This window comes from Pseudomyxococcus flavus (assembly GCF_050038885.1).
Lineage (GTDB): Bacteria > Myxococcota > Myxococcia > Myxococcales > Myxococcaceae > Myxococcus > Myxococcus flavus.
Map to the genome: position 1 here is coordinate 2,518,656 of NZ_CP143624.1, position 56,911 is coordinate 2,575,566.

At 70.2% G+C, this 56,911-nt stretch carries 49 protein-coding genes (1 of these 49 running past the window's edge); 29 read left to right on the forward strand and 20 right to left on the reverse strand.

The genetic code is table 11. From position 1 onward, the window contains the following. Positions 1–282: 282 nt before the first annotated feature. Positions 283–519: a SelT/SelW/SelH family protein gene (locus VZL07_RS10625; protein ID WP_225888260.1), complete on the reverse strand. Its 237-nt coding sequence runs from the start codon at positions 517–519 to the stop codon at positions 283–285. A 188-nt stretch (positions 520–707) separates the two neighbouring features. On the opposite strand from VZL07_RS10625, the gene VZL07_RS10630 reads away from it, so the two are divergent. Further along, on the forward strand, positions 708–2,150 hold the full coding sequence (locus tag VZL07_RS10630; RefSeq protein WP_426755380.1) for a pyridoxal phosphate-dependent decarboxylase family protein: 1,443 nt from the start codon (positions 708–710) through the stop codon (positions 2,148–2,150). A gap of 81 nt (positions 2,151–2,231) precedes the next feature. After that, positions 2,232–2,951, forward strand: coding sequence for a glycosyltransferase family 2 protein (locus VZL07_RS10635; protein WP_426755381.1), 720 nt, complete (start codon positions 2,232–2,234; stop codon positions 2,949–2,951). Between the two features lie 39 nt (positions 2,952–2,990). Here the strand turns inward: VZL07_RS10635 and VZL07_RS10640 are convergent, their stop codons facing one another. Both VZL07_RS10640 and VZL07_RS10645 read right to left on the reverse strand, forming a co-directional pair. Beyond that, on the reverse strand, positions 2,991–5,090 hold the full coding sequence (locus VZL07_RS10640) for a cation:proton antiporter (RefSeq protein WP_426755382.1): 2,100 nt from the start codon (positions 5,088–5,090) through the stop codon (positions 2,991–2,993). 134 nt (positions 5,091–5,224) lie between these two features. Continuing rightward, positions 5,225–5,731 (reverse strand): hypothetical protein, encoded by a 507-nt coding sequence (locus tag VZL07_RS10645; protein WP_426755383.1) that lies wholly within the window; start codon positions 5,729–5,731, stop codon positions 5,225–5,227. Between the two features lie 330 nt (positions 5,732–6,061). On the opposite strand from VZL07_RS10645, the gene VZL07_RS10650 reads away from it, so the two are divergent. From VZL07_RS10650 to VZL07_RS10660, 3 genes are all read left to right on the forward strand, one after another. After that, positions 6,062–7,951, forward strand: coding sequence for a hypothetical protein (locus tag VZL07_RS10650; RefSeq protein ID WP_426755384.1), 1,890 nt, complete (start codon positions 6,062–6,064; stop codon positions 7,949–7,951). Between the two features lie 314 nt (positions 7,952–8,265). Next, a complete protein-coding gene (locus VZL07_RS10655) occupies positions 8,266–8,817 on the forward strand; it encodes a putative ABC transporter permease (RefSeq protein WP_426755385.1) in 552 nt (183 codons plus the stop codon). A 166-nt stretch (positions 8,818–8,983) separates the two neighbouring features. Then, positions 8,984–10,018, forward strand: coding sequence for a rod shape-determining protein (locus VZL07_RS10660; protein WP_011556714.1), 1,035 nt, complete (start codon positions 8,984–8,986; stop codon positions 10,016–10,018). Positions 10,019–10,172: 154 nt separating this feature from the next. Here VZL07_RS10660 and VZL07_RS10665 read toward each other — a convergent pair whose 3' ends face one another. Continuing rightward, positions 10,173–10,907, reverse strand: a complete 735-nt coding sequence (locus tag VZL07_RS10665; RefSeq protein ID WP_426755386.1) for a glutathione S-transferase family protein — start codon at positions 10,905–10,907, stop codon at positions 10,173–10,175. A gap of 984 nt (positions 10,908–11,891) precedes the next feature. Here VZL07_RS10665 and VZL07_RS10670 point away from each other — a divergent pair. Next, positions 11,892–12,143, forward strand: a complete 252-nt coding sequence (locus tag VZL07_RS10670; protein ID WP_426755387.1) for a DUF378 domain-containing protein — start codon at positions 11,892–11,894, stop codon at positions 12,141–12,143. Positions 12,144–12,380: 237 nt separating this feature from the next. Further along, the gene (locus VZL07_RS10675; protein ID WP_426755388.1) at positions 12,381–13,304 is read left to right on the forward strand and encodes a bestrophin family protein; all 924 of its coding nucleotides are present in this window, start codon (positions 12,381–12,383) and stop codon (positions 13,302–13,304) included. Positions 13,305–13,340: 36 nt separating this feature from the next. Here the strand turns inward: VZL07_RS10675 and VZL07_RS10680 are convergent, their stop codons facing one another. After that, positions 13,341–13,715 (reverse strand): VOC family protein, encoded by a 375-nt coding sequence (locus tag VZL07_RS10680; RefSeq protein WP_426755389.1) that lies wholly within the window; start codon positions 13,713–13,715, stop codon positions 13,341–13,343. A gap of 97 nt (positions 13,716–13,812) precedes the next feature. Beyond that, the gene (locus VZL07_RS10685) at positions 13,813–14,619 is read right to left on the reverse strand and encodes a helix-turn-helix domain-containing protein (protein WP_426755390.1); all 807 of its coding nucleotides are present in this window, start codon (positions 14,617–14,619) and stop codon (positions 13,813–13,815) included. Between the two features lie 53 nt (positions 14,620–14,672). On the opposite strand from VZL07_RS10685, the gene VZL07_RS10690 reads away from it, so the two are divergent. Further along, entirely contained in the window at positions 14,673–15,071 is a 399-nt protein-coding gene (locus VZL07_RS10690) for a hypothetical protein (RefSeq protein WP_426755391.1), read from the forward strand. A 41-nt stretch (positions 15,072–15,112) separates the two neighbouring features. Here VZL07_RS10690 and VZL07_RS10695 read toward each other — a convergent pair whose 3' ends face one another. Continuing rightward, on the reverse strand, positions 15,113–16,405 hold the full coding sequence (locus VZL07_RS10695; RefSeq protein WP_426755392.1) for a type I restriction enzyme HsdR N-terminal domain-containing protein: 1,293 nt from the start codon (positions 16,403–16,405) through the stop codon (positions 15,113–15,115). Positions 16,406–16,622: 217 nt separating this feature from the next. Here VZL07_RS10695 and VZL07_RS10700 point away from each other — a divergent pair, with 217 nt between their 5' ends. Beyond that, positions 16,623–17,537, forward strand: a complete 915-nt coding sequence (locus VZL07_RS10700) for a symporter (RefSeq protein ID WP_426755393.1) — start codon at positions 16,623–16,625, stop codon at positions 17,535–17,537. 67 nt (positions 17,538–17,604) lie between these two features. Here VZL07_RS10700 and ppsA read toward each other — a convergent pair whose 3' ends face one another. Beyond that, positions 17,605–19,950, reverse strand: a complete 2,346-nt coding sequence (ppsA, locus tag VZL07_RS10705) for a phosphoenolpyruvate synthase (RefSeq protein WP_426755394.1) — start codon at positions 19,948–19,950, stop codon at positions 17,605–17,607. A gap of 296 nt (positions 19,951–20,246) precedes the next feature. Here ppsA and VZL07_RS10710 point away from each other — a divergent pair, with 296 nt between their 5' ends. From VZL07_RS10710 to rpsD, 5 genes are all read left to right on the forward strand, one after another. Beyond that, positions 20,247–21,302 (forward strand): NAD(P)-dependent alcohol dehydrogenase, encoded by a 1,056-nt coding sequence (locus tag VZL07_RS10710; protein WP_426755395.1) that lies wholly within the window; start codon positions 20,247–20,249, stop codon positions 21,300–21,302. Between the two features lie 76 nt (positions 21,303–21,378). After that, positions 21,379–21,954, forward strand: a complete 576-nt coding sequence (locus VZL07_RS10715; protein ID WP_426755396.1) for a TetR/AcrR family transcriptional regulator — start codon at positions 21,379–21,381, stop codon at positions 21,952–21,954. Positions 21,955–22,026: 72 nt separating this feature from the next. Continuing rightward, on the forward strand, positions 22,027–22,728 hold the full coding sequence (locus tag VZL07_RS10720; protein WP_426755397.1) for an SDR family oxidoreductase: 702 nt from the start codon (positions 22,027–22,029) through the stop codon (positions 22,726–22,728). A gap of 11 nt (positions 22,729–22,739) precedes the next feature. Beyond that, the gene (locus tag VZL07_RS10725; RefSeq protein WP_426755398.1) at positions 22,740–24,167 is read left to right on the forward strand and encodes an MATE family efflux transporter; all 1,428 of its coding nucleotides are present in this window, start codon (positions 22,740–22,742) and stop codon (positions 24,165–24,167) included. Positions 24,168–24,286: 119 nt separating this feature from the next. Then, positions 24,287–24,919, forward strand: coding sequence for a 30S ribosomal protein S4 (rpsD, locus tag VZL07_RS10730; RefSeq protein ID WP_426755399.1), 633 nt, complete (start codon positions 24,287–24,289; stop codon positions 24,917–24,919). Positions 24,920–24,982: 63 nt separating this feature from the next. Here the strand turns inward: rpsD and VZL07_RS10735 are convergent, their stop codons facing one another. The 5 genes from VZL07_RS10735 to VZL07_RS10755 all read right to left on the reverse strand — a co-directional run bounded on the left by VZL07_RS10735 (position 24,983) and on the right by VZL07_RS10755 (position 31,351). After that, positions 24,983–25,981: an alpha/beta fold hydrolase gene (locus VZL07_RS10735; protein WP_426755400.1), complete on the reverse strand. Its 999-nt coding sequence runs from the start codon at positions 25,979–25,981 to the stop codon at positions 24,983–24,985. Positions 25,982–26,158: 177 nt separating this feature from the next. Next, a complete protein-coding gene (locus VZL07_RS10740; RefSeq protein ID WP_426755401.1) occupies positions 26,159–26,617 on the reverse strand; it encodes a hypothetical protein in 459 nt (152 codons plus the stop codon). Positions 26,618–26,661: 44 nt separating this feature from the next. Further along, a complete protein-coding gene (locus VZL07_RS10745; RefSeq protein ID WP_426755402.1) occupies positions 26,662–29,226 on the reverse strand; it encodes a polynucleotide kinase-phosphatase in 2,565 nt (854 codons plus the stop codon). Continuing rightward, positions 29,223–30,623 carry a 3' terminal RNA ribose 2'-O-methyltransferase Hen1 gene (locus VZL07_RS10750; RefSeq protein WP_426755403.1) on the reverse strand — a complete coding sequence of 467 codons (1,401 nt, stop codon included), beginning with the start codon at positions 30,621–30,623 and terminating at the stop codon, positions 29,223–29,225. Before VZL07_RS10750 ends, VZL07_RS10745 begins: the two co-directional genes overlap by 4 nt. 164 nt (positions 30,624–30,787) lie before the next feature. Next, positions 30,788–31,351 (reverse strand): hypothetical protein, encoded by a 564-nt coding sequence (locus VZL07_RS10755; RefSeq protein WP_426755404.1) that lies wholly within the window; start codon positions 31,349–31,351, stop codon positions 30,788–30,790. 162 nt (positions 31,352–31,513) lie between these two features. On the opposite strand from VZL07_RS10755, the gene VZL07_RS10760 reads away from it, so the two are divergent. Further along, positions 31,514–32,086 (forward strand): helix-turn-helix domain-containing protein, encoded by a 573-nt coding sequence (locus tag VZL07_RS10760; RefSeq protein ID WP_426755405.1) that lies wholly within the window; start codon positions 31,514–31,516, stop codon positions 32,084–32,086. Positions 32,087–32,092: 6 nt separating this feature from the next. Next, positions 32,093–32,683, forward strand: coding sequence for a GNAT family N-acetyltransferase (locus VZL07_RS10765; protein ID WP_426755406.1), 591 nt, complete (start codon positions 32,093–32,095; stop codon positions 32,681–32,683). Positions 32,684–33,126: 443 nt separating this feature from the next. Here the strand turns inward: VZL07_RS10765 and VZL07_RS10770 are convergent, their stop codons facing one another. Next, the gene (locus tag VZL07_RS10770; RefSeq protein WP_426755407.1) at positions 33,127–34,191 is read right to left on the reverse strand and encodes a HEAT repeat domain-containing protein; all 1,065 of its coding nucleotides are present in this window, start codon (positions 34,189–34,191) and stop codon (positions 33,127–33,129) included. A 229-nt stretch (positions 34,192–34,420) separates the two neighbouring features. After that, positions 34,421–36,505: a prolyl oligopeptidase family serine peptidase gene (locus VZL07_RS10775; RefSeq protein WP_426755408.1), complete on the reverse strand. Its 2,085-nt coding sequence runs from the start codon at positions 36,503–36,505 to the stop codon at positions 34,421–34,423. A gap of 233 nt (positions 36,506–36,738) precedes the next feature. Between VZL07_RS10775 and VZL07_RS10780 the strand changes: the two genes are divergently transcribed. The 5 genes from VZL07_RS10780 to VZL07_RS10800 all read left to right on the forward strand — a co-directional run bounded on the left by VZL07_RS10780 (position 36,739) and on the right by VZL07_RS10800 (position 41,596). Next, entirely contained in the window at positions 36,739–38,487 is a 1,749-nt protein-coding gene (locus VZL07_RS10780) for a DUF6311 domain-containing protein (RefSeq protein ID WP_426755409.1), read from the forward strand. Positions 38,488–38,498: 11 nt separating this feature from the next. Continuing rightward, positions 38,499–39,230, forward strand: coding sequence for a 2OG-Fe dioxygenase family protein (locus VZL07_RS10785; protein WP_426755410.1), 732 nt, complete (start codon positions 38,499–38,501; stop codon positions 39,228–39,230). Positions 39,231–39,393: 163 nt separating this feature from the next. Then, on the forward strand, positions 39,394–40,557 hold the full coding sequence (locus VZL07_RS10790) for a bestrophin family protein (protein ID WP_426755411.1): 1,164 nt from the start codon (positions 39,394–39,396) through the stop codon (positions 40,555–40,557). 3 nt (positions 40,558–40,560) lie between these two features. Then, positions 40,561–41,337: an acyltransferase family protein gene (locus VZL07_RS10795; RefSeq protein WP_426755412.1), complete on the forward strand. Its 777-nt coding sequence runs from the start codon at positions 40,561–40,563 to the stop codon at positions 41,335–41,337. A gap of 64 nt (positions 41,338–41,401) precedes the next feature. Then, on the forward strand, positions 41,402–41,596 hold the full coding sequence (locus VZL07_RS10800) for a hypothetical protein (RefSeq protein WP_426755413.1): 195 nt from the start codon (positions 41,402–41,404) through the stop codon (positions 41,594–41,596). Between the two features lie 6 nt (positions 41,597–41,602). Here VZL07_RS10800 and VZL07_RS10805 read toward each other — a convergent pair whose 3' ends face one another. From VZL07_RS10805 to VZL07_RS10815, 3 genes are read right to left on the reverse strand one after another with little or no spacing between them, the layout of a single operon-like run. Then, positions 41,603–42,415, reverse strand: a complete 813-nt coding sequence (locus tag VZL07_RS10805) for a c-type cytochrome (protein WP_426755414.1) — start codon at positions 42,413–42,415, stop codon at positions 41,603–41,605. A gap of 27 nt (positions 42,416–42,442) precedes the next feature. Continuing rightward, the gene (locus tag VZL07_RS10810) at positions 42,443–43,564 is read right to left on the reverse strand and encodes a metallophosphoesterase family protein (protein WP_426755415.1); all 1,122 of its coding nucleotides are present in this window, start codon (positions 43,562–43,564) and stop codon (positions 42,443–42,445) included. 12 nt (positions 43,565–43,576) lie between these two features. Further along, positions 43,577–44,890 carry a cytochrome-c peroxidase gene (locus tag VZL07_RS10815; protein WP_426755416.1) on the reverse strand — a complete coding sequence of 438 codons (1,314 nt, stop codon included), beginning with the start codon at positions 44,888–44,890 and terminating at the stop codon, positions 43,577–43,579. Positions 44,891–45,112: 222 nt separating this feature from the next. On the opposite strand from VZL07_RS10815, the gene VZL07_RS10820 reads away from it, so the two are divergent. Next, a complete protein-coding gene (locus VZL07_RS10820; RefSeq protein WP_426755417.1) occupies positions 45,113–45,361 on the forward strand; it encodes a DUF2171 domain-containing protein in 249 nt (82 codons plus the stop codon). Here VZL07_RS10820 and VZL07_RS10825 read toward each other — a convergent pair. Next, positions 45,358–46,770 (reverse strand): phosphatidylglycerol lysyltransferase domain-containing protein, encoded by a 1,413-nt coding sequence (locus VZL07_RS10825; RefSeq protein ID WP_426755418.1) that lies wholly within the window; start codon positions 46,768–46,770, stop codon positions 45,358–45,360. The two genes, VZL07_RS10820 and VZL07_RS10825, sit on opposite strands and share 4 nt — an antisense overlap. Positions 46,771–47,056: 286 nt before the next feature. On the opposite strand from VZL07_RS10825, the gene VZL07_RS10830 reads away from it, so the two are divergent. Genes VZL07_RS10830 through VZL07_RS10850 form a run of 5 tightly spaced genes read left to right on the forward strand, consistent with a single transcriptional unit; the run spans position 47,057 to position 52,807 of the window. Further along, a complete protein-coding gene (locus VZL07_RS10830; RefSeq protein WP_426755419.1) occupies positions 47,057–47,683 on the forward strand; it encodes a hypothetical protein in 627 nt (208 codons plus the stop codon). Beyond that, positions 47,680–48,267 carry a hypothetical protein gene (locus VZL07_RS10835; protein WP_426755420.1) on the forward strand — a complete coding sequence of 196 codons (588 nt, stop codon included), beginning with the start codon at positions 47,680–47,682 and terminating at the stop codon, positions 48,265–48,267. Before VZL07_RS10830 ends, VZL07_RS10835 begins: the two co-directional genes overlap by 4 nt. A gap of 40 nt (positions 48,268–48,307) precedes the next feature. Further along, the gene (locus VZL07_RS10840) at positions 48,308–48,886 is read left to right on the forward strand and encodes a hypothetical protein (RefSeq protein ID WP_426755421.1); all 579 of its coding nucleotides are present in this window, start codon (positions 48,308–48,310) and stop codon (positions 48,884–48,886) included. Positions 48,887–48,899: 13 nt separating this feature from the next. Beyond that, positions 48,900–51,452, forward strand: a complete 2,553-nt coding sequence (locus VZL07_RS10845) for a M1 family aminopeptidase (RefSeq protein ID WP_426755422.1) — start codon at positions 48,900–48,902, stop codon at positions 51,450–51,452. After that, positions 51,449–52,807: a DUF6986 family protein gene (locus VZL07_RS10850; RefSeq protein WP_426755423.1), complete on the forward strand. Its 1,359-nt coding sequence runs from the start codon at positions 51,449–51,451 to the stop codon at positions 52,805–52,807. The genes VZL07_RS10845 and VZL07_RS10850 overlap by 4 nt, the downstream gene beginning before the upstream one ends. Positions 52,808–52,851: 44 nt before the next feature. On the opposite strand, the gene VZL07_RS10855 is transcribed toward VZL07_RS10850, so the two are convergent. Next, positions 52,852–53,268 carry a hypothetical protein gene (locus VZL07_RS10855; RefSeq protein WP_426755424.1) on the reverse strand — a complete coding sequence of 139 codons (417 nt, stop codon included), beginning with the start codon at positions 53,266–53,268 and terminating at the stop codon, positions 52,852–52,854. Positions 53,269–53,751: 483 nt separating this feature from the next. On the opposite strand from VZL07_RS10855, the gene VZL07_RS10860 reads away from it, so the two are divergent. Both VZL07_RS10860 and VZL07_RS10865 read left to right on the forward strand, forming a co-directional pair. Beyond that, a complete protein-coding gene (locus VZL07_RS10860) occupies positions 53,752–55,632 on the forward strand; it encodes a toxin-antitoxin system YwqK family antitoxin (RefSeq protein ID WP_426755425.1) in 1,881 nt (626 codons plus the stop codon). Next, positions 55,629–56,911 carry the 5' portion of a hypothetical protein gene (locus VZL07_RS10865; RefSeq protein ID WP_426755426.1) on the forward strand. It continues 28 nt past the right edge of the window, so only the first 1,283 of its 1,311 coding nucleotides appear in the window; the start codon lies at positions 55,629–55,631; the stop codon falls past the right edge of the window. The genes VZL07_RS10860 and VZL07_RS10865 overlap by 4 nt, the downstream gene beginning before the upstream one ends.

The following is a 56,911-nucleotide window of genomic DNA, read 5'->3' on the forward strand; positions in this document are numbered from 1 at the left end:
CTCATACGTGCCCAGCGAGACCTTTGTCCCGAACTTCGCGACCTCGGAGTGAGGCGTTCCAGGATGCAGCCGCGCAAAGACAGACTTCTCCGTCGCTACCGGCCGCGCAGCCATCAGGAGAGCAACAACACCCAGAATTCGCGCAGCCCTGCTCGGTGCAGCCATTGAAGCTCCCCCATATCGCGCGGCCGGCGAGCCTCTCTCAACAACAAGGCTCGCCGTGAGGCCTACCTGCGCCTCGTCCGCCCAGCATCGCACGAAGCGACAGAGCCAACCCGCCCGCTACCGCCCCAGCACCTTCGCCACCGCGTCCACCACCTCGTGGTCCGTGGGGAATGCGAGTGACGCCTTCCGGATGACGACCTTGCCATCCACGGCGACCTCGTAGCTGCCCGAAGGGCCTGGCAACAGCTCCGCCTCTACATCCAGCTCATCCTTCAATGCGGCCGCCGCACGGGCGGCCCGAGGCCTGTAGCCTCAAGCGGTACAGTAGGTAATCGTCACCTTCGGGTCGGCCATGGCCAGCCTCCTCACGTGAGCGGGGCACACGGCATGCGTGCCCGATGAGCAAGATTAAGTGCGCGCCGCCACCACACGCCACCCTGCCCGCTCACTTGCCCCCTTTTACCCAGGGTTCTCCGCACACCCGGTAACGGACGAAGGGGTCATTCCGCGCTCGCACCGGCACGGCTAGGGTCCGCCGCGCCATGACGGATTTCCGAGAGCGAATCGCCGCCGTCTACGACGCCGAAGCCTTCCGCCGGGAATCCCACCGGCTGATGGACACGCTCGCGGACTACCTCGCGCAGACCACTCGCGCCCAGGGTCCGGTGCTGCCCTGGGCCGCCCCCGCGGTGAACGTGGACCGCTTCGCCGCCGCGTTTCCCGAAGCGCCCACAGGCGACTTCGCCGACCTCATCGCCCGCGTGCTCTCCGGCTCCAACCACCTGCACCACCCGCGCTACGTGGGCCACCAGGTGACGGCCCCCGTGCCGCTGGCCGCGCTGTGCGACGCCGTGTCGTCCCTGCTCAACAACGGCATGGCCGTCTACGAGATGGGCCCCGTCTCCACCGCCATGGAGCGCAACGTCCTGCGCTGGATGGCCGCGCGGCTCGGCCTGCCGGAGACGACCGACGGTGTCCTCACCTCCGGCGGCTCGCTGGGCAACCTCACCGCCCTGCTCGCCGCGCGGCAGGCCAGGGCCGGCTACGACGCGTGGAACGACGGCGCCCACGCGGGCCCGCCCCTCACCGTGCTGGCCCCGCAGACGACGCACTACAGCCTCGCCCGCGCCACCCGCATCATGGGCTGGGGCGAAGGCGGCGTGACCCCCGTCGACGTGGATGAACAGTTCCGCCTGCGCCCCGAGGCCCTCGACGCCGCGCTCAAATCCGCCACCCGCGCCGGACGCAAGGTCATCGCCGTGGTGGCCAGCGCCGGCTCCACCGCCACCGGCGCCTTCGACCCGCTGGAGCCCGTGGCCGACTTCTGCCAGCGCCACGGCCTCTGGTTCCACGTCGACGGCGCGCACGGCGCCTCCGCCGTCCTCAGCCCCACCCACCGTCACCTCGTGCGAGGCATCGACCGCGCGGACTCCGTCCTCTGGGACGCGCACAAGGGCCTGCTCATGCCCGCGCTGGTGACGGCCGTCCTCTTCCGCGACGGCGCCCGCTCCTTCGAGGCCTTCTCCCAGGAGGCCAGCTACCTCTACCACGGCGACACCGAGCGCCCCTGGAGCGACATCGGCCTGCGCACGATGGAGTGCACCAAGGAGATGATGGCCCTCAAGGTGTACGCCTGCCTCGCGGTGCTGGGCACGCGGCTCTTCTCCGACGCGGTGACGGAGTCCTACGAGCAGGCCCGCCGCTTCGCCCAGCGCCTCTCCGCCGCCGGTGACTTCGAGGTCGCCGTGCCCCCCGAGTGCAACATCCTCTGCTTCCGCCACACGCCCGCGCACGTGCCCACGGAGGAATGGGACGCCCTCCAGACACGGCTGCGCGAGCGGCTCGTCACGCGTGGGGACTTCTACCTGGTCCAGACGAAGCTGCCCCGGGGCGTCTACCTGCGCGTCACCCTCATCAACCCGCTCACCACCGACGCGGACCTGGACGCGCTCATGGAGGCGCTCCGGGCCGCGGCCCTCCGCTGAACGCAGCGCCTCACTCCGCGCGCACCTTCGGTGCCAGAAGGTCGCCCCGTGACGCAAAATGCGGTACAGCCGCAAAACGCCATGCTCGTCTCGCTCGTCATCCCCGTCTACAACGAGATTCCCACCCTCGCGGAGCTGCTGCGTCGCTGCATCGCCGTCGACTTCCCCAAGGAGCTCGTCCTCATCGACGACTGCTCGAAGGACGGCAGCCGCGAGTTCCTCCGCCAGCTCCAGGAGCAGGGGGTGGACCTGCTGGGCGGCACGCCGCGCAACCGCAACGAGGTGCGCGTCCTCTTCCAGGAGAAGAACCAGGGCAAGGGCGCGGCGCTGCGGCGCGGCTTCGCCGAGGCCACCGGCGACATCGTCATCGTCCAGGACGCGGACCTGGAGTACGACCCGAACGACATCCCCAAGGTCATCCAGCCCATCATCGACGGGGACGCGGACGTCGTCTTCGGCAGCCGCTTCACCGGCACGCCCCGGCGCGTCCTCTATTACTGGCACACGGTGCTGAACAACGTCCTCACCACGCTCTCCAACATGACGAGCGGGCTGAACCTCACCGACATGGAGACCTGCTACAAGGCCTTCCGCGCCGAGGTGCTGCGCTCCGTGCAGGTGGAGGAGGATCGCTTCGGCTTCGAGCCGGAAATCACCGCCAAGGTGGCCCGCGGCCGCTGGCGCGTCTTCGAGGTGCCCATCAGCTACCACGGGCGCACCTACGAAGAGGGCAAGAAGATTGGCTGGAAGGACGGCGTGCGCGCCCTCTACGCCATCGCCAAGTACAGCGTGAAGCGCTAGCCCACCGGGGGCGGCGCGAAGGCCGCCCCCGTAGGTCCGTTACACCTGGGCGCCCGTCGGCTCCTGGGCCACTGCGGGCAGGGGCGCGCCGGTCAGCAGGCTCTTCGCCGCCTCCACCGCCTCGTGCGTCCCCGTCAGCGCCAGCACGTCTCCGGGCTGGAGCACCTCCTGCGCGGAGGGCACGGACACGCTCTCATCCCCACGCCGGATGGCCAGCACCGTCGCGCCCGTGAGGCCTCGCAGGTTCACCTGCGCCAGCGTCTTGCCCGCCGCGGGGCTCGACGCCTCCAGCCGGACGGGCACGGGCTCGCCCAGGCCGGGCAGCACCTTGGAGACGTGGTCCAGCGCGTGCTCGTCGGCGCCCTGCTCCTTGGAGTGCGACTGCGCCGCCAGGGCCTCCACGATGACCTGCGCGCCGGCGCGGACGTGGCCGTGCAGGTTCGTGGCCCCGCGCCAGAACGTCACGCCCAGCGCGCCAATCAGGGCCAGCACCACGAGGGGCCCCATGGCGCCCCGGAGGAACGGCTGCGTAATCGCCACCACCGGTACGCTCACCAGCAGGATGATGCACAGCTGCAGCGTCACCAGCAGCACCCGCCGGGGCGCCGCCGCCAGGTCCACCCGTCCATCCTTCCTCGCCGGCAGCGCCGCCTCCGCCAGCTCTTCCCCCAGCCGGCGCGCCACCTGCACCACGCCCACCAGGAAGGGAATGGAGAGCAGCATGGCCACGCCGATGATGATGTAGCGCGACAGCTGGTCGTCGATGCCGAGCTGCGCCTCGATGACGGAGGCCAGCCGGCCCGCCATCAGCGACGTGCCAATCACCAGGACAATCAGCAGCACCGCGTCCAGCAGCAGCAGCCGCGCCAGCCGCCGCACCCCCGCGCCGAAGGTCTGGCGCCGGGGCGCGTCCCGCAGCTTCTCCACCCAGGTGCCGTACAACGTCACGAACGTCTGCAGCGGCTTGGGCAGCTTGCGGTCCACGTAGCTGGCCACCGGCCCCGAGACGCGAATCAGGAGCGGCGTGGTGAGCGTCGTAATCGCGGAGACGGCCACCGCCACCGGGTAGATGAAGTTACCCGTGGCCTTCAGCGACAGCCCCAGGCCCGCGATGATGAAGGAGAACTCGCCAATCTGCGCCAGGCTCATGCCCGCCTGCACGGAGGTGCGGGTGCTGTGCCCCGTGAGGAACGCGCCCAGCGTCACGCTGAAGAGCTTGCCGACGATGACCACGGCCGTGAGCACCAGGATGGCGGCCCAGTGCTCCGCGATGAGCGCCGGGTTGATGAGCATGCCCACCGACACGAAGAAGATGGCCGCGAAGATGTCCTTCACCGGCTGCACCAGGTGCTCCACCACCTTCTCCTCGCCGGACTCCGCCACCAGCGAGCCCGCCAGGAAGGCGCCCAGCGCCACCGAGTACCCGAAGGCCTGCGCCAGCAGCGCCACCGCGAAGCAGATGCCCACGCTGGCCACCAGCGTCGTCTCCGGCCGGTTGAGCTTCACCACGTAGCGCACCGCGCGGGGGATGGTGAACAGCCCCACCACCACCAGCCCGACGAGGAACGCCACCAGGCGGCCCGTCGTCAACGACAGCTCGCCCAGGGACAGACCGGTGCCGGAGGAGATGGCCGTCAGCGTCGCCATCAGGAGGACGGCGATGAGGTCCTCGACGATGAGCACCCCCACCACCAGCTCCCGCAGCCGGCCGCGGATGTTCTGCTCGTCGAAGGCCTTGGCGATGATGGTGGTGCTGGACACGGCGATGAGCGCGCCGGTGAAGAGGCTCTCCAGCGTGGTCCACCCGAAGGCGCGCCCCACCACGAAGCCCAGCCAGATCATGATGCTGCACTGGATGACGGCGGTGACGCCCGCCGTGGGCCCCACGGCGAACAGCTTGCGGATGCTGAACTCCAGCCCCAGCGAGAACATCAGCAGGATGACGCCCAGCTCGGAGAGCGTCGTCACCACCTCCGGGTTGGCGACGAGCGGAATCGGCAGGTACGGGCCGACGACGAGGCCGGCCAGGATGTAGCCCAGCACCACGGGCTGGCGAAGCTTCTGAAAGAGGACCGTCGTCACGGCCGCGACGCACAGGACGACGGCAATGGCTTGGAGGACCTCGTGGGCTCCATGCATCGGTACACCTCGAAAAACCCAGCAGAAGATTGAGGTTCAGACCGGCCCGGCGACAGAGGCCGGGCCACGCATCGTGCGGAACGAAACGGTGGGAGCAGGCGCGTCACCCGCCGGGCCGAATCGGAGCACCGTCTTCAGGCGCGCGCGGGGGGACCGCGCAACGACTGGGTGACGAGCTTCGGGCGGTCACCGGCGTCGCCTCCGGACACTGCCCGGGCCGCGGAGCGCAGCTGCCGGACGGTGGCGGTGGCAACGGCCTGCTGCCGTTCTCGAGCCTGGCGGTGCGCCTCGTGGAGCCCCAGGTGGCAAGCCTCACGGCCACGGACCAGCGAGGGCTTCGTCACCCCCACACCCCCGGCGTTCATCACCAGGGCCCAGGTGCCGGCGCCAACGCCGGCCAGGCGCCCGCAGCGCCACTGCCGGGGACGCTTGCCCGCGAAGGCCACGCCACCGCGGTCCACCCGCGCGCCACTCCCCTCTCCGGAGCGGACGACCACGGACACCTCGGAGGCGTCCGCCAGGCCCAGGGCGCTGCTCCACGACACGGACGCAAGCGCCGTGCCCAGGGCCAGGACCAGGAGCAGCCCGTGCGCGCGTCGCCCGGGGACGGATTGCGATGATGTCGGGCAGGCGGAGCGCATCCGCTTCTCCTGTATTACGCGGGTGCACCCCAGTAAAGCGGTCCCCCGCGTTGGGAAAACGCCAGACCCGGGCCTGGCGGCCTGATTTCTCCCGCGCCGACGAAACTCTTCCGCCTCATTTCCTGAGAATCCTCGCAGCCCTCACCCTACCCGCTCTTTTTAAGGAGCAGGAGGTCTCCGTGCCTGCTTTCGCGACAGACGCGGCCGAGGGCTCTGGATGGCTCACCGCGAGGTTCCGTCCGGCACCACACCCCTGTAGCTGGCACGCACCGCGTCCTGCCCGCCCCCGCGAAGCAGGAAGGGCCGTGCCCGTCTGGAGAAGGAACCCCCATGGGAATCGGTCGATTGATTGGTGGCGCGGCGGATGCCGCGAAGCGGGCGGCGGAGGCGGCGGCGAAGCGGGCAGCGGAGGCGGCGAAGCGGGCAGCGGAGGAAGCGGCGCGCAAGGCCGCCGAGGCCGCGCAGCAAGCGGCGGCCAAGGCGCAGGAGGCGAAGGAGAAGGTCTCCTCCGCGGCGGCGGAGCGGGCGCGGGACGTCTTCGAGGGCGCCAAGGACAAGGCCGGTGAGGCCGTCGGCGGGGTGGCCAATGCCACCCGGAACGTCGTGGGCGGCGTGGCCGACACCACGCAGAACGTGGCCAGCGGCGTGGCCAACACCACCCGGAACGTCGTGGGCGGCGTGGCCGACGCGGCGGGCGACGCGCGCAACGCCGCCGGTGACGTGTTCGAGGCCGGCCGCACGGCGACCCAGCGCACGCTGAACGCGACCGGCGCCGCGGCCACCGCCACGGTGAATGGCCTGGGCGATGTCGTCCAGGAGACGGTGAGCCGGGCGGGTCCGGTGCTCGACCAGGCCACCGACATCGCCGCGGACGGCCTGGACCTGGCGGGCCGCGCCATCCAGGACATGCCCGGGCCCACGCCCCTGCAGGGCATTGGCAACGACATCATCGGCGGGGCGCTCCAGGGCGCGGCCGACGTGGTGCGCGACCCGGTGGACACGGCCCGGGCCATTGGCGATGCCGTCAACCTGAACCGGCAGGTGGAGCAGCTCAAGCCGGGTGAGAGCACCTCCATCAGCCTCTACGCCGAGGCCAACGGCGCCACGCTGGCCGGCAAGGTGAAGGGCACCCTGGGCGTCAGCCGCAGTGCGGAGGAGGGCGGCGGGTACACGGTGTCCGTCACCGGCGAGGTGGGCGCGGGCGTCGCCGCCAAGCTGGGCGCCAAGGGCGCGGCGGACGTGGGCGCCGAGGCGTTCGGCACCGCCGGGGCCACGGTGGAGTTCAAGTTCGACACCGCCGAGGAGGCCCAGCGCGCCACCCGCATCATCGCGGCCTCCACCGCCACCGCGGGTGCGACCGCCAGCAACCCCGTGCTGGGCGCTGGCGTGAATCAGGTCCTCGGGGACCCGCTGTCGGACCTGGCGGGACTGAAGGACAACATGAGCGCCGTGGAGGTCAAGCTGGGCGCCGAGGCCAGCATCAACGCCGAGCTGGGCCTGAAGGGCCTGCCGGAGGTCCTCAGCGCGGGCGCCGGCGCGGGTGCCGGGGTGAACCAGAGCACCACGGCCCGCATCGAGATGGAGGACGGCAAGCCCCAGAAGCTGACCCTCAAGCAGAGCCTCGAAATCAACGGCAACGCCAGCGCGTCCGCCGGCGTGGGCATCCCCGGTGGGGATGTGTCCCTGCCCACCAACGCGTCCGCGGGCGTGGCCGGCTCGCTCGGGGTGGAGCTGGAGCAGAGCGTGGAGCTGCCCGAGGGCTTCAGCCCGGGTGACTTCCTCCGGGACCCGAAGGGCACCGCCCGTGAGCTTGGCGCCAGCGTGCGTGACACCCACGAGGCCAAGCTGACGCTGACCGACTCGCGCCAGGCCAACGCCTCCGCGCTGGGCCTGGGCGGCGCGACGGGCCGCGAGGTGAAGGCGGAGATCAGCGGCAACATCAACGACATCGCCACCAGCGGCGCCTTCGGCAGCATCGCCCGGGGCGACGTGGGCCAGGCGCTGGAGCAGCTCGAGGGCAAGGTCGACATCAAGGCCACCGTCCAGGACAAGCACAAGGTCACCGGTGACCTGGGCGTGGGCGTCCACGCGGGCGTGGGCGGCGGCGAGGTGGGCCTCTCCACCGAGCGGACCTACGTGGGCGAGGAGAAGGACCTCAGCGCGGCCCAGCTCGCCGAGCTGTACCTCACGCAGCGCTGGTCGGCTGGCATCCCGGGCTGACGCGAGGACAGCCGGCTGGGCCGCATCGGGTCGACGTGCGCGCGGCGCGGGTCGGCCGGCAGCTTGGACTGACGCAGCGCCCCGGCCCGCCCCCCTCGGGCGGGCCCGGGGTGTGGGCGGGTGGGCCTGGGCAGGCGCCTGCCCCGCGCGCCCCCAGCGCCGCCCACACCGGCGGGGCCCCGGAGCTGAGCCCGGGCCGCCCTCCCGCACCTGGGACAGGCCCTTCGTCCGCCATGGCACAGCCGCGGCAGGCAGCCGCCACTGGACTCATGGGCGGGAGTGCCCCTTCTGCGGGGCAGCCTTACCTTTGCGAGGTGCTTTCAAGATTCCTCGTCTATGGGTGTGTGGGCTGGGTGCTGGAGGTGATGTTCACCGGCGCGGGCGCCGCGCTGAAGAAGGACCGCAACGCCACCGCCCGCACCTACCTGTGGATGCACCCCATCTATGGAGGCACCGCCCTGGCGCTGGAGGAGGTCTCCGCCCGGCTCAAGCCCCTGCCCCGGCCGCTGCGGGCGCTGGCCTACACGGGCCTCATCTTCGGGGCGGAGTACGGCACGGGCTGGCTGCTGAAGCGCCTGCTCGGCCGCTGCCCGTGGGACTACGCGCCGCACAAGTGGAGCGTGCACGGCCTCATCCGGCTGGATTACGCCCCCGCCTGGTACCTTACCGCCCTGCTGTTCGAGCCCGTGCGTGACACGCTGCTCCACGTCACCAGCGAGGCGCTGCGCCAGACGCCCGAGTACCGCGGCGCCGAGGCCCAGGGGACGCTGCCGCCCACGGCGCTGCCCGAGGAGAAGCCGCTGGAGGCGGGCCTGGTGGCCACGCGCTTCGAGGCCGCGCAGTCCGAGCCCACGCCCATTCCCTGAAAGCCCGGAGGGCGCCTGCGTCCGATGGCCGACTGCCCTCCAGGCTGATGTGAATGCCGCTACCGGCTTTTCTTCCTCCGTGCTGCGTCGCGTAGTACCTTCGGGCGCGTCTGCCCCCGCTGTGACGGGGAAATTCCGCCGACCCCCCGAAAGTTCCCGCCCCCGTATGTTTGACTGGCTTCACACCCTCTTCTCGCGTGACCTCGCCATCGACCTCGGCACGGCGAACACGCTCATCTACATCCGCGGCCAGGGCATCGTCTCCAACGAGCCCTCGGTGGTGGCCGTCCAGCAGGACGCGCGCGGGGGCAAGAAGGTCCTCGCGGTGGGTAAGGAAGCCAAGGAGATGCTCGGGCGCACCCCGGGCAACATCGTGGCCATCCGTCCGATGAAGGACGGCGTCATCGCGGACTTCGAAATCACGGCCGCGATGCTGCGCTACTTCATCCAGAGCGCGCACAACCGCAAGACGCTGGTCAACCCGCGCATCATCATCGGCATCCCCTCCGGCATCACCGAGGTGGAGCGCCGCGCGGTGCGCGAGGCTGCGGCCAACGCGGGCGCCCGCGAGGTCTACCTCATCGAGCAGCCCATGGCGGCGGCCATTGGCGCGGGCCTCCCGGTGACGGAGCCCAGCGGGAACATGATAGTGGACATCGGCGGTGGCACGTCCGACGTCGCGGTCATCAGCCTCGCCGGCATCGTGTTCGCCAAGAGCGTGCGCATCGGCGGCGACAAGCTGGACGAAGCCATCATCCAGTACGTCAAGCGCAAGTACAACCTGCTCATCGGTGAGCGCACGGCGGAGCTCATCAAGATGGGCATCGGCACCGCGTACCCGACGGACGAGGTCATGACCATGGAGATCAAGGGTCGCGACCTGGTGGCCGGCGTGCCGCGCACCCTGACGGTGTCCAGCGACGAGGTGCGGGACGCGCTCGCCGAGCCCGTCAATGGCATCGTGGAGGCGGTGAAGCTGACGCTGGAGCGCACCCCGCCCGAGCTCGCCGGCGACATCGCCGACCGCGGCATCGTCCTGGCCGGCGGCGGCGCGCTGCTGAAGAACCTGGACACGCTGCTGCGCGAGGAGACGGGCCTGCCCGTGTTCCTCGCCGAGGACCCGCTGTCCGCCGTGGTGATTGGCGCGGGCAAGGCGCTGGAGTCGCTCGACATCCTCCGGCAGGTCTGCCAGCCGGGCTGAGCGCTCTGCTCGGCCCCCTGGCTCAACGGCGCCGCCTCCCCGAGGCTGGCGCCGTTTTGCTTTTCAGGGCGCCACGCGTGCGCGCCTCCGGGGACCTCCGCAGCGGCGGCGAGTGCCTGGGCCCGCGGGGCATCCACCTTGCGCAGGGGCCCCCTCAGGGACGGCGGTGCTTGGCGTAGAGGCCGTCCCGCCACGCGAGCAGGTCCGGGAAGCGGGCGGCGAGCGCCGTGTCGGTCCACACCTCGCGGGTGCCGGGCCCCAGCGGGAGGTAGCGGTCGTCCACTGGCCGCACGAACTGGAGCATCACCGCGGCCGTGACGTCCGCGTAGCTGAAGTGCCCGAGCAGGTATGGCTGGCCGCCCAGCGACTCACGCAGCCGCTCCAGCGTGGGGATGACCGTGTCCCGGGTGGCGGCATCGAGGTCGGCGGGCGTCGTGTGCTTGCGGGCCACGAAGCGCGCGCCCAGCTTCGCCGAGGGCGCCAGCAGCGAGCGGAGCCCCTCGGGGAGGAAGGCGGGGAGGCTCTCCGCCTGGGCCTGGCGGTTGTGGAGCAGCCCCGCCACCACCTTGGCGCGCGCCACGCAGAGCACCTGCTCGCTGTCGGCCTCCCAGCGCTCGATGGAGGGCAGGTCCTGAGCGGAGAAGAGCGGCTCGCCCTGGCCCAGCTCCTCGGCGCGCCTCGCGATGGCGAACGAGCCCGAGAAGGCCTCGCCCTCATCGAACAGCAGCGGCACGGAAGGACGCGCGCCCCGTGGCGTGCGCCACCGCAGCACCGGCTCCCCGATGAGCGGCAGGTGCTCACGGTAGCGATAGGCGACGCGGTGGTGGTCCAACGCCCAGCGGGCCTTCTCCGTCCAGCCCGAGTAGCTGAGTCCATAGAGTGTGCGCATGCCCTCCGGGACACTACGCCCGAGGGCATGCGCGACTCCAGGACCGCGGACGACTCATTCACACACACCAGCGCTCGCGCCTGGCGTCATGTCCTCCGCCAACGGATGTCGATGTTCTTCACTTGCGCTCACGTCTGGCTTTGCCCCTGGAGCACCACCAGAGACTGGGAACGCTGCATCGCGCATGGCGCACACATCTGGAGTTCCCGGGCAATCTGCATCCCCATGCCTCCGGGGTCGTCCTTCCACTTCCTGCGCCCGCCTTCGACCGCGCGCTGGCAACTCGGACGGGCGGGGAACCGGGTGAGCCGCGAGGCCACGGTGACGCGATGACTGGGCACACGAGGACCGACGGACTGCTGACACGACTGGCAACGAAACATCGAAACAGCCATGGCACGACAAGCCCACGGGGTGGCTGAAGTCCCGCGGAACGGGTGGACCGGCCGCGAAAGACGGCCGGCAATACACCGACTGCGCGCACGCAAATGGCAACGCAGCCGGAGCTGGGAGGCGGGCCCTCCGGGGCCTCGCAAGCACGGAGAAGTGGTGACGACACGAGCCGCTCACGCAGTGCTGCCACGAGGGGCTGGCGCTGGGATGCTGCTGCTCAGGCTGTCGAGGAGGTCACGCGAGAGGCGCTGCGGCGCCACGTCGAGAGGATGCACGCAAAGTAGACGCGCCGCGGGCCTGGGTCAAGCAGCAGAGGGCCGGGCGGACGTGGCCGTCCTCGCTGGCTCATCGTGGAGCACCTGCGCGGCGGCAAGCTCGCTGAGGTGCTGGGAACGGGCAATCCCGCTGCACCGCACGGCAACCAAAGCGCCGAGCCGAACAAACAGCGCGGCAGGAGTAGCCAGGACGCTGTCGCGCAACACCTTATCCGAGAGGCATCACCCACCCGCCCGGGTGGAACACACCTAGCCAAGGATACGAGCCATGGAACGAGCGGAAGCGGACCGAACCAGAGGAGGGCTCGCCAAGGCGATGGCCGTCCTGACCATCATCGGCGCCATCAACTGGGGCCTGATTGGCTTCTTCAACTGGAACCTCGTCAACGCGCTGTTTGGCGGAGAGACGCGAACGGCGATGAGCGCCCTGAGCCGTCTCATCTACTCCATCGTGGGACTTTCGGGTGTGGCGCTGGCGCTCACCTTCCCGTGGCGCCGGCAGCTGGGGGCGACGACCACGCCCAGAACGGACATGGGGATTCATCGCAGAACCGAAGTGCGCCCCTGACTCCGGCGGGCCCCCATGCGCAGGGGGCCGCGGAGTCGGCGCGCTGGGGCTCCGTCCGGCCCCGCGGCACAGCGATGCAGCCTCGGCCCGCCGAGGGCCGAGGCCCCCGGGGGGCACCGCGCTTACCAGCGAACCCACTCCCCCTAATCGTCGGGGGCGGCGGGCGTGAGGAGCGCTTGCGCCCCCTGAACAATTGGAGCAGGAGAGCGCGGGAGCGCTCCAGCCACCGCCCCGCCCGTGATTGTTCGTCCTCGCCTCAGCTCGCTCCGGCTCCTCTTCGTCCTGCGCGGGACCATCCTGCCGCGCGTCCTGCCCCACGTCCTGGCCATCGCGGCGCTCTCCGCGCTCGTCGTCTGGGCGTTCCGGCAAGGTTATCTGCGCCTCCAGGTGAGCTCCCCCGCGCCGCTGTCCTTGCTGGGCATCGCCCTGTCCATCTTCCTCGGGTTCCGGAACAACGCCAGCTACGACCGCTGGTGGGAGGCCCGGAAGCACTGGGGCGCGCTCATCATCGAGCTGCGCTCGTTCTCCCATGAAGCCATCGCGTTGCTGAGCGGGGACGACAGCGGAGCGCAGCAGGCGATGCGCCGGCTGGTGCGGCGGAACATCGCCTTCGCCCACGCGCTGGCCGCGCACCTGCGCGGGCACGACGCCCGGGAGGACCTCATCCGCCTCCTGCCGGAGCCGGAGGCCTCACGCGTCCTGGCCAGCCCGAACCGTCCCAACGCCCTGCTCCGCGAGCAGGACCGGGAGCTGGCCGCGCTCCTCCGGGAGAAGCAGCTCACCGACATCACCTGGAGCGAGCTGCGCACGCGCGTCCATGGATTGCTGAGCATCCTCGCCGCATGCGAGCGCATCCGCTTCACGCCCCTGCCCTTCACGTACACGGTGCTGCTGCACCGCACCGCCTACCTGTTCTGCTTGCTGCTGCCCTTTGGCCTCGCGGAGGCGCTGGGCTGGTTCACGCCCGTGCTCGCGGCGATGATTGCCTACACCTTCTTCGGGCTCGACCGACTGAGTGACGAACTGGAGGAGCCCTTCGGGACGGAGCCCAACGACCTCCCCTTGCTGGCGATGGCGCGCACGGTGGAGATGAACCTGATGGAGGCGCTGGGCGAACCGCAGCCCGAACCCCTCCAGCCGCGGGACTTCGTCCTCGAGTAGGCCCTCGTTCCCAGGGAGCCGGCCGCCGGCCCCCGCTCACTTCGTTTCGAGCACGGACAGCACATTGCCCGAAGGGTCCTTGAACCAGGCGATGGGCGGCCCCCCCGAGTCCCGGACGATGCCCTTCTCATCCGCGTTGAAGCCATCGTACCGCTCGAAGCGCACGCCGCGGCTGACGAGCGCGTCGACGGCCTTGTCGATGTCGTCCACGGGGAAGTTGAGAATCGTGAACGTCGCCGGCGTGTGGTTGTCCTTGGGGTACACGAGGACGTCCGTGTCGCCCGCGAGGTGCAGCGTCATCACGCCGTCCGACGCGGACACCTTCAGGCCGAGCGTCTCACCGTAGAACTTCCGGGCCGCCGCAACGTCCTTCACCGAGAAGCCGCTGAACGCCTTCGTGTCTCCGAACATGCCTGCCTCCCTGGGCGGATTGCCGTGCCCTGTGGCTCCCCATCATGTGGCCATGAGCAGAACCGGGCGCAATGACGCGGCCTGAGGGGAATACCCCTCACATCGGATGGAACTGCTCGATGGTGATTTCCTCCACCAGGGCGTCCTGGGGGGCACCGAAGCTGGTGAGCGTGGTGTACCAGCGCGTCGTCGCCCCATCCCGGGTGAAGGTCACCGGAAGCAGCACCGAGCCGGCGTTGGCGGGCCGCAGCGCGGTCAGCGGCTCGACGCCCGGTTGCGCCAGCACGCGTGCCAGCACGGACGCCACGGGGGAGCGGGGGCCCCGCATGCGCGCGCCCTCCCGCAGCCGGTGAAGCAGGTAGCCCGCGACCTGCTCCCAGTTGTCGATGGCCGAGCGCACAGGCCCTGGCATGAAGACCAGGTCCAGCAGGTTGACCGTCCCCAGCGCCTCGCGCGGCTGTCCCATCATCGCGAGCGCGCCGGGATTCGCGTCGAGCACCGTGAAGGTGGAATCCAGCACGAGGGCGGGGTACGGCTCATGCGAGGCGAGGATGAGTCCGGCCGCCCGCCGGACCTCCGCCAGCTCCTCGCTGTGCCAGCCGCGCTCGCCGAACTGCGGCGCGAACCCCGCCGCCACCAGCAAGGCGTTGCGGTCTCTCAGTCCCAGTCCCAGCGCCTCGGCCAGCCGCAGGACCAGGTCCTGGCTGGCCCCGGAGCGCCCCGACTCCAGGAATGACAGGTGGCGCGCCGACACCTGCGCATCCAACGCCAGGGCCAGCTGGCTCTTGCCGCGCAGCGTTCTCCATTCCTTGAGCAGCGGTCCAATCATCGCCGTGTCCCTTTCGAGCCCAGACTGCCCCAGCCCGTGACGCGGGACGATGACCTTCGAGGTAATTGAGAACATTCCCTGCCAGGAACACTGTGCTCCCGTACCCACCACCCACACGGAGAGCCCCGATGCTCGCTCACTTCCTGCGCAACCCCCGTTTCGTCTACCGGTTCGACGGCGTCGCCTCGCTCGGCCTGGGCGTCGCGTTGATGCTGCTCGCCCCCATGCTGACCCAGATGGCGGGATGGACGCTGCCTTCCAGCTTCCTCTTCGGTGTCGGCGCCTTCCTCCTGCCATGGGCGGCGTTCAACTTCTGGGTCGGACGCAAGCAGCCCGACATGGGCGCGGCCCTGGTCCACGTCCTCGTGGACGCGGCCTGGGTCATCGGCAGTGTCCTGCTCGGGGTCCTGCACGCGAAGGACCTCACCGCGCCTGGCTTCGCGCTGATCGCCGGGCAGGCCCTCGCCGTGGCGTCGGTCCTGGCACTCAAGGCCGCGGGCCTCGGCGCGATTCGCGCGGCGGCCTGAGCCCGTGACGACGCGCGCAGTATCCCCCGCGCAGGAAGGCGTCAGCCCGTGATGACCTTGAGGGCGGGCTTCGACTCCTCCTGCGCGGCGGGCTCCGGCGTCGCGGCCTCGTCGCGGACCGTCTTGGACAGCTCCAGGCTCCGGGTCACCAACGCCTTCAGCGCCCAGATCTGGGGCACCGACTCGATGAAGACGCGGCTGGTGCCCAGTCCCGCGGGCGCCGCCTCCACCTCGAAGCCCGCGGCAATGGCCCGGGCTTCCTCCACCGGCACCCAGGTGACGATGCTCTTGCGCTTGCCATTGCTGAAGAACCGGGCGAACCACTTCGTGGGCCGCTTGAAGGACACGTTGAAGTAGGACGCCGTGTCCCGATAGAGGATGTCCTCGGCGGCGGCGCCATTCTTGACGCAGATGTCCCGCACCACGCCGAAGAACTCCAACTCCGTCTCGGTGGTCTCCACCGCGGCGCGGCCCTTCTCGTCTCCGGTGGTACGAGCGTCCGCCTCGAAGGGCTTGGGCGAGTCGGGCTTCACGACATTGGCGCCTTCCTGCGCGGAGGCGGGCTCCGCGCCCTCGTTGAGCCGCTGGATGCGCTCCTTGAGCTTGTTCAGGAAGTCGTCGCCCATGACCCGCAGCAGCGTCGGCTCGATGGCCTCCTTCGCGACGTCCGCGAGCCGCTCCATCACCGCGGTCGTCCGCTTGCCCTTGTAGATGTCCTCGGTGAGCCAGCGGAGGAAGGCCTCGTGCTCGCCGGGAGCCTTCAAGGCGGCCGCCAGCTTGTCGATCATCCCCTGCCGGTAGCGGCTGTTCTCCGCGTCCGTAATCAACGTCGTCGCGTTGAAGGCGTCCCGGCTGAACTTGGAGAGGAACTTCGCCACCTTCGCCCAGTCCGCCTTCGTGTCCTCCAGGGAGAACGTGAAGAAGGGCTCCGGGTCCATGACGTTGGGGTTCTCCAGGTCTCCGAAGAACAGGTAGTGGCACCCATCCGTGATGATGCCGAAGTGGAGCTCCGGCAGCTGCGACAGGTAGCGCGCGAGCTGCTGGGCCCGCGCCTTGAGGTCGGTGCCCAGGGGCTTCGTCTCGATGACCATCAGCGGCTTGGTGCCCGTCTGGTCGAAGATGGCGAAGTCCATGCGGTCCGGCAGCTTCTTCCCGTCGCCCTGGACGAAGTCCGCCGTGTACTCCAGGCGAACCTCGCGCGGGACGCTCGGGTCGTAGCCGAGGCTCCGGATGAAGGGGACGACCAGCGCGATCTTCGCGGTCTCCTCATTCGAGATGAACGCCTTGTTGTCCTGATAGCGTTTGACCAGCTCCAGCAAATGGTTCGCGTCCACGGAACGTCCCCCTGCCCGGGATGCGATGGGTCCGGGCGCGAGCAGGATTTCAGGGCGCCGTTCCCCGGGCAGCCATCCCTCCCAGGGGTGAGGGCCTCCCCCTTGACTGCGGGAGCGGAATCCCCCCTGGCCCACGCTTGCGCCCCCTTCGAGGACCGTGCGCACGGCCGGCTCCCCCGGCATGTCCCCGGGGACTTCACATGGCCATCCTTCCGGCATGGACATCGAGGTGACCGCCGCGCTCGGCGCGCGGCACGCAGTCGAGTTCGCGGTGCGGCACCTCGTCGTGCTCATGGGCTTCGTCCTCGGCCTCGCGGTACAGGCGAGCGCCGTGAGACACGCGGTGCGGCTGTCTGCCTATACGCGAGGCCTTCCCACGGTGTTGCTGGGGGCTCCGCTGCTGGCTCTCGTGGTGGTGCATGCCTTCCCCCTGCCTCCCATCGCCACCGGCATCCTCCTGCTGATGGCCATCAGCCCCGGTGTGCCCAGCGTCGCCATCGCGGCCTACCGGCAGCGCGGGGACCTCAGCCTCACGGTGGCGCTGTCGCTCACGCTGTCGCTGGCAGCCATCCTGTTCCTCCCCCTTTCGCTCCGGCTGCTGGGGGACGTCTCCCCGGACGTGTTCAGGGCGCCCCCCACCGTCCGGCTCCTCGAGCGGGTCGTGCTGCCCTTCCTGGTGCCGCTCGTCGCGGGCTGGACGCTGCGCGCGTGGCGCCCCGAGCTGGCCCGGCGCCTGCTGCGGCCCCTGCTGTGGCTCTTCAAGGCGGTGTTCGTCTGCGCCGTGCTCGCGCTCCTGGTCATCAGCGGCCCGCGCCTGCGTGACGTGGATGGTTGGATGGTGCTGGGGATGCTGGTGATGACGCTGGGCTCCGCGATGATGGGGCATCTGGCGGGCGGCCCCTTGCCCGAGGACCGGACCGCGCTCGCGCTCGCCGCCGTCTTCGGCAACCCCTCCATCGCGCTCGCCGTTGCCAGCGCCAGCGACCAGGGGCTGCGGCTGCTCCCCTTCATGTGCGTCTACCTGGTGCTGCGCACCGTGGCGCTCACGCCCTACTTCCTCTGGAACAAGCACCGCCTCCGCCAGGGCGCGCCATCGCTCCGGAAAGGCGAGCTGCGCCACGGGCGAGCCTGATACCGCCGACATCCCTCCACGACGATGAAGCGCCCTGCCGACAAGGGACGCCGTGCCACCGGCGGACCTAACACCCCTGGAGCGGAACACGCCTCGATGCGGCCAGCAGCAATCGCTGCTCCGCGGCCGCAATCACCCGCCGCGTCGCGGGCACCGCCGCCGGATCCACGGAGATGGAGGTGATGCCTGCCCGGACCAGGTGCTCCGCGAAGTCCGGCCGGTTCGAGGGCGCCTGGCCACACAGCGAGGACGTCAGGCCCGCCTCCTCGCAGGCCCGGATGATGTCCCCCATGGCGGCCAGCACCGCGGCGTCCGCCTCGTCGAAGAGCTCGGCGCAGGACTCCGAATCCCGGTCCACCCCCAGCATGAGCTGCGTCAGGTCGTTCGAGCCAATGGACACGCCATCAATCCCGCACTTCGCGTAGTCGCCGATGCGGTAGACGACGGAGGGCACCTCCGCCATCACCCACTTCTTCAAGCCGCGCTGCCGCCCCAGCGCACTCCGGGCGATGAGCTCCAGGCATGCCTCGAGCTCCCAGAGCGTGCGCACGAAGGGGAGCATCACCTGGAGGTTGGGCGTCTGCTCGCGGACGCGCGCGAGCACCTCCAGCTCCAGCTGGAACACCTCGGGCTCGCGCAGGTAGCGGTAGGCGCCCCGGAAGCCAATCATCGGGTTGGACTCCTCGGGCTCGAACGCCGCGCCCCCCTCCAGGCCCCGGAACTCGTTCGTCCGGAAGTCCGTGGTCCGGTACACCACGGGGCGAGGATGGAAGGCGCGCGTCGTCTGGAGCAGCGCGTGCGCCATCCGGTCCACGAACTCCCGGCTCCGGCCCTCGGCGATCAGCTTGCGCGGGTGCATGCCGCCCAGGGCCTCGGTGAGCATGAACTCGGCGCGCAGCAGGCCCACGCCATCCACCGGCAGCGCCGCCGCCTCGCGAGCCTGCATCGGGAGGGCCAGGTTGACATAGAGGCGGGTGGCCAGCGCCGAGGGCATCTCCACCGCTTGCGGGCGCGCGGCGGCTTCCACGCGCTGCTCGCGCGGCGCCTCCTGTCCCTCGCGGACCTCCCCCGTCGTTCCGTCCACCGTCACCCCTTCCCCGTCCCGAAGCGCATGGGTCGCGGTGCGCGTGCCCACCACGCAGGGCTTGTGCAATTCGCGGCTGACGATGGCGGCGTGGCATGTCATCCCGCCTCGGTCCGTCACGATGGCCGCCGCCCTCCGCATGGTCGGCACCCAGTCCGGCGACGTCATCGAGGCCACCAGCACCTCCCCTGGCTGGAGCTGGCGTCCCTCCTCGGGTGTGCTCAGCACGCGCACCCGGCCGGAGCCCACGCCGGGAGAGGCCCCCAAGCCCTGCACGAGCGTCCTTCCCGTGGGGCGCTCCTCCCGGAGTCCAGCCTGTGTCTCGCCCTTCCCCAGCGTGGTAATGGGACGCGTCTGCACCAGGAACAGCCGGCCGCCCTCCTCGGCCCACTCGATGTCCTGCGGCGCGCCGTAGTGCTGCTCCACGCGCAGGCCCAGCCGCGCCAGCTCCAGCACGGCGACGTCACTCAGCACCCGCTGCTGTGCCTGCTCCGGGCTCAGCGTCTCTTGCTGCTCGTGCCCTTGCGCGTCGCGAACCCGCCGGAAGCTCTTGTCACCCACCCGGACCTCACACACCCGCGGGCCCTTCTTGAGCACGCCGTAGGTATCCGGCTCCACCTGCCCGCCCACCACGACCTCGCCCAGCCCCCAGGCGGCCTCGATGACGATGCGGCCGGTGTCACCCGAGGACGGGTCCGCGGTGAACATCACGCCCGCCCGGGACGAATCCACCATGGCCTGGATGGCGACGGCGATGGCGGGCTCCTCGGTGAGCCCCTCCGCCTTCCGGTAGGCCACCACGCGCTCGCCGTAGGCCGAGGCCCAGCAGGCCCGCAGCGCAGCCATCAACGCTGTGTCTCCCACCACGTTGGTGAAGGACTCGTGCATGCCCGCGAAGGACGTGGCCTCGGTGTCCTCCGAGGTCGCCGACGAGCGCACCGCCACGGCCCGCCCCTCTCCGAGCTGGTGGTATGCCTCCAGGACCTGCGCGCGCAGCCACTCCGGAACGGAGACACCTCGCACGCACGCGCGAAGCTGGTCCGTGACGCGGGCCAATGACGCCGCGTCGTCCGGGTCGACGCGCTCCCAGAGCGTGCGCAGCTGCGAGCGCACCGGGGACATGGCCTCGTGAAAGGCAGCGGCGGTGACGACGAAGCCCGGCGGCACGGGCAAGCCCGCGCGCGTCATCTCGCCCAGGTTCGCGCCCTTGCCCCCCGCCAGGCCCACGTCGTCCCGAGAGAGCTCGCTGAACCAGAGCAGCCGCGGCGCCTCGGTCGTGTCCGCACGCTCGGGCCCTCGGAAGTGCTCGGTTTCAGGTGTCACGTCCATGGCGTGGGCTCCCTGCATCAAGCGCCTGCTGGCACAGCCGAGGCCTGCCAGCGTGTCGATGCGGCTGACAGTGCCACCCGCCAGACAGGCGCCGTCCACAGGGAAGGATGCGGACTGCGCGTGATGACGCCATCCAGCAGGGCCGAGGCCGCGGGCCCATGCCCCCGGCCGCTCCTGCTGCGAAGCGACGAACGCCTGGAGCGTGGCCGACTCCATGCGGAGGGATGCACGGGTGCCGCCTCCTGACACCGTGCTGAGACTCCACCGGAGACGCACCACGTGCGCTGGGGGAACACATGCGAGCCAATGTCTTTCGTGGCGTGAATCGCTTCGGCATCGAGGAGGTGGAGCGGCCTCGCGCGGGCGCCGGAGAAGCCGTCATCCGGATGACCCTGACGACAATCTGTGGAACGGACCTCCACATCGTCCGGGGCGAGTACCCGGTCCGCGAGGGGCTCGTCATCGGACACGAGCCCGTGGGGGTCATCGAAGAGCTCGGCGCTGGCGTGACGGGCTACCAGCCGGGGCAGCGGGTGCTCGTGGGCGCCATCACCCCGTGTGGACAGTGCAGGGCCTGCCTGTCCGGACACCTCTCGCAATGCGGACATGGTGGGGGCTGGGAGGCGGTCGGAGGCTGGCGCCTGGGCAACACCCAGGATGGGGCCCAGGCCGAGTACATCCGGATTCCATCGGCCCAGGCCAACCTCACGCCGATTCCGGAGGGGCTCACGGACGAGCAGGTCGTCCTGCTCTCGGACATCGCCTCCACGGGCTTCAGCGGCGCGGAGTCGGGTGGCGTGCGAATCGGCGATGCCGTGGTCGTCTTCGCCCAGGGCCCCATCGGCCTGTGCGCCTCCATTGGCGCGCGGCTGATGGGCGCGTCGCTGGTGGTGGGCGTGGACGGCGATGAGGCCCGATTGAAGCTGGCGCGGCGGATGGGCGTGGACGTGGTGCTCGACTACCGCCAGCAGGACGTGGTGGCCGAGGTGAAGCGGCTCACCGGTGGCGGCGCCGACGTGGCCATTGAGGCGCTGGGCACCCAGCAGACCTTCGAGAGCGCGCTGCGCTGTCTGCGCCCCGCGGGCACCCTCTCCAGCCTGGGCGTGTACTCGGGCAAGCTCCAGCTGCCCTACGACGCCTTCTCCGCTGGACTGGGAGACCACCGCATCGTCACCACCCTCAGCCCGGGTGGCAAGGAACGCATGCGACGCCTCATGGACGTGGTGCGGCAGAAGCGCGTCGACCTGTCGCCGCTCATCACCCACCGCTTCAAGCTCGATGACATCCAGGAGGCCTACGCGCTCTTCGGCGAGCGCCGCGACGGCGTCTTCAAGGTGGCCATCCACCCTTGAACCGCCCGGCCCCTCCCCGGAGGGCTCCCGCGGTCTCCGTTGACAACCGGGGGCTCCTTTTTATGATGAACGTCATATGACGACGCCATCCAAGAAGGAGCAGACCCACGAGCGAATCCTGCGGAGCGCGGCCCGTGCGATTCGACGGGAGGGCTACCAGGGCGTCAGCGTGGCGGACATCATGAAGGACGCGGGGCTCACCCACGGCGGCTTCTATGCCCACTTCTCGTCCCGGGAGGCCCTGCTGGCCGAAGCGCTCGAGGCCGCCGCGGCGGAGACGACGCAAACGCTCGAGGACGCCATCCACAAGGCCGGGCCCGACGAGGGCCTGGAGGCCTTGCTGAACGCCTACCTGTCCGACGCGCATGCGAAGCATGTCGAGCGGGGCTGCGCTCTGGCCGCGCTCGGGTCGGAAACCCGGCGCCAGTCCAGCGAGGTCCGGTCGGTCACCACCCAGCATGTCCGGCGGATGCTGGACCTGCTCGAAAGCCAGCTCCCCTCCGGCGACCGCGCCCAGCGGCAGGAACAGGCCCAGGCCGCGCTGAGCACCCTGGTCGGCGCGCTCATCCTCTCCCGTGCGGTCAACGACGCCAGGCTGGCGCAGGCGTTCCGGACCGCCGCGAAGCGCGCCATCCACGACAGGAACGACTGAAGACACGGCTGTTGGCACACGCCGCGGCCTCGCGCCGCGAAATATGACGTTCATCATAAAAGGAGCAGCACCATGCAGCTCGAGAACGCAGTGGCCCTGGTCACCGGAGCCAACCGAGGCCTCGGCCTCGCCTTCACGAACGCGCTGTTGGAGCGCGGCGTGCGCAAGGTCTACGCGGCGGCCCGGGAGCCGGTTCCCAGCGCGGTGCCAGGCCTCGTGCCCGTCCGCCTCGACGTGACGCGGCCCGAGCAAATCGAGGCCCTGGCGCGGGAAGCCGGCGACGTGACACTGCTCATCAACAACGCCGGCATCCTCCAGTCGACGCACCTGACGAGCGATGACGTGCTCCGCCGCGCGCGAAACGAAATCGAGACCAACTACCTGGGCCCGCTCGCGACGAGCCGCGCCTTCGCGCCCATCCTGGCCCGCAATGGTGGAGGCGGCATCATCAACGTGTTGTCCGTCTTGAGCTGGCACGCCTTCCCGGGCTCTTCGACCTACAGCGCCTCCAAGGCCGCCGCCTGGGCGATGACCAACGGCCTGCGTCAGGAATTGCGCGGGCAGAAGACCCAGGTCCTGGCCCTGCACGTCGGCTACATGGACACCGACATGGCCCAGCAGGTCACCGCGCCGAAGTCACATCCGACAGACGTGGTGCGTCTCACCCTGGATGCGCTGGAGGCCGGGCAGGACGAGGTGCTCGCCGACGACGTGAGCCGCCGGGTCAAACAGGGCTTGTCGTCCGGTGGCTATCTTGCTGCGCTGGGCGCGTGAGGTGACGTCCCATGGGTGACGCAGCCCGCAGCGACGCAGCCCCGAATCCCGCCGACGCGTCCGGGCCGGCCCCTTCCGTGCCTCCCGGGCGAGCCGCGCTTCAGGACGCGATGCTGCGGGGGCCTCTCCTGAAGCCCCTGCTCCGGATGGCGGTGCCCACCACGCTCGTGCTGATTGCCCAGTCGTTGGTGGGCGTGGCCGAGAACTGGTACGCGAGCTTCCTCGGCACCGAGGCGCTCGCCGGCGTCTCCCTGGTGTTCCCCGTCCTGATGTTGATGACGATGATGTCCAACGGCGGCATTGGCAGCGGGGTGGCCTCCGCTGTCGCCCGGGCGCTGGGCGCGAAGCGGCAGGACGATGCGAATGCCCTGGTCTGGCACGCGGTGGTGCTGGCGGTGGGCCTTGGCCTTGTCTTCAGCGTGCTCGCCTGGATGTCTGGCCCGGCGCTGTACCGGGCGCTGGGGGGACAGGGCGGTGCACTGGACGCCGCGCTCCAGTATTCGAATTACGTCTTCGCGGGCTCGATTCCCTTCTGGCTGGTGAACCTGCTCGCGGCGGCGCTGCGCGGCGCGGGCGACGTCCGGGCGCCGGCGCTCGTCACCCTGTCGGGCGCGGCCGTCATCCTCGTGGCATCCCCCGTCTTCATCTTCGGCTTCGGCCCCATGCCCGCCCTGGGCCTCGCGGGCGCGGGGCTCGCGATGAACCTGTTCTACCTGGGCGCCGCGCTGTGGCTGCTGCGCTACCTGGCCTCCGGACGCGCGGCGGTGCGCCTCGCGCCGGGCCCCATCGCGCCCCGCTTCCTTCGCGACATCCTGCGCGTGGGCTTCCTCACGGCCTTGAGCGCGGTGCAGCCCAACCTGATGGTGCTCATCATCACCGGCGCGGTGGGCCTGTTCGGCGTGGAAGCCCTGGCCGGCTACGGCATGGCTTCACGGCTGGACTACCTCATCGTCCCGGTCCTCTTCGGGCTGGGGACGTCCGTGTTGACGCTCGTCGGGACCAACGTCGGCGCGGGGCAGCCCGAGCGCGCCCGGCGCATCGCCTGGCTCGGCGGCGGGCTGGGCTTCGCGGTGGCGGGCGTCATCGGGTTGGCCGCCGCCGTGGCACCCGAGGTCTGGCTCCATGCCTTCAGCCGGGAGCCGGCCGTCGTGGCACCCGGGGTGGACTACCTGCGCATCGTGGCGCCGTTCTACGGACTGCTGGGGCTGGGCTTCGTCCTGGCCTTCGCCGCCCAGGGGGCGGGCCGCGTGCTGTGGCCCTTCCTCGCGGGCACCTCGCGCCTGGTCATCAGCGCGGGTGCCGGGTGGCTCGTGGTCGCACGACTCGGCGCGGGGCTCCCCATGCTCTTCGCCATGGTGGCCGCGGGGCTCGTCGCCTACGCCGGCGTGACGGCGGTGGCGGTGAGGTCCGGCGCCATCTTCCGCCGGTACACGGCCTGATGCGCCCCCACCTCGAATTCCAGTCTTGACCGTCGGCCCTGTTTGCGGATATTGAAATTGATACTGATTATCAAATTCATCCCGTCAATCACACCGGGAGAGGGTCGGAGGAACACGACGTGGCACGCGACTTGGGACCGCGGGGAAAGATGTGTCGTCGGCTGGGGATTCCACTCTCGCGCATCAGCGGGAAGGACCCGGACAAGGACCCGGTGCTGCGCCGGCCCTATCCCCCTGGTCAGCACGGCGCCACCGCGCGCACGAGCGTGAGCGACTTCGCCCGCCGGCTGAGGGAGAAGCAGAAGCTGAAGCTGTACTACGGGCTGCTGGAGAAGCAGTGTCGCCAGGCCTTCCAGGAGGCGCGCAGCGCGCCAGGCAACACCGGCACGGTGCTGCTCCAGCTGCTGGAGAGCCGGCTGGACGCGATGGTGCTGCGCGCGGGGCTGGCCACGAGCATCCGCCAGGCGCGGCAGTTCGTGCGGCACGGCTACTTCCAGGTGAACGGCAAGCGCACGGACATCCCCAGCTTCCGCCTCAAGCCCGGCAGCGAGGTCCGGTTCCACGCGGCGCACCTGAAGCTCGCCGTGGTGCAGGAGTCCTTCAACCGGATGAAGTCCCGGTCCGTGCCCGCCTACATCCAGGTGCTGGGTGAGGGCGAAGGGCTGCGCTACCTGCGCCTGCCGGAGCGGGAGGAAATCCCCGTGGACGTGAACGAGCCGTTCATCGTCGAGTACTACGCGCAGCGGAGCTGAACCTCCGCGAGCCGGTCTGCCCGTGCGCGTGGCATGGGCAGACCGCCAAGCGCCAGCGCGCTGCTACCGAGCGGCGGTGCTGTCGAAGAACTCACGCATCCGCGTCACGACCTCGGCGCGGTTCGTGAGCCAGATGTAATGGCCCGCGTTCTCCAGTTGCAGGTGCCGCCAGCCCGGGTGCCTGCGCAATGCGGCCTCCAGGTCCGCTTCGTGCTGACGGATGGTGGGCAGGAAGTCGCGCGCCCGCTCCCGGAGGTCGCTGGGCAGCACCTCGCTCGCGGCCAGGGCCTCGACCCAGGCGGTGAAGCCCTGGCCGTCGTACAGGGACAGCACGGGCCCCCGCACGCGGGTGAGGTCCTGGATGGCGGAACTCCGGACGCACTGCTCGGTGGCGCCGGGGTGGCGTCGCTCGCCCGCATAGGCGCCCGTGGTGGCGTCGAACACATACGACTGCTCGAGCTCGTGGGCGGGAATCCCGCCTCCCAGGTCTCGGGCCAGTTGCTCCGCCACGGCCTGCCGTGACGGCAGCCCGCTGAGGTCGGAGAACGGCAACGGCGGCAGCGGAAGTCCTTCCAGGAACGCGGAAATCTCTCCGCGGCTGTCGGTGGCGTCCAGGTAGACGAGCGCGTCCACGCGCTCGGGATGGTGGAGCGCCAGCCACGTCAGCTCGTCCCCCGCCAGCGAGTGCCCCGCGAAGGACGCCTTCGAAATGCCGAGTGCGTCGAGTGCCCCCAGGACATCCGTACCCAGCGTGGCGGTGTCGTAGCCGGTGTCGGGCCAGTCCGAGGCTCCGAAGCCCCGGCGGGTGAGCGCATAGACGTGATGCGTGGCGCGGAACTCGAGCGCGAGCTCGTCATAGATATGCGCGGTGCTGCCCATGCCCGCGAGGAACACGAGCGCGGGCCCTTCACCGCCGAAGTCGAGCACTTCCAGCTCGACGCCCGGGACAGCCTCCACACGTGTCACCCAATGCAAGTCAGGCGGATCGTCCGTGGGGTCCGAAGGCGAGGAATCACAGGCAGCCAGCAGGAGCAGCAAGGCACCAGGCAGGATTGTTCGCATGGGATGGGGGATTCTGGAGAGGGCCTTGGACAGACACCAGCGCCCGCCGGGGATGCCCCGCCCCTGTCATGCCCGCACATTGCCCGCAGGAGCCATGGGCCCCGCTAGCCCGCAGGAGCAAGCAGCAGGGCTGAAAGCCCTGGCACGGAGCGCAGGCCCGGCTCACCACTTGGTGCGTCAGGCAGGAAGGCGGGCGGGGTCCACGGTCGACGTTCCGGCGAGGAGCACGTCACGCGCGTCCCGCACCTTGCGAGCCCGGTGCGCGTAAACCCCACCGCCCACGACGATTCCCAGCGCCGCGAAGAACCAAGGGAACGGGGAGTAACTATACGAAGGGTGTCCCTCCATCACTATGCATGAATGTTCCAGGGACAGCGCTGCCAGCAGCCACGACCCGATAAACACCATGGGCCCCATGATGGCGACTGCCATCGATATCCACGCGAGGGAGTCCCCCCATCGCATGAGACGCCCCGCGACAGGCGAAGGCCCCCTCAGCAATCCATCACCAGGCTGACGCGGGCCCCACAGCAGCCAGTATCCCACGGCCAGCCCGACGGACATCGCAAGGGCGAGCACCCACCCCAGGCTGGACTCCCACAGGAGGGATGGAGACGGCTCGTCGTAGAAGTTCATCCACATCCCTCCCAAGGGCCCACCGGGTGTCCACAAAGCTTACATCAAAGCCGCGGGTCCACGGGCTCGCTCTCCAGGGCGAGGACGCCAAAGACACACTCATGCACCCGGCGCAGGGGCTCGCCGCGGGCGAACCGCTCCAAAGCCTCCACGCCCAGCGAGAACTCCCGCAGCGCCAGGGAGCGCTTCGTGGACAGCCCCCGCTGGCGCAGCCGCTCCAGGTTCTCGGGCGCGGTGTACTCCGGACCGTAGATGATGCGCAGGTACTCCGGGCCTCGCGACTTGATGGCGGGCTGGAGCAGCCCCTTGCGCCCGCGCACGGCGAAGTCGAGCGGCTTGACCACCATGCCCTCTCCTCCCCGCGCTGTGAGCGCCTCCCACCACCGCACGCCCTCGGCCACCGCGGACGCGTCCTCCAGCGCCACCACCCGGTACGGCGTGGCCACCAGCATCGCCGGGTCCGCCTGGCACACCTGGGCGAGCGCCTCCATATGCCAGACGTGGTCCTTGTCCACGTGGGCCGCGCCCTCCGTCGCCAGCAGGTGGAAGGGCGCGAACCGCACGTCTTCGAGCGAGCGCACCGGCCAGCAATAGCGCCGGTAGGCCTCCACGTACCGCTCCACGCTCCGCGCCTTCTCCCCGAACCGGCCGGAGAGCGCTCCCACCTCCAGCCCCCGCGCCTCCGCCTGCCCCAGCACCGACACCACGTCCGCGAGCGCCGCGCGCGAGGCCGCCCCCACCGCGGCGTACTGGTCCCGAAGGAGCTCCTGGGCCTTGAGGGACCAGGGCATCAGCTCACCGTCGAGGCATGCCCAGTCCGTCTGGTGCGCCTCCCAGAAGCCCGCTGCCGTGAGCGCCGCGCGCACCCGCTCCAGGAAGCCCGCTTCGAGCGACGCGTCCGAGAAGAAGCGCCGGCCGGTGCGCGTGTAGCAGACACCTGTCTCGCCCGTGGTCACCCCGAAGCGCCGGCGCGCGGCCGACTCGTCGCGTGCGACCACGACCACCGCGCGAGAGCCCATGTGCTTCTCCTCGCACACGACCTTCGCCACCCCTTCCTTGCGGAAGTACGCGAACGCCTCCGCCGGGTGTTCGAGGTAGCCCGCTTCCTGACTCGTCTCCGAGGGCGACATGGTCGGAGGCAGGTAGATGAGCCACTTCGGGTCGATGGCGAACCGGCTCATCGCCTCCAGCGCCGCGGTGGCGTTCTCCTCGCGCACCGTCACGTTCTGCCCCAGCCGCGTCGTCACCACGCGCTTGCCCACCACGTCCTCGATGTCCAGCAGGTCGTCATGCACCTGCTGCGCACGGAGTCCCCCATCGACGGCGGCGGCACCCCCCAGGGGCCGGATGGCCTCCACATAGGCCCGCGCGGCCTGCACCGAGACGAGCTCACGCTCCGGATAGCGCAGCGCCGTCAGCTTGCCGCCGTACACGCAGCCCGTGTCCACGCACAGCGTGTTGTTGAGCCAGTCCGCCTCGAGCACGGGCGTGTGCCCGTACACCACCATCGCCTTGCCCCGGTACTCCGCGGCCCAGTTGAAGCGCACGGGGAGGCCGAACTCATCCGTCTCGCCCGTCGTCTCGCCATACAGGGCGAACTCACGCACCCTGCCGGAGCCACGCCCCTGAAGCGACTCCTTGAGCCCCGCGTGCGCCACCACCAGCCGCCCATCGTCGAGGACGTAGTGGGAGACGAGCCCGTCGATGAAGTCCGCCACCGCCTCGTGGAACTCCGGCGGCTCGCGCTCGAGCTGTTCCAGCGACTGGGCCAGTCCGTGCGACACCTTCACGTCGCGCCCGCGCAGCTTGCGCAGCAGCTTCACTTCATGGTTCCCGGGCACGCAGAGCGCGGTGCCCGCCTGCACCATGCCCATGACGAGCCGGAGCACGCCGGGCGTGTCGGGGCCACGGTCCACCAGGTCACCCACGAAGATGGCCTTGCGCCCCTCGGGAGGCCGCACGTCGAACCCGGGCGTGCCGTCCGCGCGCGGGCGCATCTCGTAGCCCAGCTTGCCGAGCAGCGCCTCCAGCTCCTCGCGGCACCCGTGGATGTCGCCAATGATGTCGAATGGGCCGTGCTCGTGCTTGCGGTTGTTCCAGAGCGGCTGGCGGGTGAGCTCGACCGCATCCAGCACCTCCGGCTTCAGCACGTGGACGTGTCGGAAGCCCTCGCGCTCCAGGCCCCGCAGCGAGCGGTGAAGCTGCTGGAGCTGGTTGCGCACCACGTGGCGGCCGAAGTCGCGGTCCGGCCGCTGGCGGTTGCGCTCGTGGCACGTCTTCTCGGGGACATCCAGCACCACCGCCACCGGGAGCACATGGTACTCGCGCGCCAGCGCCACCAGGGGCTTGCGCGCCTCGGGTTGCACGTTGGTCGCGTCAATGACGGTGAGCAGCCCCCGGGCGAGGCGTTTGGCCGCGACGAAGCGCAGCGTCTCGAAGGCGTCCTTCGTCGCCTCCAGGCTGTTCTCGTCGTCGGAGACGATGCCCCGGTAGGTGTCCGAGGAGAGGACCTCGGTCGGCTTGAAGTGCCGGCGCGCGAAGGTGGACTTGCCCGCCCCGGAGGGGCCGATGAGCAGGACGAGGGACAGCTCGGGAATGGAGAGCTTCATCGCGAGAACACCGCCATCTGGGTCGGCGCGCCGACGTCTGGGTCCACGGGACCCACGGGGAGGAAACGGACGCTGTAGCCGAAGCGCTCGCACATGCGCCGGGCCCAGGTCTCGAACTCGGTCCGGGTCCACTCGAAGCGGTGGTCCCGATGGCGGAAGGCCCCCGCGGGCAGTGACTCGAAGCGCACGTTGTACTCGGCGTTGGGCGTGGTGAGCACCACCACGCTGGGACGGGCGAACTCGAAGAGGACGCGCTCGAAGGCCGCGAGGCGCGGCGGGTCCAGGTGCTCGATGACCTCGATGACCGAAGCGGCCTCGTAGCCCGCCAGCCGCTTGTCCCGGTACATGAGCGAGCCGTGGAGCAGGCTCACCCGGCGGCGCTGCAGCTCCGGCATCCGCGCCAGGCCCAGCCGCTCCGTGGCGATTTCCAGCGAGCGGTGGGCCACGTCCACGCCGAGGATGTCGGTGAACCGCCGCTCCGCGAGCAGCGCCTTGAGGAGCTTGCCCTCGCCGCAGCCCAGGTCCACCACGCGCGTGGCACCGCTCTCCAGGAGGACGGAGACCACCGCCTGGAGCCGCTGCTCGTTGAGGCTCAGCCGCGACTCCAGCGCGTCCTCTTCCCGGTTGCGCGCCTGCGCGCGCTCCTCGGGCTCGGGGGCCTCGTCGCCGGAGAGCCGCTCCAGCGCCTCACGCGCGAGGCTCTTGCGGTGGCGCAGGTAGCGCCGGGCGATGACCTCTCGCTCCGGGTGTGACGCGAGCCAGCCTTCCCCGTGCCGCAGGAGCTTCTCCACCTCCTCGTCACCCACCCAGTAGTGCTTGTCGTCATCCAGCACGGGGACGAGCACGTAGAGGTGCGTGAGGAGCTCGCTCACGCGCGTGCGCGCCTCCAGCGTCACGGTGAAGTAGCGGCTGTCGCCCCAGTCCGGCACCGTCTCGTCGAGCACGTGCCACGTGGCGGTGACGGTGTAGCCCAGGGGCTCGAAGAGCCTGCGCAGGAACGGCTCCCCGCCACGGCAGGGGAGCACGGAGAGGCGGGCCACGAGTGGAATCGGCTGCCCTGCCAGCTCTGGCCGCTCCTTGCTGTCGCCCGACATCGCCGAGCGGAACGTGCGCGCGAGCGCGACGCTCAGGAACGATGAGGCCACGTAGGGCCGGTCATTCACATACTGGTCGAGCGTGCCGCCTTCACCGGAGGGCCCACGGCGGTTGCGCACGAGCCCGACGGGGTCGACCTCGACCAGGAGCGCCACGGTGGCGCGCTCGGCGCTGGCCTCCGGGTAGAAGACGTGGGCCTGTCCGAAGGACAGCTCGAAGGACTGTGGCCGTTGGGGGTTCTTGTGGAGCAGGTACCCGAGGTCGGTCGCGGGGTGATGTGTCGTCGAGAGCGTCAGCAGCATGGCCTTCCTATCGCGGTTCCACGGCGGCTCGGAGCTGCGTTTCCGAGACGCGGGAATGTAGCGGGGGGAAGACCTTGGCGGCCGGGCGGGCCTGACAGCGAGCGCCCGCTCGGCCGTGCGTGCTTACCGGCTCCACGGCCCGCGAACCTACGCGGGCCTCACGACTACATGGGGCCGGCGCAGCTCGCGGTGTGCACCGAGCGCGGGCACCAGTAGTTGGTGATGTTCAGGCCGGCCTTCGTGCCCGTGCGCGTGTTGCACGTGCGCGAGCCCCAGTTGGACTCGTTCAGGGTGATACGGCGGGGGCTGACCGTCTTGTTGACCTTCGCGACGTACGCCGTGTGCCCGGCGGGGTTGGAGCCCAGAATCATCGCCACGCAGCCCACGTGCGCGTGGTTGCTGTTGATGATGGCCCGCTTGTCGCTCCACGTGAACAGGCCATAAGGAAGGCCGGGAGCGCGGCATCGGGCATACGCCACACACTCGTCGTTGCAGTACCCCGTACAGGCCGCGGCGGAGGCCATGGCGGAGACCTCCCCCTCTTCGTCATGGTCTCCCCCGTAGAGGGCTTCTTCATCGATACCATGCTCCCACGCCGACTCCGGAGAGGACTCCGACTCGGACACCTGGGACTCCGGTGCCACCTCTTCCCCCACACCACAGCCAGCGGCCGTGAGGGACAGGGTGAGGACGGACAACGAAAGAAGCCGCATCTTGAGCTGAGACATCCTGTGGTGCTCCTGAAAGGGAAAGCGCTGCGCGGAGCACCGTAGCAGCCGCATCACAGCAATAGCCCTAAAAACAGATTAACTGGACATATCCGACATTCCGAACAACGGCAGGGCGACACCCGCTTGACGTCATCCCGGGCCTGGGAAATTTTCCCAGATATGGAAGAGACCGGGACGAGCGGCGCCGACATCGACCAGCAGATTGCCCACCGGCTCCGTGCGCTGCGTGCGGAGCGGCGCTGGTCATTGGACGAGCTCGCCCGGCGCAGCAAGGTCAGCCGCGCCACCCTCTCCCGCCTGGAGAACGCCGAGGTCAGCGCCACGGCGGTAGTCCTTGGAAAGCTCTGCGCGGCCTATGGCCTGCCCCTGTCGCGGCTGATGCGCATGGTGGAGGATGACTTCATCCCGCTGGTCCGCCGCGAAGCCCAGCCCGTCTGGACGGACCCGAGCGTGGGCTTCCAGCGGCGCTCGGTGTCCCCGCCGGCGCAGACGCTGGCGGGCGAGGTCCTCGCGTGCGAGCTCGCGCCCGGCGCACACATCACCTACGAGGAGCCGCCCCGGCGCGGCCTGGAGCACCACCTGCTCCTGCTCGAAGGCCAGTTGGACATCACCGTGAACGGGCAAACCCATACGCTCCAGCCAGGGGATTGCCTGCGCTACCAGCTCTTGGGGCCCAGCGCCTTCATGACGCCCAAGCACTGCGCGGCCCGGTACGTGCTCTTCCTCGTGTGAGGCGACATGGCCCACGACACGCCCACGATTGTTTCAGCGCTTTCGGCGGATGACGTCGCCCGCCATCTCCCCGAGCTCGCCGCGCTGCTGCACGACTGCGTCAACACGGGCGCCTGCGTCAGCTTCGTGCTGCCCTTCCCTCCGACGGCGAGCGAGGCGTTCTGGCGCCAGAAGGTGCTCCCCGCCGCCCAGGCAGGTGGGCTCATCGTGCTGGTGGTGAAGCGGGAGGGCCGGATTGCCGGCTCGGTCCAGCTCGACTGCGACACGCCGCCCAATCAGCCCCACCGCGCGGAGGTCCGCAAGCTGCTGGTGCACCCGGACTTCCGCCGTCAGGGCATTGCCCGGGCGCTGATGGTCGGGCTCGAAGACCACGCGCGCCAGCGGGGGCGCACGCTGGTGACCCTGGACACGCGCACCGGAGACAGCGCCGAGCCACTGTATGCCTCGCTCGGCTACCAGACGGCGGGGGTCATCCCGCACTTCAGCTTCGACCCGACCGGGAGCCGGCTCGACGCCACCACCGTCATGTACAAGGCCCTGGCGCCCCACCCCGCCTCCCTGGCGGGCATGACACGGAAGAAGCACTCCACCCGGTAGCGCAGCCGGTACAGCGTGCGGGCCAAAGGAAGCGACCGCTTGCGGCTTGGGTTCATGGCATCGGCGCGTCGCAGTAGCCGCCTTTGCATTTGCCCAACAAGAGTGGAAACGGCGGGGCCACCAGGTGGTGTTTATGGCATGGCGAGCCGTCAGCGAGACGCACGCCGGACCTTCTCTGAACCACTTTATTGTCAGGTACACACTCAACCACGCACAGCTCCTGGTCGAGTGAGTTGCTGTCGACCTTGGGAGTGTAGTTACTTCCACATGCCGCCTTCGCAGCCCGCTTCCACGCCTCCCTGATGGGTGGGCCTTGCGCGATGGCAGGGAAGGCGAAGGCGAGGAAGAAACTGGTGAGCAGCAATCGTTTTTGAGTCATCGTCCTGACGCTATTCCCTCGACTGGCCCGTGCCCAGCCGCCGCGGCCTGAGCGCCGATGTCCATCAACGCCCTTGCGTCTCCTCGAGCCAGCGACGCCACGCGGCCTCATCCGCGCCCAGGTCACGCCCGGCCAGCATCGTGAGCACCTTGAGCGCGGGCTCGTAATCGGTCGGCTGCTCCATGCCGACCATCTGAACGAGCATCTCGCCGGAGGTGTCGAGGATCTGCTTGCGGCGAACGGCGCCTTCAGTCTCGACGATTCGCACAAGCGCCCAGCCGGCCTTGTTGCGGTCGGTGCTTTGAGGGAACCACAGCGCCTCGAGTACCGGCTCGAGCGGGCTGATGACGCGCTTCTGGTCCTGCTGGATGGCTCCGAGCAGGCGTAGCGCCTCGTTGCGCACACCCGCGAAAGGGTCCTTCACCGCCGGCCCGAGCACCTCGGCGATCTTCTCGCGAGAGGAGGCATACGACAGCAGCATCACGGCCGACATGCGCCGGACGTCGTCGCGATCCTCGCGCAGTACGCGCACGAGCTCATCGAAGTGGCGAGGCACCCCCTCAACGAAAGGCTGCTCCCGATGCACCAACTCCGGGTGCTCGAAGCCGCCATAGCAGACAAGCCCGCGACAGGTCCCTGCGCCAAAGGCGGGATACGCCCCCGTCCGCCTCAGCTCCTCGAGCTTCTCCCTGTAGCTGGCCCAGGCAGAGAGCAGCCCCTCGGGATCCGGCAGCTGGCCCTGCGGCGCGGGCAGGAACGCCATGCGCCACTCATCGCCCTGATCCACGAGGTCCACCGTCACCCGCATGATGTTCCCGGGGTACTCGATGACCGAATACCGGCACAGGGCGAACTGCCAGGTCTCGGTCACGCGCTTCTTGCTCTCCTTGAGCATCCCGACGAAGTCAACCTGGGCCTTGTCTATCTTTGTGCCCGGAGCAGGCAACCCGATGACCTTGAGCAACTCCTCCTTCGGAACCTTGCGCGAGCCGAACACCTCGACACTCGCAAAGGTGAATACGGTGCTCGGAGCCGCAGGAGCCAGACCAGACTCAGGCGTGGCCTGTTGCACAGACGCGGCCTGTTGCACAGGCGTGGCGCAAGCTGCGAGCAGGGACAGACACAGCATCCATCGTCTCAAGACCCCTCCCGGGTACCGGACGGGGATATCCTCGCATCCGCTCGCGAGCTGCACCAGTGCAGCCAGTCCTGAAGCGCGCATGTAGCCCCGGCTCAGCCACCAGCACATCAAGCCGCTTCTGGCGCGCTACGAGCAGGATTGGCGCGATGTTTGGCCTCGCCGTGGGCCTGCACTTCCGGGCCATGCCGGCTTCGGACACCGGCACGGCCTCGGGCGCTCAGTCCATCAACTGCCGCGACAGGTAGACGTGGTGCAGGGCCCACCGGCGCGCGTTGAGCAGCGGGTCCGAGTCGTTGGAGTGCCCGCCGTCGGTGTTCTCGTAATAGAAGTACGGCAGCCCCATGGCCTCCAGGCGGGCCGCGAACTTGCGTGCGTGGCCCGGGTGGACGCGGTCATCCTTCGTGTTCGTGGTGATGTAGGGCGTGGGGTAGCGCACGCCTTCGCGGAGGTTCTGGTAGGCGGAGTACTTCGAGATGAACGCCGCGTCCTCCGGCACCTCGGGGTTGCCGTACTCGCCCACCCACGACGCGCCCGCCGGCAACTTGTGGTACCGCATCATGTCGATGAGCGGGCTCTCGATGACGGCCGCGTTGAAGAGCTCCGGGTGCTGCGTCATCGCCACGCTGGTGAGGACGCCGCCATTGGAGCGGCCGTAGATGCCCATGCGACGCGGCGAGGTCACCTTCCGCCGCACCAGGTCCTGCATCACCGCCGCGTAGTCGTCGAACGCGCGCTGGCGGTTCTCACGCAAGGCCGCCTGGTGCCAGCGCGGGCCGAACTCGCCGCCGCCCCGGATGTTGGCGACGACGTAGGCGCCACCGCGCGCCATCCACAGCCGCCCCTCCTCCGGCAGGTAGACGGGTGGCTTGGACACCTGGAAGCCGCCGTAGCCGTACACGAGCGTCGGGATGGTGCCGTCGAGCTTCCGCGCCCTGGGCCGCACCAGGAAGTACGGAACCCGCGTGCCGTCCTTCGACTTCGTCCAGTACTGGTCCACGCGGAGCTTCGAGGCATCGAAGCGCGCGGGCAGTGCCTTCACCTTCTTCACCGTGCCCGCCTTCGCGTCCGCGAGCCACAGGGACGTCGGCTCGAGGAACCCCTGCGACTTCACGAAGAACCGGTCATGCGCCGAGCTCGTCGAGGTGATGGTGACCGAGGCATTCTTCGGCAGGGCCAGACGCTTGCGGCTCCAGCGATTCTTCGACGGCGTGTAGACGTCCAGCGCGCCCTTCACGTCCTCGTACAGGCTCACCAGCACCCGGCCGCGCGTCGCGCCCACGGACTCGATGGCCTGCCGCGGCCCCGGCTGGAAGATGAGCACGGGCTTCGCCTTCGCGGGGTCCGCCTTCAGCGCGGCCAGCGGGTACGCCAGCAGCGCGCCCTGCTTGAAGCCGCCCCAGTCCTCTTCGATGGTGAAGACGACCTGCCCTTCGACGAAGGCCTGGATGGAGGCCTTCCGGGGAAGCGGAAGCCGGACGGGCGCCGCGTCGCCCAGCAAGTAGTGCTCCGACTCGAAGAAGGTCACCGCGCGGTTGACCAGCACGGCCTGGAGCGTGCCCTCCGCGTCCCGCAGGGGGATGGGCGACGCGGAGACGTCCGTGCGCGTCCCCCGGAAGACCTCCTGGGCCTCCGCGAGCGGCGTGCCGCGCTTCCAGCGCTTGAGCACGAACGGATAGCCCGACTCCGTCAGCGTGTCGCCACCCCAGTCACGCCCCACCAACAGCGTGTCCGCGTCCAGCCAGGCCGCGGACAGCTTGCCCTCGGGAACCTGGAAGCCGCCCTTCACGAATTGCTTCGCGGCGGCGTCGAACTCGCGCAGCTCGACGGCGTCCTTGCCACCGTTCGACAGCGAGACGAGGCACCGCAGGTCCGCGGGCGGCAGGCAGTTGCTGCCCTTCCAGATCCAGTTCGCCCGCTCGGCCTTCGCCAGGGCGTCCACGTCCAGCACCGTCTCCCATGGCGTCTGGGCGCTCGTGTAGCCCTCCAGCGACGCGTGCCGCCAGACGCCGCGCGGGTTGGTCCGGTCCTGCCAGAAGTTGTCCACACCCTCCGCCCGGAAACGGGGCGTGGGAATCCGGTCCGTGGAGGTGAGCAGCTCGAGCGCCTCCGCGTGGAAGGTCTCGAAGCGCGGGTCCTTCTCCAGCACCGCGAGCGTCTTCGCGTTCTGGGCTCGGACCCATTCGAGCGCACGGGCCCCCTGGACCTCCTCGAGCCACAGGAAGGGGTCCTGGGGCTCCTCGGCCGTCGCCACGGAGGTGGTCAGCAGCCCGGTCAGCAACGACGCCACGTATGCCCGTCTCATGTTCTCATCTCCCGATGCCCGAGGTGGCCCACCAACAGACCGAGCCCCCTCCCATTCCCCCGACCTTACCCCCAGCCCCGTGACGGACGCGCAGGCGGGGCCGCGAGCGCCCGCCATGCGTGCATCGCATCGGGACTGGCGGTGACAGCCTGCAAGGGAGTATGGGTCCCGCCACGCATGTCCCTCGGAGCGGCCGAGCTCCACCGTGAGGACGCCAGGAGTCAAAGCAGGTGGTGACGACAGGACCCGTCGATAAGAGGGAGCGGCTGCTGCCGTGGGTGGGCGCGGTGCTCGGAGTGTTGTGGTTCCTCGCCGCGGGAGGCGCGCCGACGCTCGACCCCACGAACCTGGACTGGATGGGCGCGGGAGACCCGGCGCAGCACGTGCTCGGGTGGCTCCACTTCCGCGACGCCCCGTGGAGCTTCCCCCTGGGCCGGTTGCCCAGCCTCATGCACCCCCATGTCATGACGGTGGGCTTCTCCGACGCGAACCCCTGGGTGTCGTTGGCGCTCAAGCCCTTCTCGCGCTGGCTCCCGCGGGACTTCCAGTTCGTCGGTCCCTGGCTGGCGCTGTGCCTGGCGCTCCAGGGCTTCATGGCCGTGAAGCTGCTGGGCCTCTTCACGCGTCAGCCGCTCCAGCGCGTGCTGGGCGCCGTGCTCTTCGTGACGGCGCCGGTGCTCCTGTTCCGCTCCGGGCACGACACGCTCTGCGCTCACTGGATGCTGACCGCGATGCTCTGGCTGTACCTGCGGCCGCGGGAAGACGCCCGGGCCGCGAGGCGCGCGCTGAGGTGGGCGCTGCTGCTCAACCTGCTCGCCGCCGGAACGCACCCGTACCTGACGGTGATGGTGTTCGCGCTCAGCGTGGCCTTGCTCGTCCAGGCGCACCGGGAAGGCCACCTGTCCCGGGCCGCCACCGGCGGCGTGTTCCTGGGGCTGGGCCTGACGGTGGCCATCCCCTTCCTCGTCTTCGGCTACCTGGGCCAGGGCGTGAGCACGGGCGCGAGCGGCTTCGGCTTCTACAGCGCGGACCTGCTCACGTTCATCAACCCGCTGGGCTGGTCCCGCCTGCTGCCCGCGCTGCCCATCACCGCCGGACAGTACGAGGGCTTCGGCTACCTGGGCACCGGCGCGCTCGCTCTCGGCGTCGTGGGCTTCGTCGGGTGGCTGTCCGCCGGCAGGCCGCGAAGCTGGGCCTCGGTGAAGCCCCTGCTGCCCCTGCTGCTGGTGACCTTCGCGCTGGCCGTGCTCGGCTTCTCGTCGACGATGACGGCGGCGGGCAAGACGGTGCTCACGATGCGCAAGCTGATGGAGCCCGTCATGCCGCTGCTCGGAGCCTTCCGCGCGTCCGGCCGCTTCATCTGGCCGCTCTACTACCTGCTGCTGACCGGGGTGCTCGCGCTGGTCCTGTGGCGCTGGCGGCAGCGGCCCATCGTGGCCACCGCCCTGCTCCTGGGCGCGGTCACCCTCCAGGTGGTGGACGCTCCCGACGTGTGGTCCCAGACGCGGTTCGTGGGCGCGCCGTGGCCGCGGCTCCGCGCGCCGGCGTGGGAGCAGGTGGACGCGTCCTATCGCCACATCACCCTGGTGCCGCCGGTCATCCATGGCTCGCAGAGGCCCTGCGTGGAGAACGGCTTCCCGGAATACACCTATGTGCGCTTCGGAGACCTGGCCTACCGCCAGGGCCTGGTGACCAACAGCGGCTACTCCGCCCGCCTCAACGAGCCTCGCGTCGCCGAGGTCTGCGCCGCGCTCCTGGAGGACATCGAAAACGGACGCCTCGCGGAGGACACCCTCTACGTGGTCGACACGGCGAAGCTGCCGCTCTTCCAGCGCCTGGGAGACCGGGTCACCTGCGGCGTGCTGGACGGTTACACCGTGTGCGTGACGGCCCGGGACGGGCGCTTCCGCGAGGCCTTGAGACAGGCGCCCCCGGCTCCGTTCCCCCCGTCTCCTGCTCCCTCGGCGAACACCCCTCCCTGAGCCCGACCTCCATGAGCTTCCAGCCCCCCCTCATCCCCGCGACCGAAGTCCCCACGGCGCTTCGAGACCGTGGCTACGCCGTGCTCAGCCGTGACGGGCTCCATGCACTCACCGGGCTCAGCGGCTCCGCGCTGGACGCCCTGCAGCCGTCCTGGAACGACCTGCCCCTGGATGGCTTCCTCCGGGACGGCGGCCGCTACCGCTCACGGCGGCACTCGTGCTTCATCGTGGATGGCGGCTCGGTGACGCAGGTGCCCCACCGCGCGCACTGGCAGCCGGTGGAGTACAACGCGCTGCACGGCGGGCTCGAGCGCTGGTTCGAGCCCGTGCGGCCAGACGTCGTGTCCCAGCCCGCCTGGGCGGGGCTGATTCGAGGCATCGCCGCCACCTGCTCCCAGCTCAGGGGCGAGCGTCCCTGGTACGTCGAGGCCCACCAGTTCCGCATCGACACCACGGACGGCATCGGCCGGCCCACGCCGGAGGGCGCGCACCGCGACGGCGTGGACTTCGTCGCGGTGGTGCTCGTGGGCCGCGAGGGCATCAAGGGCGGCGAGACGCGCGTCTTCGAGGCCGACGGCCCCAACGGCCTGCGCTTCACGCTGACCGAGCCCTGGTCCGCCCTGCTGCTCGACGACGCACGCGTGATTCATGAGAGCACGCCCATCCAACCGCTGGATGGGCCGGGACATCGGGACACGCTCGTGCTCACGTTCCGGGCCGAGGGGTTCCAGGGACCCGGGTAGCCGCCCGCACGTCTCTGCCTGCTCCAGGACACTCGGGATGTCCACCAGCGCATCTGCCTGACCCAGGCGCGTCACGAGGCAGGGGGGCCGCGTTGCCGGCTCGCGACCGCGTCACTAGACGCATTGCGCAAGGCGATCTCATCCCCCCTGGAGCACTCTCCGAATGATCGTTGGCCGGCGGCTGTCCTGGCACATCATCCTGCGCTACACCGGCAGGGCCGTAGTCATCCACGTCCTCTTCGCGTTGCTGGTCATCGTCGGCTACCGCCTGTTCGACGCTGAGTGGATGGCCGTCCCCGCCATGCCCGTGTCCGTGCTCGCGGCGGCGCTGGGCGTCCTGCTCGCCTTCCGCAACGGCTCCGCCTACGACCGCTGGTGGGAAGCACGCACGCTCTGGGGCGGCGTGGTGAACTATTCCCGGACCTTTGCCCGTCAGCTACTGACGCTGCTGCCGCGGCCCGGGCGCGAAGCCGGCGACACGCTGACGGAGCTGGAGCTGGCACCGCCATCGTCGCGCCTGCTGCGCACCGCGGTGGACCGCTCCAGTCGCCTGGTGACCGTGGAGGGCACGCGGGCCAGCGACGGCGCGGTCCGCGACCAGTTTGGCCAGGCGCGCGTGCACCCCGAGCAGGGAAGCCCGAGGGAGCGAATCGCCGCGCTCGGCACCTCGGTCGAGGCCCTGGGTGAGTCCCGCGGTGTCGTCACCAGCATGAAAGAGGACATCACCGAGGACGCCCGCGAGCTGGTGTACGCCCAGATGGGCTTCGTGAACGCGCTGCGCTGCCACCTGCGGCGGCAGGACCCGCTGCCGGAGATTGTTCCCTTCTTCCGGCCCGCCGTCATCGAGGCGCTGCGCGACGAACAGAACGTCCCCTCCGCGATCCTCCTGTGGATGGGCACGCGGCTGCGCCGCATCTACGGCCAGGTGACGGACACCCAGAAGGTGCTCTTCCTGCACGTGACGATGGACCGGACGCTGTCCGAGCTCACCAACCTGCTGGGGGCGTGCGAGCGCATCAAGAACACGACGCTGCCCCGCCAGTACGACATCCTGCTGCTGGCGATGACGCGCGCCTACCTGGTGCTCCTGCCCCTGGGCGTGGTGAAGGAGCTGGGCTGGCTCACCCCCCTCGTCACCGCCGTCATCGCCTTCCTCTTCATCGGACTGGATGCCGTGGGCCGGGACGTCGAGACGCCCTTCGAGGATGACGTCAGCGACACCCCCATGACGGCACTTTGCCGGACCATCGAAATCAACCTGCGGCAGATGCTGGGGGAAACGGAGCTCCCCCCTCCCGTCCAGCCTCAAAATGGGATTCTCTATTGAGGCGTGACGACCGCCAGCCGCATCCCGCTGTTCGAGAACGTGCGAGGCCTCCTCATCCTCCTGGTGGTGATGGGGCACGCGCTCGAGCCGCTCCTGGAGCGTGAGCCGCTGGCACGGGCGCTCTACACGGGCCTGTACCTGTTCCACATTCCCGCGTTCGCGTTCCTCTCCGGCCACCTGACGCGCGCGGAGTCGGGCGCCAGGGCACTGTGGAGCGTCGCGTGGGGACTGCTCGCGCCGCTGGCCGTGTTCCAGGTGCTGTACGTCGTCTTCGACGCGTGGGTGCTCGGACGCGGCTGGAGCCTGCACTGGCTGCTGCAGCCGTACTGGCTGCTGTGGTTCCTGCTGAGCCTCGCGAGCTGGCGCATGCTGCTGCCCCTGCTCCTCAGACTGCCCGGGCCGTGGGTGTGGGCCGTGGCGCTGTCGCTGGGCGCGGGCCTGCTGCCCTGGGTGGGCTACCCGTTCAGCCTGTCGCGGACGTTGGTGTTCCTCCCCTGCTTCGTCGCGGGCTACCTGATGCCCAGGCACTGGCTGCTGGCCCCCACGGCGTCCCGCGCCCGGAGCGTCACCCTCGCGGCGGTCCTGCTCGTGGGGCTGGGCGCGGGCGTGGGCGCCATGGCGATGGGCCACCTGCCCACACCCGCCCTCCAGTGGCTGTATGGAAGCGTCGGTTACGCCCCGCTCGGCGCCACCCCGCTCACCGGCATGGCGGCGCGGCTGGCGCTCCTGGGCGGCGCGGCTGGCGCTGACGTGGGCGCTCTTCACGCTCAGCCCGCGTGAGGAGCGCGCGCTCACGCGCTTTGGCGGGCGCAGCCTGGCGCCCTTCCTCCTGCACGGGTTCTTCGTGCGCAGCGCCGGGGCCGCGGGCGCCTTCACCTCCCTCCACGGGCCGGTGGGCGTGGCCCTCGCGCTGGTGGCGGGGGCGCTGCTCGCGGTGATGCTGGGCCACCCGCAGGTGGCCCAGGCCACGCGTTTCCTGTGGGAGCCCCGGTGGCTCTTCCAGCGAGCGCGTGGCGCCGTGCCGGGCCTGGGGCGCTGAGCGGGCCTACTTCTTCCCGTACTCCAGCTTCACGCCCTTGCGCTGCGCGTAGATGTACGCCTCCATGGCGCGCATCCGCGGGTCCCCATCCGCGAGCGGCTTGCCGCGCACGGGGTTCTCGATGCACCAGTTGATCATATCGCGCAGCAGCGCCACGCGGCCGAGCTGCACCTGGTACTTCGGATACGTCTCCGGGTGCGTGTTGGTCGCGTCCGGGTGGCACATGTCGCAGGAGATGCCCACCGTGCCGCCAATGGCCTGCGCGTCATGGAACACGCGGTGGCCCTCCTTCACGAACTGCTCCGTGGACGCCGCCCAGATGGCCTCGTCCCGCTCGGAGAACGCGCCGTAGGTGTGGCCGTCCTGGATGGGCGCGGACACCTGCTTCTTCACCTCCGCGCCGCCGCTCCCGGACGTCACCCCGCCCTCGCGCACCGTGCCGTCCTTCGCGGGCCCGGGCGTGCGCGGCTGCTGCGTGCGCGGGGTGGTGGAGCCCGGCGCGGGCGCCTGCGCCACCAGGGGCACCGGGTCCCAGTTGGCGTTCGGATTCTTGCGCAACCACTCCGCCATCAGCGCGCCCGACACCTGCTGCGCCTGCGCGCGCGTCAGCGACTGGCCGGCCTTGACGCCCTTCACCTCCATGGACGTCTCGCCGTCACACAGCCCCACCACGAGGTTGCCGTCCTTCGACACCGGCAGCTCGTGCTTCTTCACCTCGGTGCCCTGGGCCGCCGCGTTCGGCGGCGACGCGGGCCCGGTGGCCAGCGCCGCGCCCCCCACGAACGACAGCACGGCACCCGTTCCCACAAGCAGCTTCATCCGGAAGGTCATGGTGTCCCCTCGCGCTCAGTAGCTCGGCAGCTTGGTCCGGGGCGGCGCATCCTGCTTCCCACCCGACGCGAGGTAGCTCGCGCGCACGGTGATGGGGTTGCGCTCCCAGAGGTTGTACAGCTTGTCCACCATCCCCGACTCCAGCACGTCCATGCGCCCGTCGCCGCAGCCGTCGAACTGGCTGAAGGGGTCCGCGCGGTTCATCTGCACCGTCAGCCGCGGCAGCCCCTCGGGCGCGTAGGGCCAGGGCCACGCGGTGGACAACATGCCGTGGAAGCTCATGTTGCCAATGCGGTTGCTGAGCATCTGGTGCGTGTGCCCGTGGATGACCGTGACGGTCTTGAACGGCTTGAACAGCGCCTGCACCTCGTCCGCGTCGTCGGTCCAGAAGTTCCAGGGCCGGTAGTACTTGTAGAGCGGCGAGTGGCTGAAGACGATGATGGGCGTCGCCTTGTTGGTCACCTTCGCCAGGTCCTGACGCAGCCACTCGCGCTGCGGCGCGCCGACCTCGAAGCGGGACTGGATGCCGTTGTCCAGGCCGGCGACAATCTGCATCCGCTCCTCGGGCGTGAGCCCCCGCTCCGTCCAGAAGTCCTTCTCCAGGATGGAGTTGAGCACCACGAAGTGCACGCCCTTGTGGTCGAACGAGTAGTTCGGCGGGCCGAACAGGTCCGTCCACAGCTCGCCCATGTCGAGGAACCAGTCGTGCTCGCCCACCATCATCCGCACGGGCGCCTTCACGGCCTTCAGGATCTCCGCGCCCAGCTTCAGCTCGCCCGGCTTGCCGAGCTGCGCCAGGTCGCCGCCGAAGAGGACGAAGTCCGGCTGCGGGTCCAGGGCATTCACGTCGTCCACCGCCTTGAGGATGGCGCGGACGAAGCGGTCATTGAGCTTCTTCTCGTACAGGTGCGTGTCGGAGATGTACGCGAAGGAGAAGCGCGGCTTCGTCCCCTGCGCCTCCGCCACGTTGACCAGCTGGAAGCTGTGCGGCGTGCGCAGGCCCATGCCCGCGGCGATGCCGGCGGAGATGCCCGCCACGCGGAGGAAGGCCCGGCGGTCCAGCTTCTGGAGGTCCTCGAAGAAGGCGTCGCGCTCTTCGTGGTGCTTCGTCTCGATGCTGCGGAACTTGTTCCCCATGGCGGCGTCTCCTCAGGGCTTGGACGTCGAGGCGGGCTTCACGAGCGTCTCGGTGCCGTACACACCGATGTCCGCCGGGTTCTTCACCGTCAGGTCCGGGTTGGGGGCCAGGTCTCCCAGGTTCCCCTTCTTCCCCATGGCCACCGCGGTGTCGCGCTCCGGGCGCTTGTTCTTCAGCCCGCGCTGCCGCGCCTGCTCCCTGGCGGCGTACTTCGCGAACTTCTCGTCGGTGAGGGTGAAGAGGAAGGCCACCACGTCGTCGATCTCCGCCTCCGTGAGCCCCAGCCGCTGCATGCCGCCGTCCAGGTACGGGTTGGGCACGCCCCCCTTGTTGTAGTGGTCCATGACGTCCCACAGCGTCGCCAGGGAGCCGTCGTGCATGTACGGGCCGGTGATGCCGATGTTGCGCAGGGTGGGCGTCTTGAAGGCGCCGACGTCGTTCTCCTGCTTCGTCACCAGGAAGCGGCCCAGCTCGGAGAAGCGCGTCTCCAGCGCCAGCTCGTCAATCTGCTGCTCGTCGCCGGTGCGGACCACCTTCAGCGCCTCGCGGGCGAGCTGCACGAAGTCCTGCTTGTGCGCCGCGATGCCGATGTTGTGGAACTTCTGGTCGCTGAACAGCGGCGACACCACGTTGCCCGCGTGGCAGGTGTTGCAGCGGGCCTTGCCGTTGAAGAGCGCCCAGCCGCGGCGCTCGGCGGCGGAGAACGCCTTGGAATCCCCGGTGATGAAGCGGTCGAACTTCGCGTTGCCGGAGTAGAGCGTGCGCTCGAAGGCGCCAATGGCCGCCGCCAGGTCGTCGAAGTTCACCTCGCGGTTGAAGACGCGGCGGAAGTCCGCCACGTACTCCGGGATGGCCTTCACCTTGGCCACCACCGCCGCCTCGTCGGGCATGCCCATCTCCCGCGGGTTGAGGATGGGCAGCTTCGCCTGGTCCTCCAGCGTCGACGCGCGGCCGTCCCAGAACTGCGAAGCGTTGAAGAGCGCGTTGAGGATGGTGGGGCTGTTGCGGGTGACCTTCTGCCCCTTCACGCCCTCCGACACCGGCTTCGCGTCCGTGAAGCCGAAGCGCGGGTCATGACAGGTGGCGCAGGACACCGTGTTGTCCACCGACAGCCGCTGGTCGTTGAAGAGCTTCTCCCCCAGCAGCACGCGCTCCGGCGTGGGCGCGAGGTGGGCCGGGACGGACAGCTTCCACAGCGCCGCGGACACGCCCGCTGGCAGGTCGGCGGGTGGAGGCGCCGCCTCCTTCGTGGGCGGCTGGGCCTGCCCGGGATGAGCGGACAGCAGGACGGCGAGCGACAGTGCAACGCCACACGGCGGGCGCATGGTCTCCCCTCCCCACCAGCCACGGGCCACACCGAGAAGGAGTCACGGTGCCGGGGCCGGGGTCAGTTCTTTCCTGAAAACACCATTACCCTCGGGTCGCAGTCCAGGGGTTCGTTCGCGGAAGTGTCCATCAATGGAGCAAGGGCAGACACCATACGTGGGCTGCCGAACACTCGAAGCGGGCGCATCTTCACTTCAAGGAAGAGAACCGAGGAGGGCGTCATGTGGGACCCAGGTGAGTTGCGCGAAGGCATGGCCGTGAGGGACGAGCATGGCAGGCGGCTCGGCACGGTGGTGCACATCGGCGACACGCACTTCGAGCTGGAGCAGGGGTGGCCGCCGAGCCGCGACTTCATGGTGAGCTTCCACCTGGTGGCGCGGGTGGACCACGGCGAGGTGTTCCTGCATCCCGGCCACGGCGCCACCGTCCCCACGGAGGACGAGTCGCTCGACAGCGGCGCGTACATCTAGCGTCCAGGCAGGCTCAAGTCCCGGGAGACGAACAGCAGCCCGGACGCGGTCGCTGGCGCGAGCACGGCGACGGCGATGATGGCCCAGTCCAGCGGCGCACGCGCCAGGGGCACGTTGTAGGTGACGGCCTGGGCGAAGGTCAGGCAGGCGTCCGCCGCCGTCAGGCCCCCCAGCACCGTGGCCAGGGAATCGCGCCAGCGGCGCACCAGCGAGAACAGCCCCACCGTCAGGCCCACGTCGAACAGCACCCACGCCCACTGCACGGCGACGGAGGGGAACCAGCGCGCCGTGGCGGGCAGCGCCAGCAGCGCCGTCCACGGCACGAGCAGCACGGCCAGCGCATGCACCAGGAGCCGCGGGCGCCGCAGCAGCGTGGCGATGCCGAAGCGCAGCAGGCTGCCCTGCGCGAAGGCACGCAGGGCGTCATACACCGCCGCCAGCCCGCCGCGCGGCGTGGGGTAGGACAGGTGGATGGGCACCCAGGCGTCGGGGCGGAACTTCGCCTTGAAGGCGCGCAGGCCCTCGAAGTCGAAAAGTGGCCGGCCGCACGCTCGTGCCAGCCGCAACCATGGCCGCACGGGCCCCGCCAGGGGCGCCAGCCCCAGCGTCACGTAGCGCCGGCCCCCGGCGGCGGCGGACCGCATGGCCAGGTCCACCAGTGACTCCGCCGTGCCGTTGGGCGCCTCGGGGTCGCGGAGCAGGTCCTGGAGGAACCAGCCGTCGCGCGCGTACACGGGCGACACCGAGAGGAAGCCCACCACCTCGCCCTCCACCTCCGCCACGAAGGCATACCGCTCGCTCGCGAAGGCGTGCGGACGGAGCTGGACCAGGAAGCCCATGGGCGCCATGCGGCGGGAGGCCAGCCAGCGGGCCTTCAGCCGCTCCACGGCCTTCCGCGTGGGATTCCGCGCGTCCGCCAGTTCCTCGGCCGGGACCTCGCGCACCTTCACCCCGCGAGCCCGGGCGCGGCGAAGCTGCTCCCGCAGGCTGCGGCTGCCGCGCAACACCTCGTCCCAGCGCGCCGGGTCCCAGACGGGCTGCTCGCCGATGGACAGCGACGCCATGGGCACGTGCTCCAGAAAGCGCGGTTCGGTGGCGAAGAAGCACACGCGCCGGCCCGCCGCGCGCGCGGCCGCGTGAAAGCCCTCCGTCACCGCGGCCAACCGCGCTGGAGAGGTGATGGGTGCCCCGGCGGCCACCCAGGCTCCACCCGTGTCCACATACGCCACGCATGCGTCGCCCGCCGGGTCGAACCAGTAGTGGAAGCCCGGCTGGAGCACTTGGAACGAGGTCGCATTCCAGCCATACAGGCGCAGCAGCGCCAGCACCCGCTCCCGCGGCTCCAGCGCCGTCGCCACCCGCTGTGATGTCTGCCCTTCTTCCACGCGGCGGGAAGGTATGTGCCGCATGTGTGGACCGCAAACGAGAACACCGTCTGTCCTGGCCCGGGCGGCGCGCCCCATACCGCGCGCATGGGCCCGCACGGCATGAGGAAGCCGTTGAAGACCGCATGCACGCGGGGCCCCCGGCGAACGCGGCCGTCGAGAGCAGGCAGGCACTCTGGGAAGAGGAGAGTGGCCATAAGCTGCGGCGCACTCTCCCCCTGGAGCACGTGCCTTGAATCATCCTCCCCTTGCGGCCTGTGTCCTGGCTGCCCTGCTCTCCCCTCCTCTCGCTGCGGCTGACGCGGCTGGCGTGCGCACCAACACCGCGCGCTTGCTGACCACGGACGCGGCGGAGGTCATCGACGCGCCCGTGCTGGGCCTCCAGCGCACGGCGCTGCCGCTCGTCGCGGGGCTGGCGGTGGACACGTCGCTGTACGCCAACGCCTTGCTGGCCCCCAACCTGGGGCTGCGCTGGGCCATGGCAGCCGGCCCCCACCGCCTCGTCCTGGGCGCGCGCTACACGCATTTCGTGGGCGCCTCCGTCTACTCGGACGTCGTGACATCGGAGGCGGATACGCCGGCGCTCCAGCGCTTCGAGCCCGAGCTATCCGGCCCGTCGTTCTACGGCGTCTATGGTCTGGCGCTGGGCCGCCTGCTGGTGCAGGGCGAGGCGCGCTACGGGCACTACACGTCGGACTACCTCTCCTTCACCGGCGCGGTGGCCTTCAACTTCGCGGGCCACTGGTCCGTGGTGGGCGAGGCCGGCGTGCGCGTGAAGGGCGGCGCCACGCTGCGCGCCGCGGCCGGCCTCCGCTATGGCGGCGAGCACTTCGGCCTGGGGCTGGGCGCATCCTACGTGGACATGAGCGACCCCGCCCTTCCCGGAGAGAGCCTCCCCGTCCTTCCCGTCCTCGACCTGTCCTGGAGCTTCCGATGATGATGCGTGCCCTGCTGCTCCCCTGCGTACTGCTGCTGTCCGCGTGCTCGGCGGAAATCGCCATCCAGACCGAGCCCTTCGACCAGGTGGTGCCCGTGACCTCGCTGCTGGAGCCCGTCTACGCGGAGGTGGCGCTCGACCTGCCGGAGGAGTCCGTCAACACGCAGGACCTGGACATCATCGTCAACGAGGTCTCCGCCAGCCTCGTCGTGGTCAACCCGTCCCCCACGCTCACCCTGCGCACGTCCGCGCGGCTGTCCCTCACCGGCAGCGCCACACCGGACAGCCCGCGACTCTACACGGACCTCAACCGGCCGGCCTACTACGACGCGGCGGTGGAAATCCTCGCCGAGCGTGACTTCCCGCCCGACAGCCGCACGCCGGTGCGCATCGAATCCCAGGCGCTCAAGCGCGCCATCGGCCAGCGGCGCGTCTGGGTCATCGTCAGCAACACCGTGGTCCGCGCCGGCCTCACCCTGCCCCAGCTTCCGGCGAGGATCCGCCTGGAAGACATCGTCTTCCAGGCCCTGCTCACCAAGCCCTTCCCCGGACTGGGGGGCGCGCTGGAGGCCGGCGGGCTGTAGCCAGCGGCGGGCGCGGGTGGGAAGCTGTCCTGGACCGCCCGTGACCTTCGCCTACTACGACAGCCTCACGCCCGCCCAGCAGCGCGTCTACCGGATGAGTGACTCGGTGGGCGCGCTCCGCCTGCGGGAGCCCCGGACGCTGGAGCCCCTGGTGGCGGCGCTGCGTGAGGCGCTGGCGCGGGGACACCCGCCGGACGTCGAGCAGGCCACCGCCCGGCTGAGTGACGCCCTCTGCGAGCGGCTGGACGTGTTCGCGCCGCGAGTGGAGGTGCTGGAGGTCCGCCCGTCCTCGGACACCGGCGAGCTGCACGGCATGTACACCCTGGAGCGGGGCCAGCGCCCGCGCATCCAGCTCTGGATGCGGACGGCGAAGCACGCGCGCGTGGTGGCCTTCCGCACCTACCTGCGCACCCTGCTGCACGAGCTGTGTCACCACCTGGACTTTCTCGTGCTGGAGCTGCCCGCTTCCTTCCACACGGAAGGTTTCTTCAGGCGGGAGTCCAGCCTCTTCCACCAACTCGTGCCCCGCCCGCCCGGACAACGGCGTTCCAGGGCCGCCAAGGGTGTGACGTCGGACACCCCTGACATAAGTCCAGGCAGGCGGCGGCGCGGAGGCTAGATTCCGCATCCCTATGGCGCACCCGACCGAAGACAAGAACTTCCGCCTGCCGACCTCCATCCGTCCCCGCCGCTACGCGGCCACGCTGACCCTGGACCTGGACGCGAAGTCCTTCTCCGGACAGCAGACGCTCGACCTGGACGTGTCGGCGCCCTCGAAGGAAATCATCCTGCACGCCATCGCCCTGGACCTGGGAGAGGTGACGTTCCGCGCCGGAAGCGAGCAGCGCAAGCCCGCGTCCATCCAGCCGGTGGCGGCGAGCGAGACGGTGGTGCTGCGCTTCGATGACGCGCTGCCCACGGGCCCCGCCTCGCTCGACATCGCGTGGACGGGCCGCTTCACCGAGGGCCTGCGCGGCCTGTACCAGGCGGGCAAGGTGGCGGCCACCCAGTTCGAGGCCGCCGACGCGCGCCGCCTCTTCCCCTGCTTCGACGAGCCGGCCTTCAAGGCGCGCTGGGCGCTCACCGTGCGCGTGCCGCCGGGGCTCACCGTGCTGGGCAACGGCCCGGTGGTGAAGGACACGCAGGAGGGCGCCCTGCGCGTGGTGACGTTCCAGGAGACGGAGGTGCTCAGCAGCTACCTCATCGCCCTGGTGGTGGGCCCGTTGGTGGGCACGGACGCGCAGGACGCGCAGGGCGTGCCGGTGCGCACCTGGGCCCTGCCGGAGAAGGCCCACCTGACGCGCTTCGGGCAGGACGTGGCGCTCGCGGTGCTGCCGAAGCTCCAGGACTACTTCGGGCTGCCGTATGCCTTCACCAAGGTGGACCAGGTGGGCATCCCCGACTTCGAGGCCGGCGCCATGGAGAACGCCGGCCTGATTACCTACCGCGAGGTGGCGCTGCTGCTGGACCCGGCCACCGCGCCGCTGTCGGTGAAGAAGCGCGTGGCGGAGGTGGTGACGCACGAGCTGGCGCACCAGTGGTTCGGCAACTGGGTCACCATGGTGTGGTGGGACGACCTGTGGCTCAACGAGGCCTTCGCCACGTGGATGGCCTTCAAGATTGTCGACCAGTGGCGCCCCGAGTGGCGCATGTGGCTGGACTTCGACGCACACCGCGCCAGCGCGCTGCACCTGGACGCGCTCAAGTCCACGCACCCCATCCACGGCGAGGTGCGCAACGCTGGCGAGGCGGGTGAGAGCTTCGACGCGATTACGTACGAGAAGGGCGGCGCGGTGCTGCGGATGATCGAGGGCTTCCTCGGGGAGAAGGCCTTCCGAGAGGGCATCCGGCAGTACATGCTCAAGCACGCGCGCGCCAACGCGGTGAAGGAGGACCTGTGGAACGCGCTGGGCGAGGCCGCGAGGCAGCCGGTGGAGGAGCTGGCCACCGCGTGGGTGGGGCAGAGCGGCTTCCCGCTGGTGACGGCGAAGCTGGACGGGCGCGGGCTGACGCTGTCGCAGCGGCGCTTCTACTCCGAGCCCGGCGTGCAGAGCGGCGAGACGTGGCCGGTGCCAGTGGTGCTGCGCTACCAGGACGACACCGGCGTGCGTGAGCAGCGCGTGCTGCTGCGGGATGCCCAGGCCACGGTGAAGCTGGAGGGCGAGGGCGAGGTGAAGTGGCTGACGGCCAACGCGGGCTCCACCGGCTTCTACCGGGTGGCCTACGACAAGCCGGGCCTGGAGAAGCTGGCGTCGAACCTGAAGGCGCTGGCGCCCTCCGAGCGCATCTCCCTGCTGGCGGACCAGTGGGCGCTGGTGCGCGCGGGGCAGGCGTCGGTGGCGGACCTGCTCGACCTGGCGGGCCGCTTCGGCGACGAGGAGGACGACTCCGTCCTGGACGAGCTGGTGGGCCGGCTGGCCTACATCGAGAGCCGGCTGCTGGACGGCGACGAGCAGGTGCGCTTCCGCGCCTGGGTGGAGAAGCTGCTGGGGCCCGGGCTGAAGAAGCTGGGCTGGCAGGCGGCGCCGGGCGAGGCGGACCGGGTGAAGCTGCGGCGCGCGGCGCTGGTGCGCGCGGTGGGCGGACTGGCGCGCAGCCAGGACGCGCTCGACGAGGCCCGGCCCCGCGTGGCGCGCATGCTCCAGGGCGACCGGGACGCGCTGGAGCCCAACCTGCTGGACGCGGCGGTGGGCATGGTGGCGCGCGCGGGAGACGCGGCGCTCTTCGACACCATCCTCCAGAAGATTCCGTCGGAGCCCGACCCGGCCACGCAGCGCCGCTACCTCATGGCCCTCACCGCCTTCGAGGCGACCGAGCTCACCGCGCGCGCGCGCGGGCTGCTCTACACGGACACCGTGAAGACGCAGGACGTGGCCAGCTTCGTGGCGGGACTGCTCGGCAACCGCGTCGGCCGCGAGGCGTGGTGGGAGCAGATGCGCACGCAGTGGAAGGACGTGGTGGCCCGCACCGGCGGCGCGCCCATGCTGCTGCGCCGCATCGTCGAGGCCATGGGCCTGCTGCGCACGCGCGAGCAACTGGAGCAGATGCAGGCGCTGCTCAAGGCCCAGCCCGTTCCCGAGGCCCAGCAGGCCACGGCCCAGACGCTGGAGCGGCTGTCCCAGGACGTCGCGCTGCGTGAGCGTTGCGCGCCCGAGGTCTCCGCGTGGCTGAAGCGGCAGTCGTGAAGACGACCCTGACGACGGAGAGCCTCTCGGCGGCGCGAGAGGCGCTGCGCCGGGCCAACGAGGCCCTGGCGCGCACGCACCCCGGTGACTCGGCGCAGCGGCAGCCGGTGCACGTCGTGTACGGCGGCGCGCACCTCTTCCGGGCGGAGACGGCCCGGAAGCTGGGCACGCTCGCGCTGAGCACGCTCAGGGAATACGCGCCGGATGCCCCCGTGCTGGCCCACGGCCTGGGGCTGCCCCAGCGCGGCCGCTTCGCCCAGCGCGTCTATTCGCGCGTGGTGGCCAAGCTCGAGCGCGAGCCCGTGGAGGACCTGCGCATCGACTTCGAGGACGGCTACGGCCACCGCCCCGACGCGGAGGAGGACGGCCACGCCGTGTCCGCCGCCGAGGAGCTGGCGCGCGGCCTGACCCAGGCGCTGCTGCCGCACTTCATCGGCATCCGGGTGAAGTCCTTCACCGAGGAGCTGTTCGACCGCTCCACGCGCACGCTGGACCTGTTCCTCACCACGCTGCTGGAGCGCACGGGCGGGAAGCTGCCGCCCTCCTTCGTCGTCACCCTGCCCAAGGTGTCGCTGCCGGAGCAGGTGTCCGCGCTCGCCCGCGCCCTGGAGGTGCTGGAGACACGGCACGGGCTGCCGGTGGGCACGGTGGGCATCGAGCTGATGGTGGAGACGCCCCAGGCCCTGTTCGACGCGCAGGGCCGGCTGCACCTGCCCACGCTGGTGGCGGCGGGCCAGGGACGCTGCACCAGCGTCCACCTGGGCGTGTACGACTACACCGCCGCGCTGGGCGTCAGCGCGCATGCCCAGACGATGCTGCACCCGGCCTGTGACTTCCTGCGGGATTGGGTGCAGGTGTCGCTCGCGGGCACGGGCATCCGGCTGGCGGATGGCGCCACCAATGTCATGCCCGTTCCGCCGCACCGGGCGCGCAAGGACGAGCCGATGCTGCCCACCGAGCGGCGGGAGAACATGGAGGCCGTCCACCGCGCCTGGCAGGTGTCGTACCGCCACATCCGGCACTCGCTGGAGCGCGGCTGGTACCAGGGGTGGGACCTGCACCCGGGTCAGCTCCCGGTGCGCTACGCGGCGGTGTACGCCTTCTTCCTGGAAGGGCTGGATGCGGCCTCGCGCAGGCTCCAGGCGTTCATGGAGAAGGCCGCGCAGGCCACGCTGGTGGGAGACGTCTTCGACGACGCGGCCACCGGCCAGGGGCTCCTCAACTTCTTCCTGCGCGGGCTGGGCTGCGGCGCGCTCACCCAGGACGAGGTGCTGGCCGCGGGCCTCACGCTGGAGGAGCTGCGCAGCCGCTCCTTCCGCGACATCGTCGCGTCACGCCGCGCCCGGGCGACCTGAGGGAGCTTCCCGGAGGAAGGGGGCCGCGCCCTTCCTCCGGAGGCTCAAAGCAGCTCGATGGAGAGCGCCAGGTCGCACGTGGAGTACGAAACCTTCGAGCGGGACACCTCCAGGATGATTCGGACGCCCTCCTCGTTCGTCCCCGTCACCATGCGGCGCGGGTCCCAGGAATCCACCCGCGAGTCATGCCAGCTCCAGGCCGGGTTGCATGACTCCATGAGATACGAGGAGTAGATGTGGAAGGCGTCCTGCTGCGTTCCGCACTCCCGGTTGGACTGGACGCAGTAGACGTAGTCGCCCAGCACCTGGGTGCGGTAGACGAAGCAACGGAAGTCATTGGGCCCCTGCTTCGACTTCCAGATGGAGACCTCGTCCGTCGAGTTCTTCTGCGTGACCCCTCTCAGGGAAACGAAGCCGTCCGCGGCAGCCCCCGTCAACCGCTTCACCGACTTGCAGAACACCTTTCGGTCCGGAAGCGCGGAGCGTGAGGCACCCGAGGAGTCCCCCACCTGCACGTCCCGAGTGGGCAATTGCTTGTAAGGGACGCTCGCGCGAGAACGGGCGCTCGAATAGGACTGGGCATTGACTGTCGGGCCCACGAGGAGCAATGCGCTCAATGCGAGTAAACGGATTCCTGGATTGAGCTGCAATTGCATACCTGAATTCCCCCTCGCGTGCGGTCGGGTCACCGCGGCCCCAGCCTCCCCCGGCCGTGCAACGAGCGCAGCCGTATACGTAGCCCGCTGTGCCGAGTCAATGTCACGGTCTCTGGAGACGCGTGTCGCCCCCAGACTGAAGGTGATTCATGCCCTGACAAGCTTTTCGGTTACAGTCCGCGTGCTCCACTCGAGGGGGAAATGTTGTCAGGGTCCGATTCAATTCCAGCAATTCAAGACACACCATCCAGTCCCCCAATTCCTCGATTCAGGAAGACAGCCTGGCTGTTGAAGCTGCTGCTCGGGGTCGAGGCGGCATTCATCGGCGCACGGCTGCTGCAAATCGTCTTTCCATTACAGGTGCCACACATTCTCCAGGCCTGGGTGCTGTGGCCCGCGCTCTGGGACGTCCCGCTGGACCCGCGCCGGGTATCGCCATTCACGGCCTTGATTCCCTGGCTGTTGTGGTCCGCCGTGCTCCTGCTCTGGCTGGAGGTATTGCGGAGGGCCAGCGGCCAACGCGTCACCACCCGGATGCAGGTCATCGCCGTGGCGCTCCTGCCGGGCTACCCCGTCGTGGGCCTGCCGCGGCTCATGGCGTTGATGGCGACCGTCCTGGGCCCGCTGGCGGCCGGCTTCAAGGCGGGGGCTCGCGGCATGGTCACCCTGCATGCGCTGGTGGCCGCTGCCCTGGTGATGGAAGCCTGGAGGGACACGCCCGAGTGGGGGGTCGTGGTGCTCTGCGCGGACGGCGCGCTGCTGGTGGCGCAGTTCCTGACGCTGCGCACCGTTGCCCGGGCGTTGGGTGAGCGCACGGCCCATCCCCCGGACGCGGAGCAGGGCCACGGCACGTCCTCACCGCTCCCGCAGGAGCCCCCGCCTCCCGAGACGGGCCTCGACTGTCCGGAGTGCCCCACCCCCGCGCCGCTGCGACGGGACGCGGGCCAGCCCGGACACCACTGCGGTCACTGCGAAGGCGACCTGCTGTCCCCCGCCGAGCGGAGGCTCCTCCAGCCCCTGGCGGGGGAATCCGCGGCGATGGAGGCCACGGGACGGCATGTGAAGTGCGCGTCCTGTGGCGAGAGCGCGGCCACCGTGGTCTACCGGGGCGCGGCGGTCTCCCCTTGCGCGAGCTGCGGCGTGGTGTGGATGCGCGCGGGCGTGCTCCACCGGCTCACCCAGGGCCAGCACGGCCGCCCCTGGACCCGTCCCAGCGCGACACCTGCCGCCCCACCTCCCTCGCTGCTCTCTCCGCGTATCGGCGGGCTGGCGCTGGTGGGCGTCATCCTGGTCGGCACGGAGTGCATGCGTGTCTCGGAGAAATCCCCCTGCACGCCCACCACACAGCATCACCGCCTGGCTCGCACCGATGGCTGGGTGCTCGACCGGTGCGCGAACGCCGAGGACACGAATGAAGGCATCTCGTGGCTCCGGGACGAGCGTGGCCGACTCCGCGAGGAAACCACCTGGACGCAGGGCGCGCGCAAGGGGCCCTATCGCCGCTGGGATGCCTCCGGGCGGCTGGAGGTCGAAGGTGAGTACCGGGCCGACCAGCCCTCTGGCGAATGGCTCCACTACGCCAGGTCGGGAGCGCTGGTGATGAGGCAGTCCTTCGCCGGGGGCAAGCTCCACGGAGAGGTGGAGACACTGGCGGAAGACGGCGTCCTCCAGGAGCTCCAGAACTACGAGCACGGGCTCCTGCATGGCCCCTATGCCCTCTACTTCCCCACCGGGCGCAAGCGGGTGGAAGGCCACTATGAGCGAGGGAAGCGGAGCGGAGACTGGACGACCTACGACGCCGCCGGGCAACGGGTCGACGCCACGACGTGGCACGAAGGACAACGCTCGCTCGTGTGGATGGGCGGTGCGAAGACGCAGGACGCGCCCGACGCCCAGGCAAGTGAGCGCGAGGTCGCCGAAGCCGCCTCGGCCCCCGCGCTCTCCTCGCCTCATGACGCCCTCTACAGCGGACACGCGCTCGAATGGTGGGCGCAGCGGCTCAGGCTGCTCTGGCCCCGCAGGCAGGACCCGGAGTGGGCTGCCCGCTACGCGCTCACGGTGCACCGCGCGAACCTCAATGGCCTGACGGTCGAGGAGACCGCCGCGGGCCCCCGGGTGACGCGCACACCTTCACCCGCCAGCGCGCAGGCGGACCGGAGGACACCGTGAAGCACACCTCGAAGCACACCTCACTCACGGCGGCCCTCTGCCTGCTGTTGTCGGCCGGGCTCGCCGCCGCCGCGCCCTTCGAGGTCCTGCGCTCCCGCGAATCCCCCGAGCATGCCCAGCTGATTCTCGCGCCTCGCGAGGGCTCCCGGACGGCCACGCTGGTGGTGGCCTTCCAGAGCGGCCGGTTCGACGAGGCGGGAAGCCACGGGCTCACCCGCCTCACCCAGCACGCCATGCTGGAGGCGAACCGGCGCGGCAGCTACGACGACCTGGTGCGGGACTTGTTCGGGGCAGGGGCCTCGCTCGAGCTCGTCACCGGGCTGCGGCAGAGCGCCTTCATCCTCGAAGCCCACCACCGCGATTTCGACCGGCTCGCCCAGCGACTGCTGGGCATGGTGCTGGATGCAAAGCTGGACGCGTCGAAGCTGGAGCACGCCATCGAACGGACCGCGCAGGACCCCGGCCTCACGGACATGCACGACTTCCTCGAGGCACGGCTCGCGTCGGCGCTCTCCACCGACGTGCGTTACGCGGCGCCGCCCCCGCGGTTTCCCTCCAGCGTGCAGAGCCTCACGGAGCGGCACGTGGCCATCCACCTGTCGAGCGCCTTCAATCCCCGGAATGCGACCGTCATCGCGGCGGGGTCCTTCGACGCCCCCGCGCTTCGCCGGGTCGTGGCGCGTTATCGCGGCGGCGTGGCCTCTCCGGTGGCCCGGCTCACCCCGAAGCTGCCCACCAAGACGCAGCTCCCGGCGATGAGCGACGTGAACGTCCTCGCCTACCCCATCCACATCACCCAGCCCGAAGAGGCCGCCGCCCTGCGGGTGGTGGGGCCGCTGCTCCAGCACCGGATGGAGCGCCGGTTCCGCAACATGGGCGTGGGGTATGCGCAGGAGGCAGCGCCGCTGCTGACCCCGTGGATGGATGCGCTGGTGCTGACGCTGCCCGCGAATGACCCTTCCGCCTTGGACCTGGGGCCGTTCCTCCTGCAGGAGGTGGCCGCGGTGCGCGAGGGCCGGGTAACGCCCGAGGAGTTCGCCGCCAGCCATGGCTCGGCGCTGGCCCGCTTCCGCCTCGAAGACCCTCGCCCCCGCGCGGTGGCCCTCCAGCTCGCCAGCAGCATCCAGACGCCGGCGTGGTACTCCCCGGAGGTGGAGGCCTCGCTCGCCGCGCTCTCGGCCGAGGCGTTCTCCCGGCGCGTCCAACCCTGGCTGAGCGAGGACCGGCTCGTTCACCTGCTCTTCACGCCCTATCCGACTCCGCGGCCCGCTGCGAGACC

Coding starts and splice junctions, on each gene's coding strand:
- VZL07_RS10630 (WP_426755380.1), top strand. CDS start 708: ATGACGGATTTCCGAGAGCGAATCGCCGCCGTCTACGACGCCGAAGCC.
- VZL07_RS10635 (WP_426755381.1), top strand. CDS start 2,232: ATGCTCGTCTCGCTCGTCATCCCCGTCTACAACGAGATTCCCACCCTC.
- VZL07_RS10640 (WP_426755382.1), bottom strand. CDS start 5,090: ATGCATGGAGCCCACGAGGTCCTCCAAGCCATTGCCGTCGTCCTGTGC.
- VZL07_RS10645 (WP_426755383.1), bottom strand. CDS start 5,731: ATGCGCTCCGCCTGCCCGACATCATCGCAATCCGTCCCCGGGCGACGC.
- VZL07_RS10650 (WP_426755384.1), top strand. CDS start 6,062: ATGGGAATCGGTCGATTGATTGGTGGCGCGGCGGATGCCGCGAAGCGG.
- VZL07_RS10660 (WP_011556714.1), top strand. CDS start 8,984: ATGTTTGACTGGCTTCACACCCTCTTCTCGCGTGACCTCGCCATCGAC.
- VZL07_RS10665 (WP_426755386.1), bottom strand. CDS start 10,907: ATGCGCACACTCTATGGACTCAGCTACTCGGGCTGGACGGAGAAGGCC.
- VZL07_RS10670 (WP_426755387.1), top strand. CDS start 11,892: ATGGCCGTCCTGACCATCATCGGCGCCATCAACTGGGGCCTGATTGGC.
- VZL07_RS10680 (WP_426755389.1), bottom strand. CDS start 13,715: ATGTTCGGAGACACGAAGGCGTTCAGCGGCTTCTCGGTGAAGGACGTT.
- VZL07_RS10685 (WP_426755390.1), bottom strand. CDS start 14,619: ATGTTCTCAATTACCTCGAAGGTCATCGTCCCGCGTCACGGGCTGGGG.
- VZL07_RS10690 (WP_426755391.1), top strand. CDS start 14,673: ATGCTCGCTCACTTCCTGCGCAACCCCCGTTTCGTCTACCGGTTCGAC.
- VZL07_RS10700 (WP_426755393.1), top strand. CDS start 16,623: ATGGACATCGAGGTGACCGCCGCGCTCGGCGCGCGGCACGCAGTCGAG.
- ppsA (WP_426755394.1), bottom strand. CDS start 19,950: ATGGACGTGACACCTGAAACCGAGCACTTCCGAGGGCCCGAGCGTGCG.
- VZL07_RS10710 (WP_426755395.1), top strand. CDS start 20,247: ATGCGAGCCAATGTCTTTCGTGGCGTGAATCGCTTCGGCATCGAGGAG.
- VZL07_RS10715 (WP_426755396.1), top strand. CDS start 21,379: ATGACGACGCCATCCAAGAAGGAGCAGACCCACGAGCGAATCCTGCGG.
- VZL07_RS10720 (WP_426755397.1), top strand. CDS start 22,027: ATGCAGCTCGAGAACGCAGTGGCCCTGGTCACCGGAGCCAACCGAGGC.
- VZL07_RS10725 (WP_426755398.1), top strand. CDS start 22,740: ATGGGTGACGCAGCCCGCAGCGACGCAGCCCCGAATCCCGCCGACGCG.
- VZL07_RS10735 (WP_426755400.1), bottom strand. CDS start 25,981: ATGCGAACAATCCTGCCTGGTGCCTTGCTGCTCCTGCTGGCTGCCTGT.
- VZL07_RS10740 (WP_426755401.1), bottom strand. CDS start 26,617: ATGAACTTCTACGACGAGCCGTCTCCATCCCTCCTGTGGGAGTCCAGC.
- VZL07_RS10745 (WP_426755402.1), bottom strand. CDS start 29,226: ATGAAGCTCTCCATTCCCGAGCTGTCCCTCGTCCTGCTCATCGGCCCC.
- VZL07_RS10750 (WP_426755403.1), bottom strand. CDS start 30,623: ATGCTGCTGACGCTCTCGACGACACATCACCCCGCGACCGACCTCGGG.
- VZL07_RS10755 (WP_426755404.1), bottom strand. CDS start 31,351: ATGTCTCAGCTCAAGATGCGGCTTCTTTCGTTGTCCGTCCTCACCCTG.
- VZL07_RS10760 (WP_426755405.1), top strand. CDS start 31,514: ATGGAAGAGACCGGGACGAGCGGCGCCGACATCGACCAGCAGATTGCC.
- VZL07_RS10765 (WP_426755406.1), top strand. CDS start 32,093: ATGGCCCACGACACGCCCACGATTGTTTCAGCGCTTTCGGCGGATGAC.
- VZL07_RS10770 (WP_426755407.1), bottom strand. CDS start 34,191: ATGCTGTGTCTGTCCCTGCTCGCAGCTTGCGCCACGCCTGTGCAACAG.
- VZL07_RS10775 (WP_426755408.1), bottom strand. CDS start 36,505: ATGAGACGGGCATACGTGGCGTCGTTGCTGACCGGGCTGCTGACCACC.
- VZL07_RS10785 (WP_426755410.1), top strand. CDS start 38,499: ATGAGCTTCCAGCCCCCCCTCATCCCCGCGACCGAAGTCCCCACGGCG.
- VZL07_RS10790 (WP_426755411.1), top strand. CDS start 39,394: ATGATCGTTGGCCGGCGGCTGTCCTGGCACATCATCCTGCGCTACACC.
- VZL07_RS10805 (WP_426755414.1), bottom strand. CDS start 42,415: ATGAAGCTGCTTGTGGGAACGGGTGCCGTGCTGTCGTTCGTGGGGGGC.
- VZL07_RS10810 (WP_426755415.1), bottom strand. CDS start 43,564: ATGGGGAACAAGTTCCGCAGCATCGAGACGAAGCACCACGAAGAGCGC.
- VZL07_RS10815 (WP_426755416.1), bottom strand. CDS start 44,890: ATGCGCCCGCCGTGTGGCGTTGCACTGTCGCTCGCCGTCCTGCTGTCC.
- VZL07_RS10820 (WP_426755417.1), top strand. CDS start 45,113: ATGTGGGACCCAGGTGAGTTGCGCGAAGGCATGGCCGTGAGGGACGAG.
- VZL07_RS10825 (WP_426755418.1), bottom strand. CDS start 46,770: ATGCGGCACATACCTTCCCGCCGCGTGGAAGAAGGGCAGACATCACAG.
- VZL07_RS10835 (WP_426755420.1), top strand. CDS start 47,680: ATGATGATGCGTGCCCTGCTGCTCCCCTGCGTACTGCTGCTGTCCGCG.
- VZL07_RS10845 (WP_426755422.1), top strand. CDS start 48,900: ATGGCGCACCCGACCGAAGACAAGAACTTCCGCCTGCCGACCTCCATC.